This window comes from Brevundimonas sp. SPF441 (genome assembly GCF_009661015.1).
Lineage (GTDB): Bacteria > Pseudomonadota > Alphaproteobacteria > Caulobacterales > Caulobacteraceae > Brevundimonas > Brevundimonas vesicularis.
Genome location: NZ_WJWX01000001.1, coordinates 1 through 55,536, shown reverse-complemented (window position 1 = coordinate 55,536; position 55,536 = coordinate 1). Strand labels below are relative to the sequence as shown.

At 68.0% G+C, this 55,536-nt stretch carries 53 protein-coding genes and 1 pseudogene (1 of these 54 only partly in view); 19 read left to right on the top strand and 35 right to left on the bottom strand.

The genetic code is table 11. The features are described from left to right. The 3 genes in view from GGC30_RS00265 to GGC30_RS00255 are tightly spaced (at most 13 nt apart) and all read left to right on the top strand, a layout consistent with a single transcriptional unit that may run on beyond the window. Positions 1-180, top strand: the final stretch of a protein-coding gene (locus tag GGC30_RS00265) for a GcrA family cell cycle regulator (protein ID WP_153922254.1). 432 nt of this gene lie to the left of the window's left edge; only the last 180 of its 612 coding nucleotides appear in the window; its start codon lies beyond the left edge, outside the window; it ends in the stop codon at positions 178-180. Then, on the top strand, positions 170-766 hold the full coding sequence (locus GGC30_RS00260) for a zeta toxin family protein (protein ID WP_153921660.1): 597 nt from the start codon (positions 170-172) through the stop codon (positions 764-766). The genes GGC30_RS00265 and GGC30_RS00260 overlap by 11 nt, the downstream gene beginning before the upstream one ends. Before the next feature lie 13 nt (positions 767-779). Beyond that, a complete protein-coding gene (locus GGC30_RS00255; RefSeq protein WP_228763504.1) occupies positions 780-1,463 on the top strand; it encodes a hypothetical protein in 684 nt (227 codons plus the stop codon). Between the two features lie 11 nt (positions 1,464-1,474). On the opposite strand, the gene arsH is transcribed toward GGC30_RS00255, so the two are convergent. The 5 genes from arsH to GGC30_RS00230 are packed head-to-tail and all read right to left on the bottom strand — an operon-like array spanning position 1,475 to position 4,555. Next, the gene (gene arsH / locus GGC30_RS00250; RefSeq protein ID WP_153921656.1) at positions 1,475-2,278 is read right to left on the bottom strand and encodes an arsenical resistance protein ArsH; all 804 of its coding nucleotides are present in this window, start codon (positions 2,276-2,278) and stop codon (positions 1,475-1,477) included. Further along, complete coding sequence (locus GGC30_RS00245) at positions 2,278-2,694, bottom strand: GNAT family N-acetyltransferase (protein ID WP_153921653.1); 417 nt, start codon at positions 2,692-2,694, stop codon at positions 2,278-2,280. The genes arsH and GGC30_RS00245 overlap by 1 nt, the downstream gene beginning before the upstream one ends. Further along, positions 2,694-3,788 (bottom strand): ACR3 family arsenite efflux transporter, encoded by a 1,095-nt coding sequence (gene arsB / locus GGC30_RS00240; protein ID WP_153921650.1) that lies wholly within the window; start codon positions 3,786-3,788, stop codon positions 2,694-2,696. Before arsB ends, GGC30_RS00245 begins: the two co-directional genes overlap by 1 nt. Beyond that, entirely contained in the window at positions 3,788-4,210 is a 423-nt protein-coding gene (arsC, locus tag GGC30_RS00235; protein ID WP_153921647.1) for an arsenate reductase (glutaredoxin), read from the bottom strand. Before arsC ends, arsB begins: the two co-directional genes overlap by 1 nt. A 9-nt stretch (positions 4,211-4,219) precedes the next feature. After that, entirely contained in the window at positions 4,220-4,555 is a 336-nt protein-coding gene (locus tag GGC30_RS00230; RefSeq protein ID WP_153921644.1) for a helix-turn-helix transcriptional regulator, read from the bottom strand. Positions 4,556-4,948: 393 nt separating this feature from the next. Between GGC30_RS00230 and GGC30_RS00225 the strand changes: the two genes are divergently transcribed. The 3 genes from GGC30_RS00225 to GGC30_RS00215 all read left to right on the top strand — a co-directional run bounded on the left by GGC30_RS00225 (position 4,949) and on the right by GGC30_RS00215 (position 7,066). Next, the gene (locus tag GGC30_RS00225) at positions 4,949-6,016 is read left to right on the top strand and encodes a type III polyketide synthase (RefSeq protein WP_153921641.1); all 1,068 of its coding nucleotides are present in this window, start codon (positions 4,949-4,951) and stop codon (positions 6,014-6,016) included. Next, positions 6,016-6,507 carry an isoprenylcysteine carboxyl methyltransferase family protein gene (locus GGC30_RS00220; protein WP_153921638.1) on the top strand — a complete coding sequence of 164 codons (492 nt, stop codon included), beginning with the start codon at positions 6,016-6,018 and terminating at the stop codon, positions 6,505-6,507. Before GGC30_RS00225 ends, GGC30_RS00220 begins: the two co-directional genes overlap by 1 nt. A 145-nt stretch (positions 6,508-6,652) precedes the next feature. Beyond that, complete coding sequence (locus GGC30_RS00215) at positions 6,653-7,066, top strand: four-helix bundle copper-binding protein (RefSeq protein ID WP_153921635.1); 414 nt, start codon at positions 6,653-6,655, stop codon at positions 7,064-7,066. A gap of 65 nt (positions 7,067-7,131) precedes the next feature. Here the strand turns inward: GGC30_RS00215 and GGC30_RS00210 are convergent, their stop codons facing one another. Beyond that, positions 7,132-7,512 carry a copper-binding protein gene (locus GGC30_RS00210; protein WP_153921631.1) on the bottom strand — a complete coding sequence of 127 codons (381 nt, stop codon included), beginning with the start codon at positions 7,510-7,512 and terminating at the stop codon, positions 7,132-7,134. Positions 7,513-7,634: 122 nt separating this feature from the next. Then, positions 7,635-10,184, bottom strand: a complete 2,550-nt coding sequence (locus GGC30_RS00205; RefSeq protein WP_370451799.1) for an NAD-dependent epimerase/dehydratase family protein — start codon at positions 10,182-10,184, stop codon at positions 7,635-7,637. A gap of 57 nt (positions 10,185-10,241) precedes the next feature. On the opposite strand from GGC30_RS00205, the gene GGC30_RS00200 reads away from it, so the two are divergent. Next, the gene (locus GGC30_RS00200) at positions 10,242-10,430 is read left to right on the top strand and encodes a hypothetical protein (RefSeq protein ID WP_153921625.1); all 189 of its coding nucleotides are present in this window, start codon (positions 10,242-10,244) and stop codon (positions 10,428-10,430) included. 109 nt (positions 10,431-10,539) lie between these two features. On the opposite strand, the gene GGC30_RS16595 is transcribed toward GGC30_RS00200, so the two are convergent. The 5 genes from GGC30_RS16595 to GGC30_RS00175 all read right to left on the bottom strand — a co-directional run bounded on the left by GGC30_RS16595 (position 10,540) and on the right by GGC30_RS00175 (position 17,233). Continuing rightward, positions 10,540-10,950: a copper-binding protein gene (locus tag GGC30_RS16595; protein ID WP_153921623.1), complete on the bottom strand. Its 411-nt coding sequence runs from the start codon at positions 10,948-10,950 to the stop codon at positions 10,540-10,542. Further along, complete coding sequence (locus GGC30_RS00190; protein ID WP_153921620.1) at positions 10,947-14,099, bottom strand: efflux RND transporter permease subunit; 3,153 nt, start codon at positions 14,097-14,099, stop codon at positions 10,947-10,949. The genes GGC30_RS16595 and GGC30_RS00190 overlap by 4 nt, the downstream gene beginning before the upstream one ends. After that, positions 14,096-15,430, bottom strand: a complete 1,335-nt coding sequence (locus GGC30_RS00185) for an efflux RND transporter periplasmic adaptor subunit (RefSeq protein WP_082854040.1) — start codon at positions 15,428-15,430, stop codon at positions 14,096-14,098. Before GGC30_RS00185 ends, GGC30_RS00190 begins: the two co-directional genes overlap by 4 nt. Then, complete coding sequence (locus tag GGC30_RS00180) at positions 15,427-16,758, bottom strand: TolC family protein (protein ID WP_153921617.1); 1,332 nt, start codon at positions 16,756-16,758, stop codon at positions 15,427-15,429. Before GGC30_RS00180 ends, GGC30_RS00185 begins: the two co-directional genes overlap by 4 nt. 112 nt (positions 16,759-16,870) lie before the next feature. Then, on the bottom strand, positions 16,871-17,233 hold the full coding sequence (locus tag GGC30_RS00175) for a hypothetical protein (protein WP_153921614.1): 363 nt from the start codon (positions 17,231-17,233) through the stop codon (positions 16,871-16,873). A 208-nt stretch (positions 17,234-17,441) separates the two neighbouring features. Between GGC30_RS00175 and GGC30_RS00170 the strand changes: the two genes are divergently transcribed. Then, a complete protein-coding gene (locus GGC30_RS00170; protein WP_183217322.1) occupies positions 17,442-18,713 on the top strand; it encodes a type II restriction endonuclease in 1,272 nt (423 codons plus the stop codon). Between the two features lie 30 nt (positions 18,714-18,743). Here the strand turns inward: GGC30_RS00170 and GGC30_RS00165 are convergent, their stop codons facing one another. From GGC30_RS00165 to GGC30_RS16205, 4 genes are all read right to left on the bottom strand, one after another. After that, complete coding sequence (locus GGC30_RS00165) at positions 18,744-19,472, bottom strand: PepSY domain-containing protein (protein WP_066551051.1); 729 nt, start codon at positions 19,470-19,472, stop codon at positions 18,744-18,746. A 13-nt stretch (positions 19,473-19,485) separates the two neighbouring features. Next, entirely contained in the window at positions 19,486-19,959 is a 474-nt protein-coding gene (locus tag GGC30_RS00160; RefSeq protein WP_082382653.1) for a DUF411 domain-containing protein, read from the bottom strand. A gap of 50 nt (positions 19,960-20,009) precedes the next feature. Then, the gene (locus GGC30_RS16210; RefSeq protein ID WP_054765336.1) at positions 20,010-20,477 is read right to left on the bottom strand and encodes a nuclear transport factor 2 family protein; all 468 of its coding nucleotides are present in this window, start codon (positions 20,475-20,477) and stop codon (positions 20,010-20,012) included. Positions 20,478-20,566: 89 nt separating this feature from the next. Beyond that, positions 20,567-21,217, bottom strand: coding sequence for a DUF2231 domain-containing protein (locus GGC30_RS16205; protein ID WP_054765335.1), 651 nt, complete (start codon positions 21,215-21,217; stop codon positions 20,567-20,569). Between the two features lie 117 nt (positions 21,218-21,334). On the opposite strand from GGC30_RS16205, the gene GGC30_RS00150 reads away from it, so the two are divergent. From GGC30_RS00150 to GGC30_RS00130, 5 genes are all read left to right on the top strand, one after another. Then, on the top strand, positions 21,335-21,616 hold the full coding sequence (locus tag GGC30_RS00150) for a hypothetical protein (RefSeq protein WP_228763503.1): 282 nt from the start codon (positions 21,335-21,337) through the stop codon (positions 21,614-21,616). Continuing rightward, positions 21,616-22,053: a Spy/CpxP family protein refolding chaperone gene (locus GGC30_RS00145; protein WP_054765334.1), complete on the top strand. Its 438-nt coding sequence runs from the start codon at positions 21,616-21,618 to the stop codon at positions 22,051-22,053. The genes GGC30_RS00150 and GGC30_RS00145 overlap by 1 nt, the downstream gene beginning before the upstream one ends. An 8-nt stretch (positions 22,054-22,061) precedes the next feature. Then, positions 22,062-22,640: an RNA polymerase sigma factor gene (locus GGC30_RS00140; RefSeq protein ID WP_054765333.1), complete on the top strand. Its 579-nt coding sequence runs from the start codon at positions 22,062-22,064 to the stop codon at positions 22,638-22,640. Between the two features lie 108 nt (positions 22,641-22,748). Further along, entirely contained in the window at positions 22,749-23,084 is a 336-nt protein-coding gene (locus GGC30_RS16385; RefSeq protein ID WP_153921611.1) for a hypothetical protein, read from the top strand. 25 nt (positions 23,085-23,109) lie between these two features. Further along, positions 23,110-23,520, top strand: a complete 411-nt coding sequence (locus GGC30_RS00130; protein ID WP_066551038.1) for a copper resistance CopC family protein — start codon at positions 23,110-23,112, stop codon at positions 23,518-23,520. A 160-nt stretch (positions 23,521-23,680) separates the two neighbouring features. Here the strand turns inward: GGC30_RS00130 and GGC30_RS00125 are convergent, their stop codons facing one another. From GGC30_RS00125 to GGC30_RS00100, 6 genes are all read right to left on the bottom strand, one after another. After that, positions 23,681-24,418, bottom strand: coding sequence for an HAD family hydrolase (locus tag GGC30_RS00125; protein ID WP_066551037.1), 738 nt, complete (start codon positions 24,416-24,418; stop codon positions 23,681-23,683). Between the two features lie 139 nt (positions 24,419-24,557). Beyond that, complete coding sequence (locus GGC30_RS00120; RefSeq protein ID WP_228763502.1) at positions 24,558-26,081, bottom strand: copper resistance protein B; 1,524 nt, start codon at positions 26,079-26,081, stop codon at positions 24,558-24,560. After that, complete coding sequence (locus tag GGC30_RS00115) at positions 26,078-27,880, bottom strand: copper resistance system multicopper oxidase (RefSeq protein WP_153921608.1); 1,803 nt, start codon at positions 27,878-27,880, stop codon at positions 26,078-26,080. Before GGC30_RS00115 ends, GGC30_RS00120 begins: the two co-directional genes overlap by 4 nt. A gap of 137 nt (positions 27,881-28,017) precedes the next feature. Beyond that, positions 28,018-28,509, bottom strand: coding sequence for a DUF305 domain-containing protein (locus tag GGC30_RS00110; protein ID WP_224761373.1), 492 nt, complete (start codon positions 28,507-28,509; stop codon positions 28,018-28,020). Positions 28,510-28,558: 49 nt separating this feature from the next. Continuing rightward, entirely contained in the window at positions 28,559-29,239 is a 681-nt protein-coding gene (locus GGC30_RS00105) for a DUF305 domain-containing protein (RefSeq protein WP_054765328.1), read from the bottom strand. Between the two features lie 273 nt (positions 29,240-29,512). Next, positions 29,513-31,867: a heavy metal translocating P-type ATPase gene (locus GGC30_RS00100; RefSeq protein WP_153921602.1), complete on the bottom strand. Its 2,355-nt coding sequence runs from the start codon at positions 31,865-31,867 to the stop codon at positions 29,513-29,515. 98 nt (positions 31,868-31,965) lie between these two features. On the opposite strand from GGC30_RS00100, the gene GGC30_RS00095 reads away from it, so the two are divergent. Together GGC30_RS00095 and GGC30_RS00090 are read left to right on the top strand one after the other, a co-directional pair. After that, entirely contained in the window at positions 31,966-32,241 is a 276-nt protein-coding gene (locus tag GGC30_RS00095) for a metal-sensitive transcriptional regulator (protein ID WP_153921599.1), read from the top strand. Positions 32,242-32,531: 290 nt separating this feature from the next. Further along, the gene (locus tag GGC30_RS00090) at positions 32,532-33,692 is read left to right on the top strand and encodes an acyltransferase (RefSeq protein ID WP_153921596.1); all 1,161 of its coding nucleotides are present in this window, start codon (positions 32,532-32,534) and stop codon (positions 33,690-33,692) included. On the opposite strand, the gene GGC30_RS16195 is transcribed toward GGC30_RS00090, so the two are convergent. Continuing rightward, positions 33,655-34,041 carry a toxin-antitoxin system, antitoxin component gene (locus tag GGC30_RS16195; protein WP_194943490.1) on the bottom strand — a complete coding sequence of 129 codons (387 nt, stop codon included), beginning with the start codon at positions 34,039-34,041 and terminating at the stop codon, positions 33,655-33,657. The genes GGC30_RS00090 and GGC30_RS16195 overlap by 38 nt on opposite strands. A gap of 161 nt (positions 34,042-34,202) precedes the next feature. Between GGC30_RS16195 and GGC30_RS00080 the strand changes: the two genes are divergently transcribed. The 3 genes from GGC30_RS00080 (at position 34,203) to GGC30_RS00070 (ending at position 38,704) form a co-directional block, all read left to right on the top strand. After that, positions 34,203-36,332: a TonB-dependent receptor gene (locus tag GGC30_RS00080; RefSeq protein ID WP_153921593.1), complete on the top strand. Its 2,130-nt coding sequence runs from the start codon at positions 34,203-34,205 to the stop codon at positions 36,330-36,332. Positions 36,333-36,339: 7 nt separating this feature from the next. Beyond that, positions 36,340-37,383 carry a PepSY domain-containing protein gene (locus tag GGC30_RS00075; RefSeq protein WP_153921590.1) on the top strand — a complete coding sequence of 348 codons (1,044 nt, stop codon included), beginning with the start codon at positions 36,340-36,342 and terminating at the stop codon, positions 37,381-37,383. Positions 37,384-37,639: 256 nt separating this feature from the next. Next, the gene (locus GGC30_RS00070) at positions 37,640-38,704 is read left to right on the top strand and encodes an acyltransferase (protein WP_228763501.1); all 1,065 of its coding nucleotides are present in this window, start codon (positions 37,640-37,642) and stop codon (positions 38,702-38,704) included. A gap of 29 nt (positions 38,705-38,733) precedes the next feature. Here GGC30_RS00070 and copD read toward each other — a convergent pair whose 3' ends face one another. The 3 genes from copD to GGC30_RS00055 form a co-directional block, all read right to left on the bottom strand. Then, positions 38,734-39,654 (bottom strand): copper homeostasis membrane protein CopD, encoded by a 921-nt coding sequence (gene copD, locus GGC30_RS00065; RefSeq protein WP_153921584.1) that lies wholly within the window; start codon positions 39,652-39,654, stop codon positions 38,734-38,736. A gap of 4 nt (positions 39,655-39,658) precedes the next feature. Next, entirely contained in the window at positions 39,659-40,021 is a 363-nt protein-coding gene (copC, locus tag GGC30_RS00060; RefSeq protein WP_066551017.1) for a copper homeostasis periplasmic binding protein CopC, read from the bottom strand. Between the two features lie 345 nt (positions 40,022-40,366). Beyond that, complete coding sequence (locus tag GGC30_RS00055) at positions 40,367-41,128, bottom strand: MauE/DoxX family redox-associated membrane protein (protein ID WP_153921581.1); 762 nt, start codon at positions 41,126-41,128, stop codon at positions 40,367-40,369. A gap of 69 nt (positions 41,129-41,197) precedes the next feature. Between GGC30_RS00055 and GGC30_RS00050 the strand changes: the two genes are divergently transcribed. Then, a complete protein-coding gene (locus GGC30_RS00050; RefSeq protein ID WP_153921578.1) occupies positions 41,198-41,608 on the top strand; it encodes a MerR family transcriptional regulator in 411 nt (136 codons plus the stop codon). 49 nt (positions 41,609-41,657) lie between these two features. Here the strand turns inward: GGC30_RS00050 and GGC30_RS00045 are convergent, their stop codons facing one another. From GGC30_RS00045 to GGC30_RS00005, 9 genes and pseudogenes are all read right to left on the bottom strand, one after another. Beyond that, positions 41,658-42,983 carry an MFS transporter gene (locus GGC30_RS00045; protein WP_153921575.1) on the bottom strand — a complete coding sequence of 442 codons (1,326 nt, stop codon included), beginning with the start codon at positions 42,981-42,983 and terminating at the stop codon, positions 41,658-41,660. Positions 42,984-43,045: 62 nt separating this feature from the next. Beyond that, positions 43,046-43,675 carry a transmembrane anchor protein gene (locus GGC30_RS00040; protein WP_153921572.1) on the bottom strand — a complete coding sequence of 210 codons (630 nt, stop codon included), beginning with the start codon at positions 43,673-43,675 and terminating at the stop codon, positions 43,046-43,048. Positions 43,676-43,689: 14 nt separating this feature from the next. Then, positions 43,690-44,421, bottom strand: a complete 732-nt coding sequence (locus GGC30_RS00035) for a HupE/UreJ family protein (protein WP_153921569.1) — start codon at positions 44,419-44,421, stop codon at positions 43,690-43,692. Between the two features lie 38 nt (positions 44,422-44,459). Further along, positions 44,460-47,648: an efflux RND transporter permease subunit gene (locus tag GGC30_RS00030; protein WP_153921566.1), complete on the bottom strand. Its 3,189-nt coding sequence runs from the start codon at positions 47,646-47,648 to the stop codon at positions 44,460-44,462. Between the two features lie 14 nt (positions 47,649-47,662). After that, on the bottom strand, positions 47,663-48,919 hold the full coding sequence (locus GGC30_RS00025) for an efflux RND transporter periplasmic adaptor subunit (RefSeq protein ID WP_153921563.1): 1,257 nt from the start codon (positions 48,917-48,919) through the stop codon (positions 47,663-47,665). Beyond that, complete coding sequence (locus tag GGC30_RS00020; RefSeq protein ID WP_228763500.1) at positions 48,916-50,220, bottom strand: TolC family protein; 1,305 nt, start codon at positions 50,218-50,220, stop codon at positions 48,916-48,918. Before GGC30_RS00020 ends, GGC30_RS00025 begins: the two co-directional genes overlap by 4 nt. Before the next feature lie 48 nt (positions 50,221-50,268). Continuing rightward, the gene (locus GGC30_RS00015) at positions 50,269-50,667 is read right to left on the bottom strand and encodes a hypothetical protein (RefSeq protein WP_153921560.1); all 399 of its coding nucleotides are present in this window, start codon (positions 50,665-50,667) and stop codon (positions 50,269-50,271) included. 215 nt (positions 50,668-50,882) lie between these two features. Beyond that, positions 50,883-53,240 (bottom strand): annotated as a pseudogene (locus GGC30_RS00010) (strawberry notch-like NTP hydrolase domain-containing protein); the annotation flags it as partial. A 156-nt stretch (positions 53,241-53,396) separates the two neighbouring features. Then, the gene (locus tag GGC30_RS00005) at positions 53,397-55,469 is read right to left on the bottom strand and encodes a chromosome partitioning protein ParB (protein ID WP_183217207.1); all 2,073 of its coding nucleotides are present in this window, start codon (positions 55,467-55,469) and stop codon (positions 53,397-53,399) included. Between the last annotated feature and the right edge of the window lie 67 nt (positions 55,470-55,536).

The window sequence follows — 55,536 nt, the reverse complement described above, 5'->3', positions numbered from 1 at the left end:
GAAGGCGTCTACTGCTCCGAGCACGCGCGCGTCGCCTACTCTCCCACTGCAAGGCGAGGCTCACCTCTACCCACCGCAAACCGTGCGAAGGCCGGAGCAGCCGTGAAAGGCGCAGCCGTCACGCCGCTTTTCGGAGCCGCCGACCTCCAGATTGAAGTGCGACGCCGGCTTGGCCTCTGAGCCGCCGTTCGTCCTGATGATCGCGGGGCCAAACGGGTCCGGCAAGACGACCCTGACGAACCAGTTGAGGGCGGACGGGGTCGATCTCGGCCACTATGTGAATCCCGACGAGATCGCCAAGACGCTGGAAGGCGCCTATGGCGCGCGCGTCCGTGAAGCGCAGCAGATCGCCGCCGATGAGCGGCAGGCTTGCCTTGAGGCCGGACGAAGCTTCTCGTTCGAGACCGTGATGTCTCATCCGTCCAAGATCGAGGTTCTGCGGGAGGCCAAGACGCGTGGGTTTCGAACCGCTCTCTATTTCGTTGCGACGGAATCCCCCTCTCTGAACGTGGCGCGCGTCGCCCAGAGAGTCCTGCTGGGTGGTCACGACGTGCCTGAAGATCGCATACGTCAGCGCTATGTCCGGACGCTGGACCTGCTGCCCCAAGCGCTTGAACAGGCCGATCTGGCGGTCCTGTTCGACAACACTCACGGCGCCCCTGCCCTTCTCCGCCCATTCTGTGAAAAGGCGGGGGCCAGGATCACCCTTTCGCCCCCGCTTCCGGACTGGGCGCGCCCGGTGCTCCGGGGCCTGGTGCCCTTCTAGGGTCGGCGGCGGCATGTCGGCTCTCGATGACCTCAGGAGGCAGCTGCGACCCGGCGAGGTCTATCGTCGTCGGGACCTCGCGAAGGGGTCCAGCGCCCTTGATCGCCATGTGCGTCGGCTCGTGGTCGAGGGCCATCTGGAAAAGGTTTCCCACGGCCTCTACATGGCGCCGCGCCAGAGCCGGTTCGGCAGGGCGCCCGCAAGGCCGGAGAAGCTGATCAAGGCCTTCCTCAAGGACGACCGCTTTCTGATGATGTCCCCGAGCGCGTTCAACGGCCTCGGGGTCGGGACGACACAGCTCTACAATGAATCGATCGTCTACAATCTCCGGCGCCAAGGCCGGTTCGAGCTCGGCGGCCTAACCTACGATTTTCGCAGGACGCCATCCGTCCCCAGCGGTCTGAACGCGGAGGTTCTGCTTGTCGCTCTTCTTCTAGGCATGCATCGGCTCGCCGAGGACCGGACCGAACTTGTGCCCAGGGTGCTCGAGCGGGCCCGTGCGTTGGATCCCGATCGATTGGCCCAGGCGGCCAGCGTTCGGCTCGGCGAGGGTCTCCCGGTTACTGAGCCGGGTGCTCGAGACGCCCTGATCGCAGCTGCACTTCGACAGAGGTGGGCTTGGCGGGCCAGAAACCGCTCTGGTCGCGACTACACCTGCACGTTCAGTTTGACCGGCTTTTGGTCTAGACCAAAATAGACGACGCTGAATCACTTCGAGCGATCCGCCTGCCCTGGGCTGGGCATCTTTGCCCCGCCTGGCGATGTGGGCGCTATCGCGATCGAAGAAAGGTCGTTCGCCGCGTCGATGGCCGTCCCCGCGGACTTCCGCTCGGAGTAACGGTCCACCAGCTGCGCCGAGTGCGGGCGCATCAGGATCGTGAAGCGCACCAGTTCCTCCATCACATCGACGATGCGCTCGTAGTAGGCGGACGGCTTCATCCGCCCGGCGTCGTCGAACTCCTGGAAGGCCTTGGCCACGCTCGACTGATTGGGGATGGTGATCATCCGCATCCAGCGGCCGAGCAATCGCAGGGTGTTGACGGCGTTGAAGCTCTGCGACCCGCCGGAGACCTGCATGACGGCCAGGGTTCGGCCCTGGGTCGGGCGCAAGCCGCCCATGCTCAGGGGCAGATGGTCGATCTGCAGCTTCAACAGGCCCGAGACCTGCCCGTGCCGCTCGGGGCTGCACCAGACCATGCCCTCGGACCAAAGAGCGTGCTCGCGCAGTTCGCGCACCGCCGGATGGTCGTCGTCGCCGGGCGATCCCGGAAGGGGCAGGTCGGACGGGTCGAAGATGCGGGTTTCGCATCCCATCCATTGCAGCAGGCGGGCCGCCTCCTCGACGCAGAAGCGCGAGTAGGACCGTTCGCGCAGCGATCCGTAGAGGAGCAGGATCCGGGGCGGATGGTGGTGCGGCCCCAGACCGCGGGCCGGATCGGCGGAGAGATAGGCCTTGTCCAAGGCCGGCAGATGATCCGGATCGGGCAGCGGTCTCAGGCGGTCGAAGGTCATCAGAGGTCCTTGGTCAGATAGGCCGCCGACGCCGGGCAGAGCCCCGCGAACTCGCGGGTCCGCCGGATCGCCTCCGGCGCCGACTGGCGGCTCGCGGCCCGGTAGCCGTTCCGGGCGAAGAAGGGCTCGGCCGTCGTGGTGAGCAGATGCAGGCGTGCGGCGCCCAGGTCGCCGGCGACGACCTCGGCAGCGGCCAGCACCCGGGCTCCCACGCCGCGCGCCTTCCGATCGGCGAGCACAACGAGGGAGCGGATCAGCAGATCGCGCCCCTCCCCTTCCAGCCCGACGTAGCCGACGACGGCGCCATCGTGATCAGCGCTGAAGTAGCGGCCGGCGCCAGGCGCGGGCAGGTCCTCAGCCCTCAGAGCCGCGATCAAGCCGGCGTCGTCCGGCTCAAGCGGATGCAGGACGACCATCAGCCGGCTTTCGTCATCGGGGCCGTGTCCTTGAACCAGCGCCGCCCCAGCCACAGGGCGACCGACACGAGCAGGATCAGGACCGGCACCTCCACCAGCGGGCCGATGACGGCGGCGAAGGCGACCGGCGAGGCCAGGCCGAACGCCGCGATAGCGACGGCGATGGCCAGCTCGAAATTGTTGGAAGCGGCGGTGAAGGCCAGAGCCGTCGTGCGCGGATAGTCGGCCTGGATCAGCCGGCCCATCAGGAAGCTGACCACGAACATGACCAGAAAGTAGATCGTCAGCGGAACCGCGATGCGCAGGGCGTCGAGCGGCAGGGCGACCACCTCGCCGCCCTTGAGGCTGAACATGGCCACGATGGTGAACAGCAGCGCGATCAGGGTGAGCGGGCCGATCCGCGGCAGGAACCGGGTCTCGTACCAGTGCGCCCCCTTGCGCGCGATCAGCACGCGGCGGGTCAGGAAGCCGCCCAGGAACGGCAGGCCCAGATAGACCAGCACCGCCGCCGCGATCGTCCAGACGCTGACGTCGACGACGCTGCCCTCCAGGCCGAACAGCGGCGGCAGGACAGAGAGGAAAATCCAGGCATAGACGCTGAAGAAGGCGATCTGGAACAGGGAGTTGAAGGCCACCAGGCCGGCGACATACTGGTTGTCGCCCCGGGCCAGCTGGTTCCACACCAGCACCATGGCGATGCAGCGCGCCAGGCCGATCAGGATGACCCCGGTCATGTACTCCGGCTGATCCCTGAGGAAGATCACGGCGAGGGCGAACATCAGGATCGGCCCGATCACCCAGTTCTGGACCAGGGACAGGGCCAGCACCCGCTTGTCGGCGAACACCTGGGGCAGGGCCTCGTACTTCACCTTGGCCAGCGGAGGGTACATCATCAGGATCAGGCCGATGGCGATGGGGATGTTGGTCGTCCCGATCGAGAGGCCGTCGACCCAGCCCGGCAGTCCCGGAACGAGGGTTCCCAGCGCCACGCCGGCCGTCATGGCGACGAAGATCCACAGCGTCAGCCAGCGGTCCAGGAAGGACAGCCGACGGGGCGCCTCACGCGGCGTGTCGACCACGGGCGTGTCGACCATCAGCGGACCCTCTTCCCGTCGGCGTCGATGACGACCTCGCCGTCTTCTTTTGTGAAGGGCCTCAGATTGCCGGCCGGAAGCAGGTCCAGAACCGCCTCGGACGGACGGCACAGTTTTACGCCCAGGGGCGAGACGACGATCGGCCGGTTGAGCAGGATGGGATGGGCCTCGATGGCGTCCAGCAGCTGGTCGTCGGACAAAGTTTCGTCGGTCAGGCCCAACTCCGCGAAGGGCGTGCCCTTCTCGCGCAGCAGATCCCGCAGCGAGCCGCCGGCCCGCGCTGCCATGTCGGCGATCCTCTCCCGCGACGGCGGGGTCTTCAGATACTCGATCACATGCGGCTCGACGCCGGCGTGCCGGATCAGCTCCAAGGCGTTGCGCGAGGTCCCGCAGGCGGGGTTGTGGTAGATGATGACGTCCATCGGTGATCCTCAGTCGCGGCAGGGCGCGAGTTCCTTGAGCAGCGGCTCGCAAAGGTCCGCGCGCCCTCCGCAGCAGTCCTTCAGCAGAAACAGGACCAGGTCTCTCAGCCGATCCAGATCGGCGCGATAGACGATGGAGCGGCTGCGGCGCTCCGGCTTGATAAGGCCGGCCCGGGTGAGGACGCCGAGGTGGGACGACAGGGTGTTGGCCGGGACGGCCAGCCGATCCGCGATCTCGCCCGCCGGCAGCCCCAAGGGCTCGTGTCGAACCAGCAGACGGAACGCCTCCATTCGAGTCGATTGAGCGAAGGCCGAAAGAGCGAGAACTGCTGCCGTTGATTCCATAATTCGATTATTCTGGAATTCTGGAGAAGATCAAGGCTTCAAGTTGCTCTTTGAAGGCCACCGACGATGCCGCCCGTCGATCACGAACGGATGCGCGTGGCTCATCCCTCCCCGGTTTTGTCCCTCGGAGAGATGAGGATCGTCGTCGTTTAGGTCAGCATGCGAACGGGCCAGCGCGTCCGGATCCTGGGCGGGACAGACAAGGAATCCGGGCATCGCTCCAGCAGCGCACCCGCCGGCGAGGACCAGGAAGCCGGCGCCTGGTGCGCGACCTTAACTGATCCGGCGAAGTCGTGTTCAAGGCGTGCATATGGACTGCGGGTCACAGGAACCTCGTCTGTTCGCCGGTGCTTTGAGAGTGACCGGCAGGCGTCGTGTTTGTGGGTTCCCCGAATGCTGGAGCGTCGCTTGCCACACACTCGCCCTCGGCTGCAGGCCCTCGCCCTGGCCTGGCCGCCATTCACGTTGCAACAGGAGGATGTGGCAGCGAACGGCGCCGAGATGTTCGCCACCACTCATGGCGGCTTCGAACGTCTGGCTCCGATCTACAGAAACGCCCTGATCGAGACACGGCACTCCTGCGTCCCGATCGAGTGGTATCTGAAGCCCCACAGCTTCTCCGAACGAAATGATCTGTTCCTTGAGAACGCGGTCGCCGTGCTGGCCGAAGCCGCGGGCAAGGCGCTGGCCGAGGCGGAGTTGACGGCGCAGGATATCGACGCGGTCGTCGTCGTCTGCACGACCGGCATAGCCACGCCTGCGCTGGACGCCCGGCTGATGACGGTGATGCCTTTCCGGCCCGACGTAAGGCGTCTGCCTGTCTTCGGCCTCGGATGCGCCGGGGGCGTGGTCGGGCTCGCGCGCGCCGCCGACATCGCGATGGCCCATCCGGACGAGCGCGTGCTTCTGCTTGTGGTCGAACTTTGCGCCCTCACCTTCCGGGCCCAGGACCGATCCAAATCGAACCTCGTCGCGACCGCCCTGTTTGGCGATGGAGCGGCGGCCGCGGTGATCAGCTGTCGTGACGACGCCAAAGGGCCCGTTCTCGGCGCCAGTCGCGAACACACCTGGCCTGACAGTCTGGATGTCATGGGCTGGGAGGTGGCCGACGACGGGCTCAAGGTCGTCTTCAGTCGAGACATTCCGACTCTCGTTCAGGAGGACTTCCGGCCGGTGGCGACGCAGTTCCTCGCCGATAACGGGATGACGGCGAAGGATGTCGGCGGCTTTGTCTGCCATCCCGGCGGGGCCAAGGTGATCGACGCGCTGGAGATCTGCTTCGAGTTGACCCAGGGGACGCTCAGCCACACGCGGGAGGTGCTCCGCGCTCACGGCAACATGAGCGCCGCGACGGTGCTGTTCGTCCTGAAGGCGATGCTCGACGACGGAGTGGAAGGGCCTCTTTTGCTCACCACGCTCGGCCCCGGCTTCACTGCCGGCTTGATGCTGGTGCACCCCTGATGTGGCTGTGGTTGGTGATCGGCCTGGTGGCGATCCAGCGTCTTTGGGAACTTTGGTTGGCGGATCGCAACACACAACGGCTGATCGCATCGGGCGCAGTCGAAGTCGGCGCCCGCCACTATCCCCTGTTCATCGCGCTGCACGCCAGCTGGCTCGCGGCGATCGCACTCGCCACGCCGCCAGCGACGGTTCCGCATCCCGTCTGGCTTGCGTTCTACGTGGTGCTGCAGTTCGGGCGACTCTGGGTCATCGCGACGCTCGGACGCTTCTGGACGACACGGATCATCACCCTGCCCGGCGCGCCGTTGGAAAGACGGGGTCCCTACCGGCTCGTTCGTCATCCCAACTATGTGATCGCGTCCCTCGAAATCCTCGTCCTGCCGCTGGCGTTCGGCCAGGTCTGGATCGCCATCGCATGGAGCATCGCGAACGCCATGCTTCTGGCGTGGCGTATTCGGGTGGAGGATGGGGCGCTTGCCGACCGCAGATAGGCCCTCAGGAGCATGGCCGGACAGCTTGACCCAGCCTAGCCTGGTGTCCAGGGAGGCACGCTGTTCACGTTTCACGGCGCACCACGGTCGCCGGGGAACGGCGGCCGGTCCGACGGGTTGACCGAGTCCGCCATCGGAGAACCTCATGCATATCCAGTCCATGATCAGCGCCCACCCTCACGTCAAAGGCTCGACCAACGACGCACTGATCCGCGCCGTCGAGGCGGCCTACGAGTGCGCCGCGACCTGCCGCATCTGCGCCGACGCCTGTCTCGGCGAAGCCATGGTCGCCGATCTCGTCCAATGCATCCGGCTCAACCTCGACTGCGCCGACGTCTGCGCGGCTGCCGGCGCGGTCGGCGCGCGCCGCACGGGGAGCAACGAGGCGGTCATCAAGAGCCTTCTCGAAGCCTGCGCCGACACCTGCGCGGCCTGCGCCGCGGAGTGCGACAAGCACGCGGACATGCACGAGCATTGCCGCATCTGCGCCGAGGCCTGCCGCCGCTGCGAAGAGACATGCCGGGAGGCGGCCGGCACGATCACTCCGTCGAGCCGTTGATGGAGCACCGCCTTCACCGTGCGTGCGCTGACAACGCCCCGCACGAACGGTGAAGGCGGGTCCGGCTATTCCGGGCGAATGGCGGTGACTTCACCCGCGTTGCCCTGAACGGTCAGGTCGAACTGGACGCGATCCCCGACAGCGGCTTGCTGTACCACGGCGGGGTCTGCCGTGAAGCTCATCGTCATGGCTGGCCAGCCGACCGCCGGAATAGCCTCGTGATTGATCGTCACGGTGCCGGCCGCCGTATCCACGGCGGTGACCACGCCTGCGCCGCTGCCGGATTTGGAGCCCGCAGCGGGGGACGTCGCCGTGTCCGCCGCGCCGGCCGCGGAAGCCGTGTCGACGGGAGCGGCAGCGGCCGGTTCGGCGGCCGGGTCCGCGGGTTGGCCGCAGGCCGAAAGCATCATGGCCGCGCCGGCGAGTGAAATAAGGGTTCGGGTCATGGGGTCGCTCCTTGGGTTGAGGGGGTTGAACGGGCCTTGCGGCGCCTGAGGAGAAGGTAACCCGCCGGGATAACGAGCATCGAGAGCAAAGGCGCCGTGATCATGCCCCCCGACAGGGCCGCTCAGACGATAAGCCGATCCCAGCTTCCGTAGTGCTCCTCGCTGCGACGCCCGCGCGGCAGGCTCAGGGCGATCAGCGCCAAACCGGCGATCATGCCTGCGACATCGCCGGTGACACTCGATCCGTGCAGCAGCCACGGCGCGGCGATCAGCCAAAGTCCGAAAAGAATGTTCAGGAACCTCAACGGTCGAGCAACCTCTGCCATTGCTATGATGGCGACCGTCACGACCAGGGCGCCGACGAGATGATCGCTGTCGGCGATGGGCGGAATCGATCCGAGCGACGCCCGTGAGAACATTAGCCAGACCCCGATCAACGCGCTCGCCACGAGCGTCCAGGGAAGGTTGACGCCCCGGATCGAAGAGGCGAAAGCCGCCGGCAGAGGATCGCCAAAACCGGGATGTCTGTCGATGGTCCCACCGGGCAAGGCATCGCCCCGGAAGAAGGTCGACCAGACAGGTCTGCCGCGTCGCTTGTTGAGCACGAGGAACTGTCCCATGGCGACCAGCTCATCGAGTGAATAAGGGATCATGATCAGCATGGCCAAGCCCGCGGCCAGGCAGAGGGTGCAGTAGGTGCCGATGGCGATCGGCTGCATGATGATGAAATAGATGCTGACGACGCCCAACGGCACCACGATGACGCCGAACAGCAACACCATCCATGGCATGGTGCGCCACCGCGCTCGACCGCCCATGGCACCCATCAGAATCTCGATCATGTAGATCATGGTGCCCACTCCCCCGTCGGCCACCGGCCAGGCTTTCGACATGTCGGAGGTGATGATGTGTTCGGCGCCGTTCAGCGCGCCGGGAACGTCGAAGAACGGGTCCCACGCACTGTCGATATGTCCGAGCTGGTAGGCGGTGAGCACCCGCGAAATCACTAGGCCGATCGCGCCCATGACGATGATGGGCATGCGCTGGACGTAGGTCGATGGGCAGTAGCTCCAGCCCGGCGGAGTGTTGGTGCCGTCCATCATCCCTTCCATGCTCATGCCCGGCATCATGGGGATGAGCAGGGTCAGGGCGACCACCAGTGCTCCAACCAGCATGTCGTTGGCGTAGACCGCGGCGCTCGGCGCCCAGAAGAGGAGCGAAGCTCCGAGAAGCCAGACGCCGAGTGCGCCGTTGGCCCATTGGGCCCAGCCGTTTCTGGGCGACATGGACAAGGCCGCGAACATCATGATCAATACGCCGCAGATCAGGTCGTTCCAGCCCGTCAAGGCGTTCCGCAGCGCTGGATCCCAGAGCTCGCGTTCCTCCGTGACGTTCAGAATCGCTGCCGAGAACTCCGTTTGGGTAAATGTCCCGAACACGAACGGGACCGTGGCGAGCCACAGCCCCAGTCCCATCGTCAGCCAGTGAACCCAAAGCATGTCGAAATGCATGCCGCGCATGCCTTGGGCATGGTCCTGGATCATCTGCTGATGTTCAGCCGGCGCCATGTCGTGCGGCCGGGCGGCCGCTTTCTCGGCCTTCTCATCCGCGACGCGGGCCGCGTTCAATCCGTTGGCGCGATACCAGGCATAGGGGTCGTCCTTCAGGCCTTGAACGATGACGGGAAGGCTCCCGCGAAGCGAGCGTCGGGGCGACCAGTCCAGCAGCTGACGCGCTCGCGTCAGATCGAGCGTGTAGTGGTCGTCGGAGATATCGACCATCCAGGGACGGATGAAGGTGTCTTCGTCCAGAACCGTGTTCTGGGCCCAGGCCCCCGCCTTCGCCGCGGCCTTGGGAATGGAATGGGTTTCCCAGGCTTCGTCATGGATAAGGCGTCCCAGAGCGCGCTGCAGATCGTCGTAACTCATCGCGTCGATCTCGCCCAGCAGGAGCGGCAGATCAGGCGGGAGCGCGGCGCGCCGGTCTATGACACGCTCGATGGCGTCGAGCAGATCGTCAAGATGAAGCGAGGGTTGGCCAGTGGCCAGGCTTCCAGGATAGACGTGAGAACTCAGACGCCTCTCGTTTATCCTCGCGATCTGCTGGGCCAGAAAGGCGGAGTGACCGCCGTCATCGTAGATGCCGGCCGGACGCAGGTAGACGGCCGGGATCGCGCCGCGCTGCTCGCGGATCAACTGTTCGGTTCGGATTTTGCTGTCGCGATACGGCAGCGATGCATCGAGCGGCGACTGTTCGTTGATCGGAACGCCCGGCGTCGTGGAGGCATGGATCAGCATCGTGCTGACGAAGACGAACTGTTGGGCCTCGAAGGCCTGTAGGGCACCCAACAGCCGCTCGGTCCCCTTGACCGTGACCTCTTCATATTTGCGGCTGGGCTCGCCCGTCAGGTCGAAATAGCCCGCCAGATGGATGACGGAGGCGATCCGCGCGCCATAGGCGACGCGAACCCGTAGGAACGCCGCTTGAACGCTGGCGTCGTCCGTCAGATCAACGCAGACGCATTCGGCTTCGGCAGGCGGGTGTGGCGGCAAATCGCGATCGAAGCCGATCACCCGATATCTTGCGGACAGATGCCTGACGAGGGCCGAACCGATGAAGCCGCTGGAGCCGGTGATGATGACCGTCTCGCGCTCGTCGGGCGGGGCGTTCACCGGCGGGACCGCCCAAAAAGCTCCAATGCGGGGGCTAGAGGTTGAGGAGGCAGATCGATGGGCCGCAGCAGCCAGGACATGGATATCTGGTCTGACCTCGAGGCCATGCCGCTGGTGTCCCTCATATCCTTCATCTCCCTCATCATCGAACTCGGGTACTTCAAGGTGAGTTCCATCGCTCCGTTCCCTCAGCCGCCGGTTCAGCTTGTCCGCAGGGCTTCGGGCGCCGGGCGGACGGATGATTGAGCCCTTGGTAAGTCAAAAAGTCTCGACGCGGCGGAGAAGCCAAGGCCCTCCGCCGCGTCGCGAACCGTACACCGCGCGGCATGCGGCGCCAGACTGGATCAGGCGGCGGCTACTGCGGCCGGAGTGCCTTAAGTTCACCCGCGCTGCCGACAACGACTAGATCGAACTCGACGCGGTCGCCTACCTTCGCCTGGTCAATCAGGGCGGGCGACGCCGCGAAGCCCATGGTCATCGCGGGCCATCCAAGGCTGGCGATGGGTTCATGCTCGATCGTGATCTTACCGCCCTGCGCGTCGATGGCCGAAATCACGCCGCGAGCGGTTGCGGACTTCTCCTCGGCTGTCGCCGTCGACATGCCGTCCATCTCCGCAGCCGCGGGGGCGGCGGCGGAGTTGGCGTCGACAGGTGTTTCGGTATCCGCCGCGGGCTGCTGACTGCAGGCCGCCAGGAGGATGACCGCCCCGGCGGACAGGCTCAGACGGAGGGCGAGCGTGCGTGAGTTCTCGAACAGGTTTTTCATAGCGTGGCTCCTTGGGAGGGGGTTTGGGTGGGACCTGATTTCCGGCGTCTCAGGAGGAGATAGCCGGCTGGGATGACAAGCATCGACAGGAGGGGGGCGGTCACCATGCCGCCGATGACCGGGGCGGCGATCCGGCTCATGATTTCCGACCCCGCGCCGTGGCCGATCAGGATCGGGAACAGACCGGCCAGGATCACGGCGACCGTCATCGCCTTGGGCCGGACACGCAGAAGGGCGCCTTCGCGAACGGCCTCCTCGACCTGCTGGCGGTCGGGGTCAGGGCCACGATCCTTCAGCGCGTGTTTGAGATAGATCAGCATCACCACGCCGAACTCGGCCGACAGCCCAGCCAGGGCGATGAAGCCGACGCCGGTGGCGACGGACTGGTGAAAGCCGAGCAGATAGAGCAGCCAGATCCCCCCGGTCAGGGCGAACGGCAGGGTGGCCATGATCAGCAGGGCTTCGTCGAAGCGCCCGAACGTCAGGTAGAGCAGGACGAAGATGATCGCCAGCGTGGCCGGGACCACGATCCTGAGCCGCGCGGTCGCCCGTTCGAGATATTCGAACTGGCCCGAGTAGGCGATGCTCACGCCAGGCGTGGGGGTGACGGCACGGGCCACGGCGCGACGCAGATCCGCGACGACCGAGGCCAGGTCGCGTCCCCGCACATCGACATAGACCCAGGTGGTCGGCCGGCCGTTCTCGGACTTCAGCATTGGCGGCCCGTCGGCGATCCGCAGATCGGCGACGGCGCCCAGGGTGATCTGCTGGCCTGAAGGCGTCAGGATCGGCAGGGCTCGCAGTTGTTCCACGCTGTCCCTCAACTCGCGCGGATAGCGCACGCTGATGGGATAGCGCGCCACGCCCTCCACGGTCTGGCCGATGGTTTCGCCGCCGATCGCGCCTGAGACGATCGACCGCACATCGGCGATGTTGAGACCGTAACGCCCCGCCGCGTCGCGGTCGATGTCGATATCGACGTAGCGGCCGCCCGTCAGACGCTCGGCCAGCGCCGAGCTCACGCCCGGCACGGATTGGGCGACCTCGGCGACCTCGGCCGCGACGCGGTCGATCTGACCGAGGTCGGCGCCGGACACCTTGACGCCGACGGGGCTCTTGATCCCCGTCGCCAGCATGTCGATGCGATTGCGGATGGGAGGAACCCAGACATTGGACAACCCCGGAACCTGGACCGCGCGGTCGAGCTCCTCGACCAGCTTCTCCGGCGTCATGCCGCGGCGCCATTCATCGCGCGGTTTGAACTGGATGGTGGTCTCGAACATTTCCAGCGGAGCCGGATCCGTCGCGGTTTCCGCCCGGCCGGCCTTGCCGAACACGGTCGCCACTTCCGGCACCGTGCGGATCATGCGGTCCGTCTGCTGCAGCAGTTCCGCGGCCTTGGCCGCAGAGAGGCCCGGCTGGGCCGAAGGCATATAGAGCAGGTCGCCCTCGTCCATCGCCGGCATGAATTCGCCGCCGAGCTGGCTGAGAGGCCAGGCCGTAGTGGCGAAGACCAGCAAGGCGACCAAGAGAGTTTTCCTTGGGTGACGCAGCACCCAGTCGAGCGGCCCCCGATAGATGTGGGTCAGCCAGCGGTTGATCGGGTTGCTCTGCTCGGCCGGTATCCGTCCCCGGATCAGATAGCCCATCAGAACCGGCACGAGGGTGATCGACAGGATCGCCGCGGCCGCCATGGCGTAGCTCTTGGTGAAGGCCAGCGGCGCGAACAGCCGACCCTCCTGGGCCTGGAGGCTGAACACCGGAATGAACGACAGGGTGATGATCAGCAGACTAAGGAACAGCGCCGGTCCGACCTCCACGGCCGCCTCGGTGATGACCTTCCACCGTTCCTCGCCCGCCAGCTTCTTGTCGGGGTGATCGTGCTCCCATCGCTCGATGTGTTTGTGGGCATTCTCGATCATGACCACTGCCGCGTCGACCATGGCCCCGATGGCGATGGCGATGCCGCCCAGCGACATGATGTTGGCGTTCACGCCCTGAAGATTCATGATCAGGAAGGCCGCCAGCACGCCCAGCGGCAGGGTCAGGATGGCGACCAACGCCGACCGGGCGTGCCAGAGGAACAGGCCGCAGACCAGGGCGACGACAATGAACTCCTCGATCAACTTGCCGCTCAGATTGTCGATCGCCCGGTCGATGAGCTGCGAGCGATCGTAGGTCGTCACCACTTCGACCCCCGGCGGCAATCCGGCTTTGAGCGTCTGGAGTTTCTCGGCGACAGCCGCGATCGTGGCGCGGGCGTTTGCGCCGGATCGCAGGATGACGACGCCGCCGGCGACCTCGCCTTCGCCATTCAGCTCCGCTATGCCGCGCCGCATCTCCGGGCCGATCTGGATGGTCGCGACGTCCCCGAGGCTGATCGGCACGCCTCCAGCCGCCGTGCGGAGCGGCACGGCCCGGAAGTCGTCGAGCTCGGTCAGATAGCCGTTGGCGCGCACCATGTATTCGGCCTCGGCGAGCTGGAGCACCGAGCCGCCCGTCTCGCCGTTGGCGCGCTGGAGAGCTTCGACCACCACCTGATGGGTGACGCCGTAGGACGCGAGCCTGACGGGGTCGAGCACCACCTGGTATTGCCGCACCATGCCGCCCAGACTGGCGACTTCGGCAACACCCGGCACGGTCTTCAACTCATAGCGGAGGAACCAGTCCTGCAGACTGCGCAACTGGGCCAGATCGTTTCGGCCACTGCGGTCGACCAAGGCGTACTCATAAACCCAGCCTACGCCGGTGGCGTCCGGACCAAGTGCCGGTTGGGCGGTCGCGGGAAGTCGCGCCTGCACCTGGCTCAGATATTCGAGGACCCGGGAACGGGCCCAGTAGAGGTCCGTCCCATCCTCGAACAGCACATAGACGAAGCTGTCGCCGAAGAAGGAGTAGCCCCGAACCGTTCGCGCGCCGGGCACCGACAGCATGGTGGTCGCCAGAGGATAGGTGACCTGGTTCTCGACGATCTGGGGGGCCTGCCCCGGATAGCTGGTGCGGATGATGACCTGTACGTCCGACAGGTCCGGCAGGGCGTCGACCGGCGTGCTGCGAACCGCAAACAGGCCGGCGGCCAGCAGAGCGAGCGCGGCCATAAGGACGAGAAAACGTCCCTTGACCGAGGCGCGTATGATCGCGGCGATCATTGCCCCGACCTCTCGCGCGGCGCGGGCGCGGCCATGGATGCGCCCGTCTGGGCGGCGGCGGGCCGGCCGGCCGTCGGCGACGCCGGGGCGCGTGCGGGTCCGGAAGTTTGGCCGATCGGCCGCGCCGTGACGCCTGACAAGCTGGCTTCGGAATCGATCAGGAACTGCCCCGACGCGACGATTCGTTCGCCTTCCCTGAGACCGGCGAGGATCTCGGTCTGTCCGCCGGCTTCCCGTCCGATGCGGACCTCGGCCGGTTGATAGCGGCCCTCCGGCAGGGCGAGCATGACGATGTCACGTTCTCCGGTCCGGATCACCGCCTCGGTCGGCACGAGCAGAGCCGAAGTCGAACCGCCGCCGAAGGTGATCCGGCCGAACATGCCCGGCCTGAGACGCCCTCCCCGATTGGCCATTTCGATCCGCGCGGTGATCGTGCGACTGTCGCCGACGAGCTCCGGCAACAGGGCGGTCAGGCGACCCGTGAACCGCTCGCCCGGGAACGCGGCCAGGGCCACCTCGACGGACTGCCCGGCTCTCAGCTGGTTCGCGAGCGCCTCCGGGATGGCGGCGTTGACCCAGACGGTCGACAGGCCGTTGATCTCGGCCAGGGTCATGCCCTGGGCGACGCTCATGCCGGCGCGCACGCTCAGCGTCTTGATCACGCCGCCAGTGGGCGTCGAGATCGTGATCGTGTTCCGCGCCCGCCCGCTGCGTTCCACAGAAGCGATTACGCCCTCGGACATGCCCAACAGCACCAGTCGCTGCCGCGCCGCCTGGATCAGGGGCGTATTGCCGGTGCGTCGCACGGCGAGATATTCGGTCTGGGCTCCGCCCCAGGACGGAATGAGCAGATCGACCAGAGGGGCGCCCGCGGCGACCACGTCGCCCGGCGCGCGGTTGTAGACGCGCTGGACGAAGCCGTCCGCGCGCGACTGGACCACAGCGATGTCGCGTTCGTTGTAACCTATGATCGCCGTGGCGCTGAGATCGCCCTCCAGGTCGCCACGGCGGGCCGTGGCATATCGGACCCCCAGATTCTGGGCCAGCGCCGGATCGATCCGGACGCCGGGGGTGGCGCTACTTCCCCCCTCATCGGCATACTTGGGGATGGTGTCCATGTTCATCGACGATTTTCCAGGCCCCGGATATCGTTCGTTCGGAACCATGGGATCGTACCAGTAGAGGATCTCGCGCTCCCCTGCCCCCTCGGCGGTCTCGCCGCCGGCCCCATCCAGGCGTGGAGCGACGACGATGCCTGCCCCGACGCCGACCCCGACCAAAAGAAGCGCGCCCATGGCGACGCCCAGGCGTTTGTTGCGAAGGGCGTTCATCGGTCGTCGTTCCCATAGGTGAGAGTGATCTCGACCACCTGACGCTTCACGGCGGCCTCGCGATCGAGCGCGTCGAGCCGGGCGTTGGCCACGGCGGTGAAGGCTTCGAGAACTTCAACGATGCCCGCCCGGCCCGCCGCATAGCTCGCGGTTTCGAGATCGGAACGCTGAAGGACACTGGGCAGAACGACGTCGCGCGACCGGATCCATTGATCGTGAGCGGTCACGTATTCCGCCAGGGCGCTTCGCAGCGACGCGGTCAACACGCGCTCAGCGTCCTCACGCTCGGCGGAGACCCGCAGCGCATCAGCGGCGCGCGCGGCGATGACCGGATCCTGCCTCCGACCGGGAAAGATCGGCAGCCGCACGCTCGCTCCGACGGAGAACAGATCGCCGAACCGCTCATCGCGGCGGGCATAGCTGGCTTGGAACGACCAGTCCGGCCGGCGTCCGGCGCGGGCCAGATCGACCTCGGCTTCGGCGCGGCGCGCGGCGGCTCCATAGGCCCGCACGGTCGGCAGCTGGGCGATGCCGCTCTGTAAGGCGACCAGGTCGAGATCGTCCTGCGGCGGCGGTCCGACCGTCTCGGGATCGGCGTCGCCCGTCCACCGGGCCAGTTCGGCTCGCGCCTTCTCGATGTCGGCGGCGAGACTGCTGCGGCGATCGTCAAGATCCGCCTTGAGCTGAACGGGACCGAGAGCGTTGGCGGGCCGATAGGCGCCGGACACGACTCCGGCCGGGGCGGCGTCCCAGAGGGGTTGCAACGTCGCCAGCAGCTCGTCCAGCGCTGCAAAGCGGAGTTCGGCATAGAACAGGTCGATCCACGCGAGGCCCGCGGCGACCCGGACCTCTCGTCGGGCGACGGACTCCTCAGCGCCGGCGACGCCGATCGCCGCCTCGGCGATGTCTCGCTCGGCGCGACGACGCGCGCGGCTGGGCACTTCCTGCTCGACGCCGATCCTGAGCATGGTGAAGTCTTCATCGAATTGCCCCGCGAACGGCCCGTTCACCGGATATCCGTCGAGACCGACGGAGAGCCGGGGGTCCGGCAGGCGCCCGGCAGCGGGCGCGGCGGCCCGAGCCGCGTCGACGCCCAGAGCGCTGGCTCTCAGGCGCGGCGCCTCGCTGGCGGCGCGGGCCAGAGTCTCGTCGAAGGTCTGGGGGTCGGCACGGGCCGGCGCGGCGCAGAGTCCGAGCACCAGGAGTGCGGCCAGCGGCCAGGGCCGGTCAACGGGGCACGGCCAGCAAGGCCGCCGCAAGCGTCGCGGCAAGGGAACCGCCGGGAGACGGCGCACGACGGAAAACGCCGTGCCGAAGCGAATGATCATGAGAAATCTCGATAACCGCCGCGTCCACCTCGCGGCGAGACGCAGGCGCAGACCTTAGTCGATCGGCGGACGCCGCAAAGCGGGGCGCGGCGTTCCGATCAGCGAAAGCAGTCTACGACAGCGGTTTGGGCGGACTCTTCAGCGGAAGCGGACCCGCGCCTTCCAGCGCGACATCGACCTCGGCGAACGATGTCGCCCCCGATCCGAGCGGATGCTCGAACGCCGGCGCGGGCGGCATCGGCGAGGCGACGGCGGCGCAGCCCCTCTTGGCGATGCAATCCGGCGTCATCTTGCTGCACGGGCCTTCGGCGTCGTCGACGGCTTCGTCCGTCATGTCCATCATCTCGGCGCAGTCGGCCTCCGGCATGGCCGCCGTCGCCTCGAACACCTGAACCGGAGTGGCGTGCGCCGACGACTGGCCGATGAACCCGGCCACCGCGAGGGCGAACAGAAGGACGCGGACGATATTCCACATGGCGGCCGACGATAGGCGCTTCGAGGCCCTTCGAGTCAATACGCGACCCAGCCGGACGGCACGCGGACCGCTTCGGTCGCGACCATGACGAACGCCCTTCATCGCCGTCCGTCGGGAGCACGATCGACCGCAGAACAGCCGCTCTGGTGGCGCTTCAGCGCAGACCCGCTTACGCTGGGGTGGAAGATTCAGGATCTGAGGGGATGGCGTGCCGGACAGACTTCGAGACCTCATCGCGCAATGGCGTAACGATCCCTCGGCGACCTACCAGACCTGGTTCCTGTGGGATGAACGGCTGAAGAATTTCCGGTCGATCCGCCGGGGCATCGGCCAGGTGGTCGAGGAGATCGAGACGGGCCGCTTCGGTGTCGCCTATCGCGGCTCGTCCCTGGAGACCATCGTCCATTCCGTCGCCGAGCAGCGACAGATCTTCAAGGGCGCCGACCACGCCTTTCTGTGGAAGCCCAAGTTGAGGATCCCCGACATCTACGAGAACCCGGCGAACCAGCGCGCCTTCGGCCGCCTGCTGCATCATTGCAGCGGCTGTTCCACAGCCGACGAGCTTCTCTCCGGCATCCGCACGATCGATCAACTCAAGATCAAGGGCCTCGGGCCGGCCGTCGCCAACCTGATCTATTTCCTGCACCCCACGCATGCGCCCCCGTTCAACACCGCCATCGTCAACGGTTACAACGCGATCACCGGCTCGAAGGTGAAGCTCGGCAGCTGGGAACATTATCTGGCCATGCGGGAGGGCCTCCTGGCGCTGAACGCCCGATATCGTGACCTTCTGTCGAACGATCTGGGCGCCCTCGCGGGATTCCTGTTCGATGTCGGCTCCGGGCGGTATCCGGCGCCGCCCCCCGACGGTGACGCGCTTTCGCGCCAGGGGTGGGAGGAACGGCTCGCCCAGGCCCGCGCGGAAGCGGTGAAGTTCGAGAAGGCGTCGGCGCAGCAACGCGAGACGGATCGCACGCACACGGAAATCCAGGCCTGGCTTCGTGATCTGGGACGCGCGCTCGGCTATCGGGTCTGGATCGCCGCCAACGACCGGAGCCGGCTCCATGACGGCGCGCGTCTCGGCGAGGGCTGTCTCGATCAACTTCCGACGGCGCTGGCGAACGGCGCTGGCGCCGAGTCGATCCGTCTGATCGACGTCCTCTGGCTCGATGCCTCGCCGGATCGCGTAGCGGCGGCCTTCGAAGTCGAGCACTCCACCACCATCTATTCCGGCGTGGTGCGCATGCTGGATCTGGCGCTCTCGGGTGAACTCCACACGTCCGCCGGTCTCTTTCTGGTGGCGCCGGACAGCCGGGAAGGCGATGTCCGGGCCCAGCTCCAGCGGCCGGCTTTCAGCCGGATCTCGGACCTGGACGTCCGATATCTGCCCTATGGGGAGTTGGACCGGCACCGGGGATCGATCGCGCGCTTCGGCTCCGACCTGCGAGGCCTGACCGAAATCTCTCACCGCCTGACCTGACCACCCGCCCGCGCCCGGGCGCAACCCGCATCAACTCGAACCGCCTGTCCGCCGAGACGCCCGGAAAGCCTTCAGATCACGCGCTAGGCGGATCCATAGCAGGATGATCCCGGTGATCACGATGCTCAGGGTGAGGAAGGTCGTGATGATGATCAGCGGATGGTTGAAGTTCTCGCCGGTCTTCCAGTCCATGATGTGGAGCCGCCAGAAGAAGTCATAGAACCGCCAGACGCCCGAGCGGCGCGTCACGACCTCTCCGGTGGCCGGCGACAGATAGAAGGTCGTCCGTTCGCGGTCGGCGAAATCGACCCTCCAGAGCGGTCCTGTCCGGCCGGTTTCCTGAGGCGCCGTGGCCAGCAGCACGGCGTCGGACACCTTCGCCTCGCCCTTGTAGCCCGTCCGGGCGAACGCCGAGGCCTCGCCAGCGGACATCGGCCCGAACGGAAGGCCCGTGACGGCGGACACGACGACGGGCTCTCCGTCCGCCGGTTTCAAAGTCCAGGCGGGTCCGCGCGGCGTCGTGCGCAGCTCCGCCTCGACAGGGGCCACGCCCGCGCGACGGGCCACGACGGCGAGGGTCGGAAGAGCTCCAACCTCAAGCAGAGCCGGCTTGAGTTCGGCCGCGCGATGTTCGCTACGCACCGTCTCGATCGGAATGACGGTCATGACCAGACCGCCGCCGACCCAGAACAGAACCTGCAGCCCCACCACGAGGGCGACCCATTTGTGAAGCTGGGTCGACAGCCTGAGAACCTTCATGGAACGAACCCGACTAGCCGTGACGCGCGAAGACGCGTGTGCCGCCGCCCTCGAGGATCAGCAGGGTCTCATAGGGTTCGCGCTGGCCGTCCGGCGTCTCCATGCCCGGCGACCCCAGGGGCATCGCCGGAACCGCCAGGCCCACGGCCTTGGGACGCTCGGCCAGAAGCCGTCGCACGTCCTCGGCCGGCACATGGCCCTCCAGAACATAGCCCCCGATCAGGGCGGTGTGACAGGACGCGAGGGCTTCGGGCACGCCTTGGGTGCTGCGGATCGAGCGGAGACTGGGAAGCTCGCTGATCCGCGCCTCGAAGCCCGCGGCGCGCATGTGATCCACCCAGGCCGTGCAACAGGCGCAGGTCGGCGTCTTGTAGACGGCGAGCTCGTTCGACGCGCGACCGACCGGGGCGCAGGCCGCGACCGCCAGGGCGCCCGTTCCCATGGCGATGAGACTGCGGCGTGAGAGTGGAATGGACTGGGATCCCATGAGACCTCAAGAAAACGATGTGCAAACGGCGCTGACCGTCGCGGTCGCGCTCAGGCCGCCGGACGGAAAGGCCGCGCCGAGGAATGATAGATGTCGAACCTCCACTCGTCACCTCGCTTGCGCAGGACGCTGGTCGCGGCGCCGCGGCGTTCTATGGGAGCTCGCGCGCCGTCCTTGAAGGTGATGTGGTAGGTGTAGGTCTCGCTTACGAAGGCCGTATCGCCATCGACCTCGATCTTCATGTCGTGGTCGCGGAAGTCGAACCCGGCGAGATCGGCGAACTCAGGACCCAGATGGTGCTCCAGATAGTAGGCGAACGATCCCTCCACGCCGCCGTTCTCGAAGATTTCGGAGTCGGACCAGAACAGGGCCGGCGTCTGCGACACATCCATCCGCTCGATGGCGGTCTTGTAGGCGGTGACCACGGCGCGGACCTGTTGTTCGTCCGCGGTCTGGGCCTGCGAGGCGGTGGCGAGGAGAGCGGCGACCGCCAGTCCGGCGAAGGTTGAACGAAACATCGTGGGCGAGGCTCCTGTTTGCCGGCCGCGAAAGGTGTGTCGGACGGGCGTGGGTGAAAAAACGAGAAGGTTGAACGACGGCGCGGCCTTCAGAACATCAGATGTCTCACGCCGTGGGTCAGCATGCCGCCCAAGAGGCCGTTGATCACGACGGCGACGGCGGTGAGCGTCAACAGGCCGATGTAGACTCTCTCGCGCCCGGGCCCCGGCCGGCGGACCCAGTGCTCCTTCGCCCACCAGCTGAGGAGGCCCAGCGCGGCGATCGAAGTGCCGAGCCATCTGTGAGAGGCGTGGGTCGCGTCGTCCCGTCCCGGCATCCCCATGGCGAACCAGCCCAATGCCACTGCGCCGACCGCGGAGATGGCCGCCAAGGCGATGATGACGCGCGTGCCCTGGGTCAGGACCGGACGCCGGAGGGTCAGGGCGGCGATCTCGAGGAGGGCGGCGACGAGGAACAGGGCGATCGGAAAATGCACCGCGGCCGGGTGCATGGCGCCGAGCCAGCGGTACAGGCGCTGCGGCATGGGTTTCGGACCCTCGTCCGCCATCATGGCCCCGTGGTCCATGTCGGCCGCCATGCCGGGCATGGCCGTCATGTCCGATTGCGGCCCCTCGGCGGTCGATGCGGCGCTCTGGCCGCGAACCGCCGGGGCGTCATGATCCTCGTGCGCGATCGCGGGCGCGCTCACCGACAAGGCGAGCGCGAGTCCCAATGCCGGGAAAAATCCGCGTGATGTCATAAACCCTCTCCACTCCTGTCCCTTCTGCTATCTACGCAGCGCGAGGTCCGCCCCCTCGCGCGAGGGATGTCACGGTCTTGGCCGTAGTAGGATGTAGGGGCGCAAGGAGAGTGTTCGATGTCGCTTAAACTGGATGACATTCTGGCCGAGTCCGCGATGACGCCCATCGGCCGGTCGCTCGACGGGCTCGAACCGCTGGTCTGGAGCCGGGTCGAGACGCTTCGCGGCGAAAGACTGGCCACGCAGGTCCGTCTCGGCGCGGTCGCCGTGGCCCTCGCCACCGGTCTGACGGCGGGCGGCGTCGGCGCGGCCGCCGCGCCGAGCCCGCCGGGAGAGATGGCCATCTTCACGGTCGGTGCGGGCCTGTCGCCTCTGGTGAGACTGGAAACCGGGCGGTGATGCGCGGCTGGCGCGCGATCGTCCTGACGGCCGTGCTGGCGGCCGTCGCCAGCGGCGCGGGCACCTGGATCAGCGCCAGCTGGGTGCTGAGCCGGCGCGAGCCGCCGTCCCTGCACGACATCGTGCACCACGATCTCAAGCTGTCGCCTGACCAGTTGACGCGCATCGAGGCGGTCGAGGCCCGGTTCGCAGCGCGTCGGCCCGCGCTCGAAGCCGATGTCCGCGCGGCCAACCTCGAGCTGGCGCGCGCGATCGAACAGAGCGACGGCGACGGTCCCCCGGTTCAGGCCGCGGTTGACCATTTCCACGTCGCCATGGGCGCCCTTCAGAAGGAGACGATAGCCCACGTCTTCGAGATGCGGTCGGTGCTGACCCCTGCCCAGGCCGAGGTCTTCGACGACCGCATCGTGGCGGCTCTCGCGCCCGACGAAGGCTAGCGTTCCGGGTGGAGAGTCCAGCGAACCTGTCAGCGCGCGCCGCCGGCGGCGATCGGGCGGCCTTCGGCGCGCTGATGCAGCAGACCAAGACGGCCCTGTTCCGCTTCGTCCGGCGCTATGTCGGCGACGAACAGGATGCGTGGGATCTGTTGCAGGAGACCTATGCGGCGGCGTGGATCAACATCCGCCGCTATGACCCGACCCGGCCCTTCGAAGCTTGGATCCGGACCATAGCGCTCAACAAATGCCGGGACTGGAGCCGCCGCCGGTTCGTCCGACGCCTGATCCGGGGCGACGTCGATCTGGCATCGCCGGAAGCCTTGGCCGTGGCGAACGGCGACGAGCCGGCGGATGAACGGATGGAGGCCGGCGACCGACTCGCCCGTCTGAACGAGGCGATCAGCCTTTTGCCGCCGCATCTCAAGGCCCCGCTGCTGCTCACCGCGATCGAGGGGCGCAGCCAGGCGGAAGCGGCCGAAATTCTCGGCGTGACCGTCAAGACGGTGGAGACGCGCGTCGCGCGCGCCCGTCGCAAGCTGTTCGATGTCCTGGGCGGCGCGGGCGACGTCCCGCCGGCTCCGAAATGACGCGGATGAAGGCCGGACGGCGAGGGCTGCGGCGCTCGCCCGCGTAAACCAGTATGAAGGCGTCGATGGAAATACCTGACCGTCGCCCTCTTATCAGGAGCTTGCCACATGAGATTGCCGATCCTCGCCGCGGCCGCGGCGGTCACCCTGGGCGCCTGCCAGCCCGCCGCCGAGCCTCAACCGGTGGACGCCGAGCCGACGCCGAACGCTTCAGCGATGGCTCCGATGGAAGCCGTGCCGGCCGCAACCCCCGAGTCGACGCCGCCGCAGGCCGCCACGCCCGCCCCTGCCGCATCAACCCCGGCCGCGCCTCCCAAGGCATCGGCGCCCCGCCCGGCCCCCCGGCCCGCGCCCGCGCCAGAGCCGACACCGCCGCCTGCCGATCCGATGGCCGGCCATGACATGTCGAAGATGGACGGCATGACCATGCCGCCCAAACAGTAGTTCGCTTGAAGTCCAGGAGTTTTCGATGAACCGTTCAATACTCGCCACTCTCGCCGCCCTCGCGGCCTTCGCTCCTCTGTCGGCCGCCCAGGCCCAGAGCCAGTCGCATGCCGGCATGTCGGCGCAGGACCACGCCGCCATGCAGGCGCCGGCCAATGGCGTGGCGACCACTCCGGCGGACAACGCCATGCTGTCCTCCGCCCCGACCACCTTCTCGGCGACTTTCCCGCACGCCATGGTCCTGACGTCCCTTCGCCTGACCGGCGGACCGTCGAACCAGGCGGTCGATGTGGCCCTGTCAGCGGAGGCTGCACCCGCGGTCACGGTCAGCGCCCCGCTTCCGGCCCTCGCGCCCGGCACCTACGCCGCCGCCTGGACCGCGAAGGGCGCCGACGGCCATCAGATGAACGGCGTCGTCCGTTTCATGGTTCACTGAGGAGGCGGCCTCCCGCCTCCTGAGGGGCCGAAACCGAAGTGGGGAACGCCGCGCGGCGAGCCGCGCGGCGTTTTTCTTGCGCGATCGGATCGTCGATCTGGCGCACCTCGATCGCGGGCGGCTTAAAAGCGACGCGGCGGTATCCCGCACGCCGAACCCTTCATTCACGCTGAGTGTGAAGCGCAGGCAGACAACGCGCCAGGCCCGTCAAGGTCCTGACCACCACGTCGGCGTCGCTGCGACGGGGTTCGGCCTCAAGGGCCCGTTCCGGATCATACAGCACGGTCCGACAGCCCAGAGCCTTGGCCGGACGGATGTCCCATTCGAGGCTGTCGCCGATCACGCAGACCTCGGGGGCCTCGACGGCCAGGGCGGCGAACGCACGCCTGAACGCGTCGGGAAAGGGCTTTCCCACGCCGACTTCGCCCTCGATCTGAATGTGATCGAAATACGGTTCGAGACCGAACCGTTCGATCTTGGCGCGCTGCAACGGTCCGGCGCCGTTGGTGAGAAGCGCGAGGCGATAGCCCGCGTCGCGCAAGTCGAGCAGCAGGGCCTCAGCCCCCGCCTCGAGCCGCATCTCTTCGTCCCGCCGCCGGCTGAAGGCGTCGGCGAGGCTCGAGACCGTTTCGCAAGCCGGTGCGGGATGGCCTTCCCGAAGCAGGGTCTCGAAGGCCGCTGTCGCGATGAGGCGCCGCGCGTGTCGTGGGTCGGCGCGACCCAACTCATGACACCGCGGGTCGCGCCAGAACGCCTGCCCGGCCCGCGTGAGCGCCTGCGCCGCGATATCCGGGGCGAGGCCGCCCAGCTCGGCTTGCATCATCAAGCAGACGCTCCGCCAAGCCAGATCCGGCCGGCGGTAGGCCGAGAGCAGGGTGTCGTCGAGGTCGATGACCACGGCCGAGAGGGGCCGCGGCCTCACCGAGACCTCCCCGTCCTTTCCAGCCGCCGAGACCGGGGACGCCGCGCCTCGGCGACGATCCGCGACCGCCTATCGGGGCCAAGGATCAGACGAGGCCCGCCGCCGCCGACCTTCGCTAGAACCACGTCCGGATGCCGACGACGAGGCGCGTGTCTTCCGAGCTTCGCCCATCGGCTTCGAGGAAGTCCGCCGTATTCCCGAAGCTCTTGGTCCATTCCAGGCCGACATAGGGGGCGAACTCCTTGTGGAATTCGTACCGCAGCCGAGCCCCGATCTGGAGCGACGTCAGGCCGGATCCAATCCGGAGCTCGGGGATGTCCTCGGCCGACAGCACGACTTCAGCGCGAGGCTGCACGATCCAGCGGTTGGTGATCCGCTGATCGTATTCGGCCTCCGCCCTCGCCGTGAGTTCACCCTTGTTGGAGAGGAAGGCCGCCGCATCGACTTCGAACCAGTAAGGCGCGAGGCCCTGGACGCCCACGACCAGATCGGTTCGGTCGCCTTCCGGACGGTAGGTCTGCCGCAGACCCGTCTGGAAGTCGAAGAACGGCCGGAACGCCCGGCTGTAGAGGGCCTGGATCTCGGCTTCCTCGACCTCGCCGTCGAAGTCGCCCTCGACTTCCGACTTCCACCAGAAGCGGTTGATGTCGCCGCCGGTCCAGCCCTGCGCGTCCAGCGCGTAGCCTTCTTCGCCGTCTCCGAAACTCGCTTCGAGCTGGTCGATGATCACCGCGGTGGTCCGCACGTCGCCATTCTCGACGCGAAGCTGTTCGCGGGCCGCCGCCATCTCCGCGGGATCGAACAGGGTATCGGCGGCGTGAGCGGGGCCGCTGGTCGCCCCGGGCGGAAGGGGCATTTCCGGAGGGCGTCCCGGGTTGTCCGCGCTGGTCGGCACGTCGGGCGGCATCGCCATGGTCGACATGTCATGACCCGGGGGCATCTGCCCCATGGTCGACATTTCATGTCCCGCCGGCATGGCCGGCGCTGGCGCGGTCTGGCCCATCGTCGACATGTCGTGCCCGGCGTGGGGATCCCGCTGACCGGCGGCGGCCGGCTGTTGGCCGCTCTGCATGGTCGACATGTCGTGGCCCGCCGGCATGGCCGGCGCGGGCGCGGTCTGGCTCATCATCGCCATGTCGTGCCCGGCGTGGGGATCCGGCTGACCGGCGGCGGCCGGCTGTTGGCCGCTCTGCATGGTCGACATGTCATGTCCCGCCTGCATGGCCGGCGCGGGCGCGGCCTGCCGCATCGTCGACATGTCGTGCCCGGCGTGCGGGTCCGCCTGGCCGGCGGCGGCCGGCTGCTGGCCGCTCTGCATGGTCGACATGTCATGTCCCGCCGGCATGGCCGGCGCCGGCGCGGTCTGGCCCATCGTCGACATGTCGTGCCCGGCGTGGGGGTCCGCCGACGCCGGCGCGCGCTCGGGCACGGCGCCGGTTGGGCAGGCCGGCGCCCCGAGCGTTCCGACGCGGGAGGGATCCGCCGTCGGCGCGCCGCGCCGGACGCAACCGGCGGGCAGCTGGACGGCGGGCTGGACGGCGTTAGCCGCCGCGCCGTACCCGGCGTGGCTCTGGGCGAACACCGGGGCGGCCGAGGCCGCGAGGAGCAGAGGGACGAGACCCACGGACCGACGGATCATGACGAGGCTCCTGTCATCGGGCGGACGGTGACGACGTTGAACATGCCCGCGTGCATGTGCATCAGCATGTGGCAGTGGAAGGCCCAGTCGCCCGGTGCGTCGGCGGTCAGATCGAAGGTCACCTTGCCGCCGGGGGCGACGTTGACGGTATGCTTGAGCGGCTGATGCCCGGCCGGTCCGCCCGTGACCAACTCAAAGAAGTGGCCATGCAGGTGGATTGGGTGAGCCATCATGGTGTCGTTGACGAGGGTCACCCGCACTCGCTCATTGCGCTCGAAACGGATGGGCTCGACCAACTCACTGAACTTGCGGCCGTCGAAGCCCCACATGAACCGCTCCATATTACCGGTCAGGTGGATTTCCATCGTGCGCGACGGGGGGCGCTGGTCCCTGTTGGGGACTAGCGACACCAAGTCGGTATAGACCAGCACCCGGTGCGGGACGTCTTCCAGCCCCATCGGCCGTTCACCCAGGCGATTGGCCGGATCCATGGCGATGGCGTCTACGCCGACGCCAACCGCCATGTCTGGCGGAGCGTTTTCAGGGTCGCGCATGTTCATTCCGCTCATGGACATGCCGCCCATGTCTCCCATCGGAGCCCCGCCTTGCGTCGAGGCTCCATGATCCATGCCGGTCATCGCGCCATGATCCATTCCGGACATGCCGTCCATCGAACCGTGATCCATTCCGCCCATGCCCATGTCGCGCATGGTCAGATTAGGAACCTCCCGAAGCGGCGGGACCTCGGCCGTCATGCCCAGACGCGGCGCCAGGGTCGCCCGGCCCATGCCTGAGCGGTCGATCGCCTCGGACACGATTGTGTAGGCACGATCTTCCGTCGGCCGGACGATGACGTCGTAGGTCTCCGCCACCGAAATCTGGAACTCATCGGTCTCGACCGGGCGCACGTTCTCGCCGTCGGCCTGGACCACGGTCATCGACAGGCCGGGGATGCGGACGTTGAAGATCGACATGGCCGAGGCGTTGATGATGCGCAGTCGCACCCGTTCGCCGGGTCGGAACAGGCCGGTCCAGTTCTCCTGCGGGCCGTGTCCATTGATCAGATAGGTGTAGGTCGTCCCATTCACGTCGAGGATGTCGCGCGGGTCCATCCGCATCTGGCCCCACATGCGCCGTTCCTCCAGGCTCATGCGGTCCTCGCCGGAGAAGAGGCCCGCCAGGGTCGTGCGCTGCCGGTTGAAGTAGCCGGGGCTCTTCTTCAGCTTGTCGAGGATTTCGTGCGGATGCATGAAACTCCAGTCCGACAGGACCAGCACATGCTCGCGGTCGTAGGCGACCGGATCGGCGCCGGCCGGATCGATGACGATCGGCCCGTAGTGGCCGAGCGCCTCCTGCAGGCCGGAGTGGCTGTGATACCAGAAGGTGCCGGACTGCCTGATCGGAAACTCGTAGACGAAGGTCTCGCGCGGCTTGATGCCTGGGAAGCTGATCCCGGGCACCCCGTCCATCTGGAAGGGTAGAAGAATCCCATGCCAGTGGATCGAGGTGTCTTCGTCCAGGGTGTTCGTCACCGCCAGACGGACGTTCTGGCCTTCGCGCAGCCGCAACACCGGCGCCGGCAGCACGCCGTTGATGGTCGTGGCCGTCGCGGTGCGCCCGTTCACGGTGAAGGGCGTCTGACCGATGGTCAGATCGATATTCGGCCCAGTCAGGGTAGGCAGGTCCGACCGCAGCCCCGGCGAGCCCGTCTGCGCCCAGGCGGGCATCAGGCCCTGCAAGGCGGCGAGACCGCCGCCCGCGACGGCGCCGCGCAGCAGCAGTCGACGATCCAGCTTCATAAGATACTCCTCAAAGTCAGAACCGCGCCTCGGCGAGGCGACGATCTATATGGTTTTACGCAGGCGACCCGGTCGGCCCTCGCGACACGCTGCCGCAGAGCCGACCGGGCCGGAAACTCCCGTCGCCTAGCGCTGGATCAGCGCCTCGCCAGGATGGCTTTCATCTGGGCGATCTCCCTCTCCTGGGAGCTGACGATCTCCTCGCACAGACCCAGCACTTCCGGATCCGTCAGCGAGGCCTGCTGACACATCAGGATGGCGCCGGAATGGTGCGGGATCATCGATTTCAAGAACTCGGTGTCGCCCACCGCCGCCTGGGTCCGCATGCCGTAAAAGCTCACCGCGAACACCAGGGCGGCGGCTCCGCCGATCAGAAGGTTGGTCCGTTTCGACGGATACATCGATCGCATGAAGATCAGCATGAGGATGGCCATCGGCGACACCATCATCAGCGTCATGTAGACGTTGTTGAGGTTGAAATAGAAGTGATTGAGGGACGCGATCATCGTGTACATCACCAGGTACATGATGATGAAATCCACGATGAGCTCGACGCCGAAGGAACGGTAGCTCCCCTTCATCGAGTCCATCGTCTTCATCTTTGAGTCCATCGTCTTCATCTTTTCCATGGATCGGTCCTTTCGCGACAACGCTCTTCAATCACATTCCGATCGCCAATCAGGCAGCGCCGGCCGGATGGGAGTCCAGCCAGGCGCGCAACTCGGCGATGTCGGCGGTCTGCATCTCGATCGTTTTCTGCGCCATGCGCCGGATGTCGGCGTCCTGACTTTCGCGCAACACCACCTGGGCCATGTCGAGGGCGCCCTGGTGATGCGCGATCATCTTGCGAGCCCAGGTCTGGTCCGTGTCGGCCCCGGTCGCGGCCATCATGGCGTCCTTCATCTCGGCCTCGGCCGTCGCGTATGGATTTTCCGCGCTTCCGCCTGGAGCCGCCGCGCCGGCGGCGGCGCCCACGTTCGTTTCAAGCCAGCGCCGCAGCTCGGCGATGTCGCCGGGCTGCATCTCGATGGTCTTCTGGGCCATGCGACGGATATCCGCGTCCTGTGTGTCCCTCAGCACGATCTCGGACATGTCCAGCGCGCCCTGGTGGTGAGGGATCATCTTGCGGGCCCATGTCTCGCCCGCATCCGCGCCCATGGCGGACATCATGGCCTCGTGCATCTTGGCCTCGGCGGCGGAGAACGGAGTCTGCGCCATGGCCATCGGCTCCTGCGTCTGAGCCGAGGCTTCGGCCTCCGTGTTCGCCGGCGGTTCCGCCGACGGGCTGCAGGCCGCCAGAACGAGAGCGGAACAGCCGGCGACCAGGAGAGACGTGCGGGTGAAAGTCGGGATGAGCATAGGGCGTCTCCGCTTGAGGGGGTCGCCGGCGGATCGCCGGACGGCCAGACGAACGATGCGTCCGACAACGCTGCGGCGGGTGCGAGTTTGGTCCCTTGCCCCGACTGCCCACGCCGGACATCGTCCAGCGTAATCCAGCCCCGGCGCCACGGTTCCGCCGTGATTAAATATTCCCGAACGCCGTTGGATCAGGCGAGGGATCGGTCGCCGGAATGCGTATTGGCGCCCCCCGCGGCTCTCGTCTGCGACGGCTTTCTGGCCAGGGGACATCCATCAGAGTCGGACGGCCCGGAGCCGCAGCGCGTTGGCGATAACACTGACGGAGGACAGGGCCATCGCCAACGCCGCCAGGGCCGGCGACAACAGAAGGCCGAAGACCGGGTAGAGCAGTCCCGCCGCGATCGGAATGCCGAGGGTGTTGTAACCGAAGGCGAAGACCAGGTTCTGACGGATGTTGCTCATCACCGCCCGGGACAGTTTGCGCGCCCGGACGAGGCCCTGGAGATCGCCTCCCAGCAGGGTGACGCCGGCGCTTTCGATCGCCACGTCCGACCCGGCCCCCATGGCCACCCCCACGTCGGCGGCGGCCAGGGCCGGGGCGTCGTTCACACCGTCGCCGGCCATGGCGACGATCCGACCCTCCGCTCTCAGCCGCTCGACGACCGCCGCCTTGTCCTGAGGCAGGACCTCGGCCTGGACGTCGTCTATGCCGAGCCGGCGCGCCACCGCCTCGGCCGTCGTGCGGTTGTCGCCGGTCATCATCACCAGACGCAGCCCCGACGCCTTCAGATCGCGGATGGCCTCGGCGGTGGTCGCCTTGACCGGATCGGCGATGCCCAGCACGCCGGCCGCAGCCCCGTCCACGGCCACGAAGATGGCGGTCGCGCCGTCTTGGCGAAGCGCTTCGGCCTCGACCTCCAGCGTCCCCACGTCGACGCCGATCTCGGCCAGATAACGGCTGTTGCCGAGCGCCACGCGGCGGCCGTCGACGACCCCGGTGACGCCGCGCCCGACGGGGCTGTCGAAGTCCGACGCCTCGGACAGAACCAGATTTTGGTCGCTCGCCGCCCGAACGACGGCGTCCGCCAGCGGATGCTCGCTGCTCCGCTCAAGACTGGCGGAAAGTCTCAGAAGCTCGGCCTCGTCGAACCCATCGGCTGGCCGGACTGCCGTCACCGAGGGGCGCCCCTCCGTCAGGGTGCCGGTCTTGTCGAGCACCAGGGTGTCGACCTTTTCGAAGCGCTCCAGCGCCTCGGCGTTCTTGATCAGCACTCCGGCGTGGGCTCCGCGCCCCACCCCGACCATGATGGAGATGGGCGTGGCGAGCCCCAGGGCGCAGGGACAGGCGATGATCAGGACCGAAACCGCCGCGACGAGCGCGTAGGAAAGCCGCGGTTCGGGGCCGGCGAGCCCCCACACGACCGCGGCCAGAACCGCGATGCCGATCACCGTAGGGACGAACCAGCCCGAGACTTTGTCGGCTAACCGCTGGATCGGGGCGCGGCTGCGCTGGGCCTGGGCGACCATCTGGACGATCTGGGCCAGCAGGGTGTCGGCGCCGACCTTGTCGGCCCGCATCACGAACGATCCCGTCTTGTTGAGCGATCCGGCGACGACCCTGTCGCCGATGTCCCGGGTCACCGGCATCGACTCCCCCGTCACGAGGGACTCGTCGAGGGTCACCCGCCCATCCAGAATCTCGCCGTCGACCGCCACCTTCTCGCCGGGACGGACGCGCAGCCGGTCTCCGACCGCGACCAGGTCGAGGGTGACGTCCTCGTCCCCGCCGTCGTCGCGAACCCGCCGGGCGGTCTTAGGGGCGAGGTCGAGCAGCGCGCGGATGGCCCCTGACGTCTGCTCGCGCGCCCGAAGCTCCAGGATCTGGCCGACCAGCACCAGGACGGTGATGATGGCCGCCGCCTCGAAATAGACCGGCGCGCTGCCGTCCATCCGCCGGACCGCCGCCGGGAACAGATGCGGCGCCAGCACCGCGACCACGCTGTAGATCCAGGCCGCGCCGACGCCGATGGCGATCAGGGTGAACATGTTGAGGCTGCGGTTGCGGAGGGACGCCCAGCCCCGCTGGAAGAACGGCCAGCCGGCCCACAGCACGACCGGCGTCGCCAGGGCGAACTGGATCCAGTTGGAGGTCTGTCCGGGAACCCGCATCGCCAGCCCGGTCAGATGGCCGCCCATTTCAAGCGCGAAGACCGGCAGCGTCAGAACCGCGCCGATCCACAGGCGGCGGGTGAAGTCGATCAGTTCGTGATTGACCGGCGCCTCGGCGGTGACCGTCTCCGGCTCCAGCGCCATGCCGCAGATCGGACAGGAGCCAGGTCCCTCCTGGCGCACCTCCGGATGCATCGGGCAGGTGTAGATGGCGCCAGGCACGACGGGGGCGGGTTGCGGCTTGTCTCCCAGGTAGCGCTCCGGATCGGCCTCGAACTTGGTCCGGCAGCCCGCCGAGCAGAAGACATAGTCTTGGCCCTCATGGGCGGCCCTATGCGCCGCGATCGCCGGATCGACGCTCATGCCGCAGACCGGATCGACCGCCGTCGCCCCGTTGCCGGCCGGCTTGGCCGAACAGCAACTGTGACCGGCGGGATGCGATTGGGAGGGCGTGGACATGGCTGACTCCTAGAATGCTGGTCCCAGATATACCCTATTGGGGTATAGCACAAGAGACGGTCCGGGAGTAGAATCGAACGACCAGAGCGAGGAATTGGATGCAGACGGAAACCAAGCCCAAGGTGATGAACCGCCTGAACCGGATCGAGGGACAGGTGCGCGGTATCGCCCGGATGGTCGAGGAGGATCGCTACTGCATCGACATCCTGACCCAGCTCCAGGCAGTGCGGGCGGCGCTGTCGCGCGTCGAGAGCGAGGTTCTGAAGGACCACATGGATCACTGCGTCATCGGCGCGATCGCGGGTGACGATCTCGCCGACCGTAAGGCCAAGGCGACCGAACTGATCGAACTTCTCGGCCGCGCATCCCGCTAGTCAGGGACGGACTCCCGGCGTCCGGTCGCCAGCCCGGCGGTCGGCCTGGACATCCTCTCGTCCGGCTGAGGGACATGACGCTTCACGTCTCGGGGGCCGGCCCTCACCCAGAGTCGCAGCGGTCCAGGCTGGCGAACCGGCTGAGGTCGTTCCGGAGCCGCAAGCCAGGCGTGGACGTCCCGTATGACCGGCCGGTCCCGTCGGCGTCGCGCATGAGGGATGTTACCGCGCGGTGCGTATCTCAATATGGCGGCCGGTGCTGATCCGCCGCCCTTGGGGGGCCATCGCGAATGACATCCATACCGCCGACCCGAGACGGCTACCCCGCCGATCTCAGGGCTCTGACCAGTCTGCGCGCCTTCCTCGCCGTGGGGGTGGTGCTGTTTCACTATCAGCTCCAATGGGATCCGGCCCTGGGCTTCAGCCCGATCATCGAGCGCAGCCGGCTGGCGGTGGACGCCTTCTTCATGCTGTCGGGCTTCATTCTGGCTCACGTCTACGGCCCGGCCTTCGCAAGCGGCGGTTTCAGCTACCGGCGTTTCATCGTCGCCCGGCTGGCGCGTCTCTACCCCTTGCACGTCGCCGTTCTGACGGGCGCCCTGGTCATGGTCCTGGGCGCGACCGCCGCGGGCGTTCGCTTCGACGGCGAGGGCTATGGGCTGCTGGCCTTCTTCCAGACGCTGTTTCTCATCCAGGCCTGGTTTCCAACCGATGCGGAGTTGAACTGGAGCGGGCCGAGCTGGTCCCTGTCGGCGGAATGGTTCGCCTATCTGCTGTTCCCCGCCTACGCCTGGCTGGCCCTGCGCCTGCGAATGCGGCCCTGGGTGCTGCTGGGGATCGGGGCCGCGGCGTTCGTCGTCATCGACGCGTTCTACGTCCAGGCGTTCGGCAAGGTTCTTCCGCGAGCCGAGGACTCGCTCGGCATTCTCCGGATCGCCCCGGAATTCCTGGTCGGCATGGCGCTTTACGGGCTGGGCCATCGCTGGCGCTGGAGCCGGCCCGTGGCCGCCGCGGCCGCCTTGTTCACGACCGTCCTGCTGCTGGGCGCGATGCAGCTGTCGCTGGACGACCGCATCATCGTCGCCCTCGCCGCCCCCGTGATCCTGGCCTGGTCCCTGCTCGCGCGGGCGGATTGCGAGGGCCCCCTCGCCGCCCCGGCCCTTGTCTTCGCCGGGGAAGCGTCCTTCGCCCTCTATCTGGTGCACATGCCGGTGATCGTGGCCTGGAAGGGCGTCGTGGCCGAGCTGCGCGGCGTCGACAGCACCTTCCGCATCACGCCGGTCGAGCTGATCGGACTGTTCGTCGCCACATCGCTGATCGCGGCCGCGCTTCATCTGCTCGTCGAAAAGCCCGGCCGGACCTGGATAAGGCGCCGGTTCGACAGTCGTCGCGACGAGCCCGCCCCGGCCGCGCTCAGCCCGCCGGCGCTCCGTGAGCCTGGCGACCGCTGAGCCGACCGGTCTCTTCGCCCTCCGCGACGGCCGTCCGCTCGCTGGCGATGACACCGCCGTCGAGAACCGGCCGATCCCGACCTCCGATCGACCCGTCGCGCGGACCTCCTTCGCGGATAAACCGCACCGTCTCCATCCGAAGATGCGGCTCGGCCACGAAGCCGGCGTCCGCCAGGGCGAGATGCTGTGGCGTCGCCGGCGCGCCGCACTCCGGTTTCCACCAGCCCTCCGTTGACGCAGCCTTCGGCAGGAGGCCGCTGATGATGCGTTCGATATCGCGGAACGTCAGCACCACTTCGGTCCGCCTTTGACGCCGCAGATAGGTGGCGAGGGGCGCGTATTTGGCCATGAACCTCTTTTCCTCTCGGCCCGCCGCAGGTCAAGCGCAACTCGGGTCCCCTGCGGTAGCGACGACGGAACCAACGCCAGGCCCGCTAAATGCGAGTGCGATTGACTCGCAAGAAGGCCTGTGGTCAGACCCCCTCCCTGTCGTTTCCTCCTGAAGGCTCCATGTCCCCTCGTCTCCTCGCCACCGCCGCCCTCCTACCGCTGCTGGCCGCGCTTCCCGCCGCGGCCCAGGAGGCCCCGACCCCGGACGCGACGATCCTGGACGAGGTGGTGGTCACCGCATCGCGGATCGAGACCCCGCGCTCCGCGATCGCCGCCACGGTCGAGATCATCGACGCCGAAGCCCTGGCCCAGCAGACCGCGCTGGCCGCCTCGGCCGTCGAAACGGTGGCGGCCCTGGTGCCCTCCTTCTCGCCGACGCGGCAGAAGCTGTCCGGCTTCGGAGAGACCCTGCGCGGGCGCTCGCCGCTCTATCTGGTGGATGGCGTGCCGCAATCGACGCCGCTGCGCGACGACAGCCGCGACGGCTACACCATCGACCCCTTCTTCATCGACCGGGTCGAGGTCATCTTCGGCTCCAACGCCATCCAGGGCGTCGGCGCCACCGGCGGCGTGGTCAACTACGTCACCGCCCGCAAACCCTCGGAGCGCGAGGGGCTGACCGGACGGATGATGGCCCAGGTCATCACCGACGACGAACTCCAGGGGGACGGCGTCGGGGCCAAGATCGCCGCCATCGGCGGGCGTGACTTCGGCGCCTTGGACCTGACCCTGGGCGCGGCCTTCGAGACCCGCGGCGCCTACTATGACGCCGACGGCCGCCGCGTCGGCTTCGATGGAGCCCAGGGCGAGGTCCAGGACTCGCAAGCCGTCTCGCTGCTTGCGCGCGGTGGCTGGGACCTGGGCGGCGATCGCCGGCTGGAGGGCTGGGTCAACCGCTTCGATCTGGAAGGCGACGGCGACTATGTGACCGTGGCGGGCGACCGGGCGACGGGCGTCCCGACCACCGCCGTGCGCGGCGCGGCGCCGGGCGAGCAGCCCTCGAACGCGGTGACCTCTGCGGCCCTGACCTACACCGATCGCGACCTGTTCGGCGGCGTCCTGCGGGCCCAGGTCTTCGCCCACGATTACCAGGGCGTATTCGGCGGCGGCAGCTTCCCGGACTTCCAGGACCCCCGCATCGCCCCGGTCGGGACCCTGTTCGACCAGTCGGCCAACAACTCGGAAAAGCTGGGCTTCAAGATCGACTGGCAGGGCCAGGTTCCCGGTCTGGCGGGCCTCAAGGCCCTGGTCGGCCTCGACGGCCTGCGCGACCGGACCTATCAGGAACTGATCCTGACCGGGCGCAACTGGGTGCCCGAGACCGCCTACGAGAGCCTGTCGCCCTTCCTGCAGCTGAACCAGTCGGTCCTGGCGGGCCGCCTCAGCCTGTCGGCGGGCGTGCGGCGTGAATCGGCGAAGCTTAAGGTCGACGACTTCCAGACCCTATACGCCTACGGCCCTCAGACGGTGGCGGGCGGCGAGCCGGGCTTCGAGGAGACGCTGTTCAATATCGGCGCCGCCTTCGAGGTGACTCCGGCTCTCCTCGTCTACGGCTCCTTCGCCCAGGGCTTCACCATGCCGGACGTCGGTCGGGTGCTGCGCGGCATCAACCGTCCGAACCAGGACGTCGACACCTTCCTCAACGTCGAACCGGTCGTGTCGGACAACACCGAGGTCGGGGTCGAATACCGCGGCGCGCGCGTCGAACTGTCCGCCGCCGTGTTCCGGTCCGAGGCCGAACGCGGCTCGCTGCTGAACCGCCTGCCGTCGGGCATCTTCGAGGTGCAGCGCCAGGCCACACGGATCGATGGACTGGAGCTGAAGGGTCTATGGCGCGCCACGGACGCCCTCGCCCTGGGGGGCAGCTACGCCGCGCTCGACGGCCAGAGCGACAGCGACGGCGACGGCGACCTGGACCGCGACCTGAACGGAGCCAACATCTCGCCCGACCGCCTGCTGCTGTGGGGCGAGTACGAGACAGGCCCGATCGCCCTGCGCCTTCAGGCTCAGACCTTCCTCGCGCGCGACTTCGACGGCGAGCCCGCGGCCAACGGCTTCGAGGGCTATACGGTGCTCGACGCCGTGGCCCGCTATGAGGCGGGCTTCGGCACGGTGTCGCTGGGGGTGCAGAACCTGCTGGACGAGCAGTACATTTCCTATTTCTCGGACACCCAGGGACCGACCGACAACCTGCGCTATTTCGCCGGTCGCGGGCGCACGGCCACCCTGACCCTGACCCGGAGCTTCTGAGCCGGTGATGGGCGCGATTCGCACGCTCCACGCCTGGGCCGGGACCGGGCTCGCGATCGTGGCCGTGGTGTTCGGCCTGACCGGAACGCTGCTGGTGTTCGAAGACGACTGGATCCGCGCCACCGTCCCCGCCGCGCGCGCCGAGATTGATCTCGATGCCGCCCGTCTCGGCGCGGCGCTGGATCGGCTGGAGGCGAGCGAGCCCCGCCTCACCTCGGTGGTCCTGCCGGGCGGGGCGATCGGAGTGCACCGGCTCTACCTGGCCGACGACGGTTTCGGCTACGCCGACGCCGACGGCGCCGTGGTGGACCGCTGGCGCGGCGCCGGGCGAGCCGAGACCTGGATCTTCGACCTTCACCACGAGCTGCTGGCGGGTCACACCGGCAAGCTGGTCGCCGGCGGCGCCGGCCTGGCCCTGGCGGTGATGATCCTGACCGGCCTGATCGTCTGGATTCCGGCCTGGCGCGCCACCGGCTGGCGGGTCTGGCCCCGCTCGGGCGCCCGGCGCGAGCTGATCGGCAGCCATCGCAATCTCGGCCTGATCTTCGCCATCCCGCTGGTCGTCTTCAGCCTCACCGGAGCGGCCATCGTCTTTCACGGCACGACCCAGGCCCTGCTCGGGGCCGTCCCGACGCCGCCGGGTCCGGTGGTCGGGACGGGGGACGTCGACTGGGCCCGCGCCCTGGCAGAGGCCCAGGTTCGCTTCCCCGAAGCGACCCCGCGCATAGTCGTCCGCCCCGCCGCACCGGGCAAGCCCGCCACGATCCGTCTGAAGCAGCCCGGCGAGTGGCATCCCAACGGCCGCACCACCGTGACCATCGATCCGGCCACCAGCCGGGCGGTCACGACCTCCGACGCTAACGCCCTGCCGACCGGCGTCAGGGCCTACAACGCCTTCTACCCCCTGCACGCCAGTTCGGTCGGCGGCTGGCTCTACGACGCGGTGACGGCGCTCAGCGGCGTCGCCATGGCGGCCCTGGGGGTGGTCGGCGCCTGGGCCTTCCTGGGAAAATCCCGACGCCGCTCGCCTCGATCGAAACCAACCCGCTGAGGACAAGCGCGCGAGGGAGCGGAAGGGTTTGCCGGACCCCGGCCCTGCCCTCCAATGGTCGCCACTCCAGGCCGGATGCACTCACACGGCCCCGCGCGAGCCCCTATGCGGGGCCAGCCGCGGCAAGGCCTCGTTCACCATGTCGGGCAAGCCTTCCTTGGCGGCTGTGAGGGACAATGGCTGCATGACGGAATATCCAGCATTCCCTGAGCGCCGGCGACCGCCGCCGATCGCGCGCGGCGGCTGGCTCGACGTAATGCGTTTCGTCGTGGGGGCGATGATCGTCCTCTATCACTTCCGCGAGGCCGCCCCGATCCCCTTGCCGCTCGTCCATACGGTCTTCGACCGCGGCTATCTGCTGACCGACTTCTTCATCATCGATTCCGGCTACGTTCTCGCCCGCGTCTACGGCGAGCGGCTGGCGAACGGGAAACTCCCGCTTTCCGTCTTCTACCGTCAGCGTTTTCTCAGGGTGGTTCCGGCTCACATGACCGTCAGCCTCGCCCTGGCGGGGCTGGTGCTGACGGCGGCGATCCTGGGCCAAACACCCAGCCACCCGGAATGGTTCGACTGGTCCCGGTTTCCCGCCCAGTTCTTTCTGGTGCAGGCCTATGGGGTGCCGGGCGGAGAGGGATGGAACGCGCCGACCTGGACGCTCTCGGCGCTCCTGGGCTGTTACGTCAGCCTGCCCTTCCTCGCTCGCGCGGCGCGCGGCCTGTCCCCATGGCTGATCCTCGCTCTTGGGGTGGGCGGGCTGCTCGCCGCCAACCTGTCCGCCCACGCCGCCTTCGGGTTGCCGATCTACGAGATGCCGTTGCGCCTCGGCTTCCTGCGGGCCTTTCCGCTGTTCGCCCTCGGCGTCGCCGTGGCTCTGTTCGCCCGGCAGGTCTATTGCCCGCCCCGTCTGGCCGCCGGTCTGGGCGGTTCCGCCGTGGTCGCTGTGGCGGGTCTGCAGGCTCTGGGACCCCATAATCTGGCGACCCTCGGCCTCCTGACCGTCATCATCTTCGCCACCGGGGCCTTGCCGGTTCGGAGCCCGTCCAGGCTGGTCGAGCACCTCGCTTTGATGGCGTTCGCGATCTTCCTGACCAACGAAGTGATCCGGATCGTGTGGTTCGGCGTGCTCGACGCCGTCGATTGGCGGAGTTGGAGTCCGTCAGTGCAATGGACCGCCTGGGCGGTCGGCCTGGCCGCGGCTTTCGGCGGCGCCGCCGTCTTCCGCTACGCCTTCGACCGACCGACCCAGGCCTGGTTCAATCGTCCGCAGTCGGGGTCGCGATCGACCTCCCCCGCGGCCAAGTCTCCCGTTCCCGCGCTGTAGGCCGATCCTTCACAAAAGCTCGGCGAGGTTCACATCATGGCGGCGGGGGGCGCCTGGGTGCCCATGATCGCCACGATCAGAAGCAGCAGGGCCGCCAGCACGGTCTCCAGCGCCAGGCTGCGCCGCAGGCGGCGCAAGGCGAGCGGACGGGCGTGATCGTCTTCGAGCGCCGATCCGAGATGCGGGGTCAGGACAAAGCGGTTCGAGGCCGCTAGGGCCAGCATGCCGGCGAACAGGACGAGTTTCAGGATCAGAAGAACGCCGTAGGGCGTCGTCAACAGGCTCCCGAGCCGGCTGAACCCGATCAGATAGGCGCTGTTCACCAGACCCGTGATCGTCAGCAGGACGACGGCGAGCGTTCCCAGGCCGGCGAAGCCCTCCAGGGCGGCATGGGTCACCGGCGCGCCCGCCGCGTGTCCGTGGCGAGCCCGCAGCATCAGGAACAGCGCGACCAGGCTGCCGAGCCAGAGTCCGGCGGCAAGCGCGTGAACGACATCGGCGATCAGATGCGGCCAGCGGCCCGCGCCTTCCGTCGCCGCCCCGTGACCGGTCCAGGCCAGGCTGGCGCCGACCACGGCGCCGACGACGGTCAGCGCGATCCAGCCGCCGCGTCCCGGTTTCAGACTGATCAGCAGAACGGCGGCCAAAAGGGCCATCGCCGCGCGAACCAGGAAGCCGACGCCCAGGCCCGTGCCGAATGCCACGTAGGACAGCGACTCCGGCTTCAGCGCCTCGGTCAGCGATCCCGCCATCACGGCGGTTTGGACCACGAGGTTGGCGAGAGCAGCCAGGACGGTCGCCACGGCGGCGACCAGCAGCGTCGTTCGCGGCCACCTTTCGGCGGCCGCGTCCGACATGGGCATCCTGAACGCGAAGAACAGGGGGACGCCAAACAGCAGGACGGCGCCGATGTACTGCCCCAGCCTCAGCAGGACGACCGTTGTCTCCATCTGATCAGCGGACCGAGAAGTTGGTGGACCCCGTCATCCGGTGCCCGTCCGGAGACGCCACCCGCCAGTTGACCACGTAGGCCCCGGCCGCCAACGGCCTCGCCGGAGCGCCCGAGATCGTCTTGCCGTCCTCGGACACCCGTGTCTGGACACGGATGGTCGCGCCCGCCGCATTGACGAGATCGAAACCGGAGAAGGCCGGCGCCACGCGCTCGCTGAAGGTGAGGCTGATGGTGCGCGGCGCCGCGACCGCAGCGCCGGCGGCCGGCGTGGCGCTCACGAGACGCGCGTGTGCATCCGCCTGACCGGCGACCAGGGAAAGCGCCGCGACGGTCGCGGCGAGCGATGCGATTTTGAAACGGGTCAACTCAAACTCCTAGGAAGGGACGCCCCTACTGTCTCTTACGCGGCGCGGAAAGCGGCCCCTCAAAAGTTCAAGGATCGCCGAGCGACACGAGCGTCCGCACCCTGACCGGAAAGCGTCCTGAGACGACTTCGAGCCTATGCTGGTCGCTGGGACGCCAGTTTGGCCATGCAGCAGTTTGATCACTGAGAGTGCTCAAACCACGGACATTGGAAACCCCGCGGTCATCTGATGTCGGGTCGTTCGCCTAACGCCGTCCTGGTCGTCGCACCACCGGAGTCGGTCACCGCCGCTGGGTAGGCGGGGTCGCTCATCGAACGGATCCTGCGCCGCGTCATGGTCGGCGGGTCACATCGCCATCGCGCCCGCCCGACCATATTCCATGACCAGCATCCAGACCGCCATTGCGATCATCATCAGGTTCTCCGTCAGGGACAGGAAGCCCAGCGGAACATTGCTGTCTCCGCCGACGCAGGCGCATTTCAGTTCGCGCTTGTCCACATAAACGGCCTTGAACACCGAAACCGCTCCGATGCCGCCGATGAACAGGGCGACCGGCGCGGACAGCCAGGTCAGCACGCCCGCCACCATCAGGGCGCCCGCCCCGAACTCGGCGAAGGGATAGATCTTGCTGTAGGGCACCCATCGCTTGGCCAGCAGGTCGTAGTTCAGGAACATCGCCGAGAAGCTCTCGACATTCTGAAGCTTGAGCATGGCCAGCGCCATCATTGACAGGGCGATGAACCACTCGCCCGCGCGCACGGTGAAGGGCGTGCCGTCGACCGCCAGGCCCAGCATGGCCGCCATGACGGCGGTGGTCAGGAACACCACGAGCACCGGCGTATAGGTCGTCGCCTTCGGATCGCGGACCTTGAGGCCGAGGAAGCGGCGCAGGTCGTCGTGTCCGCCGATCCGCTCGCCGTCGATGAACACCTGCGGCGTCGTCTTGACCCCATGCTCGGCCTTGAAGGCGTCGGTCTGCTCGCGGGTCGTCAGCCAATGGTCCTCGACCTGATAGCCTCGGCTCTTGAGCAGATGACGGGCCTTCAGCCCCCACGGACAGGTGTGCTCCGGCATCACCATGCGATAAATACTGGCGGTCTTGGTCATCTGGGTCTCCTCGATCTTCTCAATCCAAGGCGCACACCCTAGGTTCCGTACTATGATACGGAGTCAAGCATGAAGGTTCGGACGATCGCCGGACTGGCGCGAGAGGGCGGCGTGGGGGTCGAGACCGTGCGTTTCTATCAACGACGAGGTTTGATCCCGACGCCGGACCGCTGGTCCAGCGACGGGACCGGCGGGATCCGCCGCTATGGCGAGGACGATGTGCGCCGGCTCAGGTTCATCCGGTCGGCCCAGGTCGCTGGGTTCACGCTCGACCAGATCAAGGAACTGCTATCCCTGGACGCGGGCGAGGACCGTATTCGGGCGCGGGAGTTGGCCGCCGAACGGTTGGCGGCCCTAGATCGCACCATTTCCGATCTGGAGCAGGCGCGCGCAGCCCTGAGACGTCTGGCACAAGCCTGTCAGTCCAAGGACACAGGGCCTTGTCCGATCATTGCGACGTTTCAGGGCGAACAAACCTGACTGAAGGCCGACGTCCTTCGGAGATCAGACTCAGCGTCACCCGACCGACCTAACCCGGCTCATTCGGCCAACGGCGGTGTCGATCATCGATCACATAGTGATGCGCATGGCTCCGCCCCTCCCCCGAGCGCCCCTCGGAGAGATGAGGATCGTCGTCGTCTAGATCGTCATGAGCGTGGGCCAGCGCGTCCGGATCCCGGGCGGGCCAGACCACCAACCCGAGCACCGTCCCGACGGCACAGAGCGCGGCGAGCACCAGAAAGGCGGCGCCCGGCTGCGCCTCGGCGCTGACCAGACCGGCGACCGGATAGGCGATCAGCCAGCAGGCGTGGGACAGGGCGAACTGAGCCGCGAACAAGGCGGGCCGATCGCCGGCCGTCGAAGAGCGGCGAAGCGCGCGTCCGGCCGGGGTGATCGTCAGGGAGTAGCCGAAACCCATGACGGTCCAGAGGATGAGCAGCGTGGGATAGGAGACCGCCACCCAGGGACCGGCCAACAATGCCACGGTCATGAGGCCCGCGCCTGTCGTCATCGCCAGACGGTCGGTCGTTCGGCTCAGAAGCCGCGGCAGGAAGACGGCGGCGGTGATCGACCCGCCGCCGAAGGCCGCCAGGGCCCAGGCCGCCGCCTGGTCGGATAGACCGAAGCGGGACTGCACCAGGACGACGGTGTTGACGAACACCATCGCCCCGCCCGCCGCCGTGGCCAGGCTGATGGCCAGAAGGCCTCGCAGCCGGGGTGTGAACAGGAACAGACGCAGGCCGCCGGTCAGCCGTTGAACGAAGGGCTGCGGCGCGGCCCGTGCCAGAGCCGGCAAGGCCGCCGTGATCACGAACAGCGCCGAGATCCCGAAGCCGATCGCGGTGCCGGCGAACAGATTGTTGTAGCTGATGAAGGCGAGCAGCACGGCGGCGAGCACAGGGCTGGCCACGCTTTCCATGTCCGCCGCCAGGCGCGATAGCGACAGCGCCTTGGTGTACTTCGCCTCGTCCGGCAGCAGATCTGGGATCATGGCCTGGAAGGCCGGGGTGAAGGCCGCCGACGCCACATAGAGGACGGTCATCAGGGCGTAGACCTGCCAGGCCTCGCCGACGAACGGCAGGCACGCCGCCACCCCGGCGCGGACCAGGTCCAGGCAGACCAGCAGGGTCTTCCTGGGCAGTCGCGCCGCCAGGGCGCTGGCGAAGGGAGCCACGCCGATATAGGCGACCATCTTGATGGCCAGGGCGGCCCCGAGGATCTCGCCCGCCCGCGCGCCCGCGAGGTCGTGCGCGAGGAGACTGAGGGCCACAGTGGCCATGCCGGTCCCCAGCAGCGCCGAGACCTGGGCGATGAAGAGATGACGGTAGCCGGCGTGGCGGAGCGGCGAGAACATTCGAACGTCTCCTTGGAAGCGACGGCGCGGCGACCCGTCGAAACAGGTCGCCGCGCCAAGGATCAGACCACCCGTTTCACCTCGGAGTAGGCGCCCGAGGTCTCCAGGGTGATGGTCACGGGTTCGCCGGTGCGGTTGCGCCAGAACCAGCCGTGACTGCCGTCGAAGGCGGCGACCAGCTCGCCCTCGACCCGCTGCTCGGATCCCTTGCCGTAGCCGTGATACGGCGTTCCGGGACGGTCCGCATGGGTGTCGTAGTTGATGCGGCCGCCGCTGCTGGTCCAGGTGAAGCGGACCCGGGCGCCCTCGGCCATCACCAGCTTGATTTCCGCGCCCTGATCCAACGCGAGGGTCAGCACCGTCTGATCGGTCCGCTGACCCGGCTGGGACGACGGCGCCGCGTCGGCGGCCGTCGGGCCGTTCGCAGGGGTGACCGCCGTTGCGGCAACGGGCGTCGCTCCAGCCGTTCCGGCGGCCTCAGCTTCCGCCTCGGCGGCGAGTTGCCGCTTGATGCGTCCCATCTCCGTCAGGCCGAGCAAGGAGCCGATCCGGGTCGGATCGACGCCGTATTCGGCGGGAAGGACGGCGGTGACGAGCACCGCCGAGGCCACGACGACGGCGATGCCGGTAGATCTGAGCAGCCTGCCGGTGGACGGGAGTTCGGACGCATCGGGTTTGTGGGCGTTGTACATGATCAGATCTCCGGTCAGGCGGCGAAGAAGCCGACGAGCTGATAGCCCGCGAGGATGAAGCCGAGGGTCATGAGGACGACGTTGGCGGCATAGGCATGCCGCCAGAAGCCGGAGGTCTTCCTCCAGAAGCCCATGACAATGAGGATGGCGCCGAGCGCCAGGAGCTGTCCCGCCTCGACGCCGATGTTGAAGGCCACCAGATTGCCGATCACGCCGTCGGGCGACAGGTTGAAGTCCTGCAGCTTGGTCGCCAGGCCGAAACCGTGGAACAGGCCGAAGACCAGGGTGGCCGCCCTGGTCGAGGGCTGGAACCCGAACCAGCGCTGATAGGCCCCCATGTTGTCGAGGGCCTTGTAGACGACCGACAGGCCGATGATCGCATCGACCAGATAACTGGACACGCTGATGTCGGTCAGCACGCCCAGCAGCAGGGTCGAGGAATGGCCGAGGGCGAACAGCGTCACATAGAGGCTGATGTCCTTCATCCGGTAGAGGAAGAAGATCACGCCGAGCAGGAAAAGCAGGTGGTCGTAACCGGTGACCATATGCTTGGCCCCGAGATAGACGAACGGCCAGAACAGGAAGCCCGAGGTCTCCTGGATATAGCCCTTGTCGCCCTCGGCGACCCCGTGGGCCAAGGCCTGGCTCACGGCGCCGTCGATCACGAAAAACAACAGGATGGCGAGCAGGGCCGTCGCCGGTGATTTGAGCCACGACACGGGGTCGGGGCGACTTGCCACAGCCATGATGACCTTTCGTGAGGGGGTGGGAGACGAGGCGCGCGTCATCGGGCGCCTCGCTTGGGGCGGAACGGGAGGTGATCCAGCCAGGCTGGACGCGGACGGTCCTCGGGCCGGTCACGGCCGTGCACCAGGCTGTAGAGCGCCGGCAGGATCAGCAGGGTCAGGATCGTCGAGGAAATGATTCCGCCGATCACGACCGTGGCGAGGGGACGCTGTACCTCGGCCCCGGCGCCGACGTTGAGCGCCATCGGCACGAAGCCCAGGCTGGCGACCAGGGCGGTCATCAACACCGGCCGCAGCCGGGTCAGGGCCCCTTCCCGGATCGCGGCCCTGAGCGGCCTACCCTCCTCGATCAGGCCCCGGATGAAGCTGACCATGACCACGCCGTTGAGCACCGCCACGCCGGACAGGGCGATGAAGCCGACCGCCGCCGAGATCGACAGCGGCAGGCCCCGCAGCGCCAGCGCCGCCACGCCGCCGGTCAGGGCCAAAGGCACGCCGGAGAAGACGATGGCGCTGTCCTTCACCGATCGGAACAGGGCGAACAGCAGGCCGAAGATCAGCAGCAGCACGACCGGCACGACCAGCTGCAGCCGCTTGGCCGCCGAAATCAGCTGCTCGAAGGTGCCGCCATAGCTGATCCAGTAGCCGGCCGGGACCTCGACCTCTGCGCCGACCTTGGCCTGGGCCTCGGCGATGAAGGAGCCGAGGTCGCGTCCGCGGACGTTTGCGGTGACGACCACCCGTCGCTTGCCATCCTCCCGGCTGATCTGGTTGGGCCCCTTCTCGACGACGATGGTGGCCACCTCCTCCAACGGAATGAAGGCCCGGACGCCGCCTCCGTTGGAAGGCAGCGGAACCTGCAACCGTCCGATCGCTTCGGTGTCCTGACGCATGTCCTCGGGCAGGCGGACCACCACGTCGAACCGGCGGTCGCCCTCGAACACCTGACCGGCCGTGGCGCCGCCGATGGAGGCGGCCACGACCTGCTGCACGTCGTCGAGGCTGAGGCCGAGCCGGGCGAGCGCCGCCCGATCAGGCGTGATCTGCAGCACCGGCAGGCCGGTGACCTGTTCGACCGATACGTCCTGGGCGCCTTCGATGCCGCCGATGACGCCCTCGATCGCATTGCCGACTTCCAGGAGCTGATCCAGATCGTCCCCGAACACCTTGATGGCGACATCGGCCCGAACACCGGAAAGCAGTTCGTTGAACCGCATCTGGATCGGCTGGGTGAACTCGTAATTGTTGCCGGGGATCAGTTCGACGGCCGCCCGCATCTCCTCGACCAGTTCGGTTCTGGGCTTGCGCGGATCCGGCCAGTCCTTGCGGTCCTTCAGCATGATGAAGGTGTCGGCGACCGACGGCGGCATGGGGTCGGTGGCGACCTCGGCCGTGCCGATCTTGGCGAAGACCCGCTCGACCTCCGGGAACTGCGACAAACGCCGTTCGAGCGCCGTCTGCATCTCGACCGCTTGGCTCAGGCTGGTGCCGGGGATGCGCAGGGCATGCATGGCGATGTCGCCCTCGTCCAGGTTCGGGATGAACTCCGACCCCATGCGCGACGCGCCGAGGCCGGCGATCACCACCAGGGCGATGGCGACGCCGACGAAGGCCACACGCAGGCGCAGGGCCACGTCCAGTGCGGGTTCGTAGAACCGACGCGCGCCCCGCATGATGAAGCTGTCCTTCTCCTCGACCTTGCCGGTGACGAACATGGCCACCGCCGCCGGCACGAGGGTCAGCGACAGGACGAGCGCGATGGTCAGGGCCATGACGACGGTGATCGCCATCGGGTGGAACATCTTTCCCTCGACCCCGGTCAGGGCGAAGATCGGCACATAGACCAGGGTGATGATCAGCACCCCGAACAGGGATGGCCGGATCACCTCGCTGGACGCTGAGGCCGCCAGGTCGAACCGTTCCTGACGCGACAGGGTGCGACCCAGCCGGTGCTGGGCCTCGCCGAAGCGACGCAGACAGTTCTCGACGATGATGACGGCCCCGTCGACGATCAGACCGAAGTCGAGCGCGCCGAGGCTCATGAGATTGCCGGAGGTGCCGGTCCGCACCATGCCGGTGATGGTCATCAGCATGGTCACCGGGATGACCGCCGCCGTGATCAGGGCGGCGCGGATATTGCCCAGCAGCAGGAACAGCACCACGATGACCAGCAGCGCCCCTTCGAGCAGGTTCTTCTCGACGGTGTGAACCGCCCGTTCGACCAGATCGGTTCGGTCATAGACGGGCACGGCGCTGACCCCGGCCGGAAGGGACCGGGCCGCCGCTTCGAGTCGCGCGGCGGCGGCCCGGGCGACGGTACGGCTGTTCTCTCCGACCAGCATGAAGACCGTGCCGAGCACGATCTCCTCGCCGTCCTGGGTCGCCGCCCCGGTGCGCAGTTCCTCGCCCATGATGACGTCTGCCACGTCCGCGACGCGGATGGGCGCCCCGCCGCGGTTGGCCACGACGATGGCGCCGAGGTCCTCGACGGTCTGGGCCTGACCCGCGACGCGGACGAGATACTGTTCCCCGAACCGCTCGACGTAGCCCGCGCCGACATTGGCGTTGTTCGCCTCCAGCGCCGCGACGACTTCGGCCATGGTGACGCCATAGGCGGCCAGGCGATCGGGCCACGGCGTCACATGATATTGCCGCTCATAGCCGCCGATGGTGTTGACCTCGGTCACGCCGGGCGTGTTGCGCAGCTGCGGCCGGATCACCCAGTCCTGCAGGGTGCGCAGGTCCTCGGCCGTATAGGGTTCGTCGTCGGGTCGGCGCGCGCCCTTGTCGGCGACGACCGTGTACATGAAGATCTCGCCCAGTCCCGTGGAGATGGGGCCGAGTTCGGGGGTGACGCCTTGCGGCAGCTGATCCCGGGCGCCCTGCAGCCGTTCATTGACCAGCTGGCGGGCGAAATAGATGTCGGTCCCGTCCTCGAAGACGACGGTGACCTGGCTCAGCCCATAACGGGAGATCGAGCGCGTGTACTGCAGACCCGGCACGCCGGCGATGGCGGTCTCGACCGGAAAGGTGATGCGTTGTTCGGACTCCAGCGGCGAGAAGCCGGGAGCCTCCGTGTTGATCTGGACCTGGACATTGGTGATGTCCGGTGTGGCGTCGATGGGCAGCCGCTGGAAGCTCCACACCCCGACCGCGCAGGCCAAGAGGACGAGCGCCATGACGATCCAGCGGAACCGGATCGACAGCGCGATGATGCGTTCAAGCATGGTCGTCGCGCCCCCTAGTGATCATGGCTCGCGCCGGACTTCTCGATGTCCGCGCGAATGAGGAAGGCGCCGTCGACGACGTACTCCGTTCCGGATTCGAGCCCGCCCAGCACCTCGGTCCACTCCGGGGTCCGGCGGCCGAGCTCGAGCATCCGCACCTCATAGGTGTCGCCCACCTTGGCGTAGACGACCTGGAAGTCCCGGAACGGCTGGATGGCCTTGGTCCGGACGGCGAGCGGGACTTCGCTCATCGCCACCTGAACCGTGCCCCGCACCCCGAGGCCGGGACGCCAGGCGCCGTTCTGCGACGGTAGATGGACGTGGGCGATCAGGGTCTGGCTGGTGATGTCGGCCGTCGGCAGGATGGCTTCGACCGGCGCGATGATCCGGTGATCCCCGGCGAGGGACAGCACCTCGACCCGCTGGCCCACCCGCACCCGTTCGGCGTCGCGCGGATAGAGGAAGAACTCGGCATGGACCTGGTTCGGGTCGCCGATGACCAGCATGGGATCTCCACCGCCGGTGATCGACCCGACGTTGGTGTTCTTGGCCATGATGACGCCGGAGATCGGCGCCGTGATCGAATAGGTCTGCAGGCTTTCACTGGACTCCACGCGCGCCACGACCTGACCGCGCCGGACGCGGTCGCCCAGTTCGACCGACAGGGCCATGACCCGACCGGGGTAGCGAGCATGGACCTCGCTCTGGCCCTCGGGCGTGATCTCGATCCGCCCCTGGAGCGGCAGCGACTCGCCCAGATAGGCCGACGCCGCGCGCTCAATGGTCACGCCGCCGGCGCGGGCGGCGTCCGGCGTGATGATCGTGCGCCCCTCGTAGGAAGGATAGGTCCAGCGATGCGACTGGCCCGCATGGTTGGCCGCAACCGCGACATCGAACGAATGCGGCTCGGTCACGACGGTCGGACTGGTCAGATAGTCCTCGGTCGCGGTGAAAGCGAAGCGATCGACCTTCGGCCCGAGGCGGGTCAGGACGATCGACGCCTGAACCTGGCGCGGATCGAGCGGCTTGTCCTTCAGATAGGGATAGAGGCGATACAGCGGCTCCGGCCCCTCCTCGAAGATGGTGATTTCTAGGGCGAAATCGCCGTCGCGCAGCATCCGGCCGTTGTGGGGACCACGCTCGTAGTCGCCGGCCTCGGTCTCGGCTTCGGCAGGGTCAGTGGCTCCGCCCTGGCCGCAGGCCGCGACGCCCACAGCCAGCGAGATCAGGGACACGGCGACCAGTCGCCGCGAGGGTGAGAAGCGGATCATGGTTGGGTCTCCGTGACGCCCACGAGGGGAGCGTGCGCGCCGGTCAGCCGGTCGAGGCGGGCGCGATCGATGTGGAATTGCTTGAGGACGGCGACCCGCCGGGCCCGCGTCTCGAGCAGGGCGCGCTGGGCGCTGATGACGTCGTTGTAGGTGAAGCCGCCGCGGTTGAAGCCCTCGCGGACGAGGGCCACGGCGCGCTCGGCTTGCGGCAGGGTTTCCTCCTGAATGCGGCGGGCCTCCAGTGCGCGCGAGGCGAGCTGGACCTGAAGCCGGGCGATCTCCCGTTCCCGCTCCTGACGCGCCACGGCCAGGTCGCTTTCGGCCGCGAGCCCTTCGGCGCGCGCCCGGTCGATCGCGCCCTGGTTTCGGTCGTATCGGCCGAGCGGAATGGATCCGCCGACGACCAGGCCGACGGCCCCGTCATCCCACAGGCTGCGGACGCCGACGCTGACGGTGGCGTCCGGCGTCGCCCGGGCCTGCTCGACACGCACGCGGGCGTCGGCGATCTCGCGCTGTGCCGTGAAGACGATGAGGTCCGCCTCGGCGACCTCGCCTGCGACCTCCCGCGAGGCGCTCGTATCCACAAAGTCGGCCGGCTCCAGCGAGAAGTCGGAAACGCCGGACCAGAAGCGAGAGAGGATCGCCCGGGTCAGCCGAGCCTGAATCTCGGCCTGGTCGAAATCGATCTGGGCCTGGGCGAGCTCAGCCTCGGCGCGGGCGCCGGCGAACAACGGATCTCTCGCCATGTCGACGCGACGCTGCACCTCGGCCTGGAACCGCTCGGCCAGCTGAAGCCGCTCGGCGGCGATCTCCAGTTCGGCCTGAGCCGCCAGGACCTCGGCCCAGGCGCGTTGCACCACTTCCAGTCGATCGAGCCGCCGAACGACGGCTTCGGCCTGGACGACGCGCCCCTCGGCCCGCGCCAGCGACACCCGTGCCGGCCGGTCGCCGCCCCGCTCCAGGCGCTGTTCATAGGTCAGCGTCGCCTCGGTGCGGTCGGCGATGCCGCCTCCGCCGATGGTCGGCAGGTTCTCGACCGTCAGCCCCAGGGTGGGATTGGGGCGGACATCCGCCTGGCGCACTCCGGCCTCACCGGCCCGGGCGCGCGCTTGCGCTCCCGCCTGGGCGGGATCGGACGCGGCGGACCGGGACAGGGCCTCGGCGAGGGACAGGGGTTCCGCAGCCACGCGGTCCTGCGCGACGACGGTAGTCGGCGGAAGACCCGCCAGTGAGAGCGCCAGCGTCGAAACGACGGCCAGACGCGCCCACGACCCGGCAGGGCCGGTCATGTGCTTCTTCAACGAAGTCTCCAAAAAACAGTGCGCGTGCGACCCTGCGGCCGCGACGGATCAGGCGATCAGGTGCAGCTGTTTTGGAGGGTGTTCGGGCCCATCGATAATGAGCCCTTCAGGCAATTGGCTCGCGCCGAGCGTCGCCGTAGGCCCGCGCGCGTTCACCAGACCGATTAGACCCACCTGGTGGTCAGGAAGGGCCGCGTGGTTATCGCCACCGCCGTGATGGTGGTGGCCCACGGGAAGGGTTCCGGAAGGCGCATCGACATCCGCCGGTTCGGCCGAGATCTCGATCACGTCACTCGGGATGTCGGCGTGATCGTGGCCGATTTCGTCGCCAAACTCCGAAGACGCGTGCGAGACGTCGTGGCGAAGATCCGAGACGCCGCGGGTCATCATGCCGCCGATGATGGCGACGCAGACGAGGGCGCAAAGGACGTGAATCAGTTTGTGCAAGATGGCCTCGTCCGCCGGTATCGTGTTTGATCCGAGACTGCAACGCCACAAGTTGGAAGACTTTGGGAGGGACCGGCCCCTGGGCTACGGGGATGTCGCCGGGACGGGCAAGCTGACGTTTGCAGAAGGCGTCGATCCCAAGACGCTCGTCGATCTCGCGCTGGGCTTGGTCGACTCCGTGCCGATCTCACGGTTCACCTATCACGACGCCCGCTTCGGAATCGCTCTGCCAGGGTCGGCGCCTTCAGCCCGGCCAGCAGATGGCCGAAGAAGCGGAGCTTGGCGCCCTCGAAGGCAGAATGGACCGCGGACGCCGCGAGACCGCTCTTCGCCTTGCCCTCCGCATCGTTGACGCCTGTCGCCTTGAGCGCCTCGGCCAGGTTGGCGTGGATCAGCTGGAAGGCGTCGGCCCAGGCGTCCCAGATGCGGATGTCGTCCTCGGTCAGGGCGTGGAAGAGCGGCTCATACTCGACGCCCTCGAACGACAGGGACCGCGCGACATAGAGGCCGAGCGCCTTGAGCTCGCGCGCCACAAGCTCCATGGCGGCGACTCCGCCCTTGTCCATGGCATCGAGGAAGTCATCGCGGGTGACGAACGGCGCCTCCGGTCCGCCCCACAGCCCGAGCCGCGAGGCGTAGGCGAGATTCTCCGCCGTCGTGGCGCCGGTCGCCGAGACATAGAGCACGCGCGCCTTCGGCAAGCGGTTCTGCAGGGCCAGACCCGCCATCCCCTGAAGGGAGGCCTTCCTGGCTCCCCGCGCGCCCTTTCCGCCGCCGGCCGCGTTGGCCATGGCGTGGGCCTCGTCGAAGGCGATGACGCCGTCGAAGTCCTCGCCCAGCCAGGCGACGATCTGATCCAGTCGCGAAGCCTTCTCGCCTCGGGCCGGCTGGCGCAAGGTCGCGTAGGTGGTGAACAGGATGCCCCGGTCCAGCCGGATGCCTTCGCCGAGCTTCCAGCTGCTCAGGGGCAGGATGTCATGGGCGCCGCCGCCGATCGCGCCCCAGTCACGACGCGCGTCCTCCAGCAGGGCGTCGTTCTTGGACAGCCACAACGCCTTGACCCGTCCCTGGGCCATGTTGTCGGCGATGACGGCGGCGATCTCCCGGCCCTTGCCGCAACCGGTCCCGTCGCCAAGGAAGAAACCTCGGCGCAGTTGAAAACCGCCCTCGACGTCCTCGTCCGACAGGGAGAGTTGGTGCGCGACCTCGCCCGGCCGCCACCAGGCCGGCAAGTTCCCGGCATGGGCCTCGCCGGCGTAGATCACGGTTTCGGTCTGGGCGTCGGAGATCCGTCCCTCGTCCCGCACAGCGGGCGGCAGGACCGGCCGATAGGTCGGAGCCGGCGGGGAGACGGACGCCATCGGCCCGGATTCCACCAGTGGCGAAGGATGCGGCCGGGCCTCCGGCAGACCGATCCGGGCCAGCTGATGGGCCTGATAGAGACCGACATCCCGGCCCTCGCCCGCCCAGGGCCGACACTGGTAGGCGACCGGCGCCGCCCCGGTCAGAAATCCCAGCCGGCCGGACGGCAACGCCAGCGAGCGGTTGCGGCTGGTCAGGAAGGCGCTCGCCGCCACCTCCAGCCGGGCGCGCGGTTTGACGCCCGCGCGCCCCGTCACGGCGGCCGCCAGCGCGGCGCAAGCGGCGAGGTCCTCGCCGCCCGTCAGCGGCGGCGGGGGTCCGTCCGGCTCCGTCCTGTCGACGACGAGGAGGCCGGTATCGACGGTCGTGCCATGTCTGGCGAAGGCGCGTGACGGAAAGGCGATCCGGGCGCGGATCCGGCCTTTCGACCCCAGCCGCGCCAGCAGGGCGTCATCGCCCAGGGCGGTCAACGGCACGATGGCCGCCATGCGTCCGCCGTCGGCGAGGGCGGAGAAGGCGGCGACCAGATGAGCTTCAAGCTCGGAGAAGGGCGGATTGCAGACCGCGACATCGAAGCGACCGGCGTTAGGCAGAACATCCTGAACGTGGCGGCCGTCGTGACGGGATCGCGTCGCCCTCGGGAAAAGGCCGTCGAGTAGATCGGCCCGGCCGGCGCCGATCTCATTGAGGGTCAGTTCGCCGCCGCAGGCCTCCGCGACGACGGCGATCAGACCGGTGCCGGTCGACGGCTCCAGCACCCGGTCGCCCGGCCGGACCTGAGCAGAAAGAACGGCGAGCGCGGCCAGCTCCGGCGGGGTGGAGAACTGGTCCAGCGCGACCTGCTCCTCACTGCGGCGGCTGTGGGTCAGACCCAGGCCGCTCACGCTCGCCAGCAGGGCGGCGATCTCGGCGGGGGCGTCCTCGAGCCGGCCCACCTGCGGCGCGAGCCGGCGTAGCTGCAACACCGTCGCCGCCTCGATCGCCTCATAGGCGTCGCGCCAGGACCAGACGCCCTCCGCGTCCGAGCCGCCGAAGCCGGTGGTCATGACGTTGGAGACCAGCTTGCGGTCCAGGGGTCGCGAGCGCGCGAGATGCGTGGACAGGGCGCGGGCGACGGCGAGGACGTTCGCGGCCCGGTCGCCGGCTGAGGGCGCGTCGAACAGGGACAGGGAGGTTGAGGACGGAGTGAAGGAGCGTGGAGATGCCGACATGATGAGAGGTCCGATCGCGCGGAGCGGCGGGCTCATCCCTCCGGTCCTCCAGGCGCGTCCTCGACCGCCCTTCCTCCGCCTTTCGCCGAGCGAGACCTCACGCGGAAAGCCCGCCCCGGCGAGGAGCCGGAGCGGGCTTTCTCAACGACCGCCGCGCTAGGCCGCGTCTGTCAGCGCCGCGCGGCCCGCGGGCGTCACCTCGAAGGCGCCGGCGCCGTCGTCCTGCCCGGACGGAGTTGGCGAGTCCGCACCCTCACCGGAACTTTCGGCTTCCATCGCCTCGGAGACTTCCGGCTCGGGCGGAGCCGTCCAGGACAGGCTCGCAGGCGCCCAGCCCTTCTCCGCCGCCTTCTCCTCGACCCAGGGAACGAGGTCCATTTTCCTGAAGCAGGCGGCGCGGATATCGGCGTCACCCATTTGCTCCAGCATGCTTAAAAGCAGCGGCTTGGAATGCGACTTCAGGAATTCGGCGTCTGGCGTCCAATGCAGGGCGATGTCAGCCCCGCAGAGTTCCGCCAGTTCGGCGGCCTCGGCCCGTGCGGCCCGCCGGATCAGGCTTGTCCGGTCCTCCCGGAGGTCGAGGGTCAAGGCCGTCAGCTCAGCCAGCAGGGCCATCTTGTCGCCGTGGGCGAGACCATCGACCCAGGCGATGACGGTCTGGCCGGAGGCCTCCCAGGCGGCCCGACGATCCCCGAGTCTCTGGCGCACCTCGCCGTCAAGCGCCTCGATCATGCGTCCTCCGGTGGGATTGAACCCGGCTGCGGTCACCGCCAGGGCCGATTCCGACCGGACGACGGGGCAGCGGACGGCGACCTGGTTGAACAGTCGGGCGATCAGGGCGGTGAAGGCCGTTCCCGGGTCGTCGGCGAGGGCGCGTATCAGGCCGCGTGTCGCCACATCGGTGCGCACCGCGTGCAGGGCGTGATTGACACCCTCCGTTTCGGGCTCGGGCGCATCGACCTCCGGCGGACGGTAGGCGGGCTGGGGCGGCGCCCCGGCCGGGACCACCTCGGCGTCCTCGACCTGACCTTCGACCTCCGGCTCCACGGGCGTGTAGCACTGGACCTCGATACCGGTCCGGCTCGAGGGACTCAGGACGAGCACGGTCGCCACGCGGCCTTGCCAACCCGCCTGGTCCATCACCAGCCGGGCGCGGATCATGGCGTCGATCGCGGCGTCGACGGCCTCCGTCTCGGGGGTCTCCGCCAAAAGCGTGCAGAGGGTTTCCGCCGCGGCGTTGAAGGCGTCGCGTGCGTCCCGGTAGAGGGCCATGGCGGCGCCCGGCAGCATGCCGCCGTAAACGTAGCCGAGCGTCTCTAGGTCGTCGGGCAGGTCCGGCCGAGGGCCGGCCGTGACGTGAACGGTCAGGCCCTCGGCCTCGAACGCCCTGGCGATTTCGCGGGCCCGCGTCGTCCAAACCTCCGTGAGGATCGCCGGATCGAGCAGGACGGGGGCCATTTCACCGAACAGGTCGGTCTCCGTTCGACCGCCAGCCGCCGCGTACCGCTCGGGACCGACGAGGGCGCAGCGCGGGTCGCGTGCGGTGACCCGGCCCTCGTCGAGCTTCTCGGTCACCCGCCAGTCCTGGAAGCCATGGCCGTCCAGCGCCATCCGGGCGAGGTCGGCCTGTTCCGCCTTGTCGGGAAGCCGGGCCAGCAGCTTGGCCTGACGCAGGTTCAATCGACCCATCTTCAAAGCTTCCAAGGCAATCTGCGGCAAGGCCGAGAGAGCTGCCAGACGCTTGACGTCGAGTTCGGCGTAGCCGAGCGCCTTGGCGATGACCGGAACGCCGAGTTTGCCCTTCAGCATCCGTCCGATCGCGGCGATGACGTCCGCGACATGGACGGGCACGGCGGTATTCGTCAGCAGCACGGCCGCCGCCTGACGCTTGGGGTCGGTCTCGACGACGATGTCGACCGGGAAGTCCTCGTCGATCCGGCCCTGATCGAGCAGGTGTCGGAAGGCCAGGATCCGGCGCCGTCCGTCCAGAGCCATATGAGGCTGTTCCTTCTTGCCACGCCCCGGGCGAACGGTCAGCGCCTGAAGCTGACCCGCCGCGATCAGGGTCTCGGCGAGCAGAGGAATGTCCTCGTCCGGCGGCTCTTTGTAGCGAAGGTTCTCGGGCGCGATATCGGTGTTCCGCAAGGCGACGGTTCTTCGGTCGCGCGCGGCGGCGGCCTGGACGGGAGTGGGGACGAGGGCGAGTGCGGTGGAAGGGGAACGGCGCATGGGGGATCTCCAACCGGGGCGGGGCCTATCCCCGCCCCGGTTGGAGATCCCCCATGCGCCGTTCCCC

What these genes read in the sequence shown, in the direction of transcription:
- GGC30_RS00030 (WP_153921566.1), bottom strand. Translation starts at nt 47,648, where the DNA reads ATGCTTGAACGCATCATCGCGCTGTCGATCCGGTTCCGCTGGATCGTC.
- copD (WP_153921584.1), bottom strand. Translation starts at nt 39,654, where the DNA reads ATGGAGACAACGGTCGTCCTGCTGAGGCTGGGGCAGTACATCGGCGCC.
- GGC30_RS00110 (WP_224761373.1), bottom strand. Translation starts at nt 28,509, where the DNA reads ATGGAAAAGATGAAGACGATGGACTCAAAGATGAAGACGATGGACTCG.
- GGC30_RS00055 (WP_153921581.1), bottom strand. Translation starts at nt 41,128, where the DNA reads ATGACCAAGACCGCCAGTATTTATCGCATGGTGATGCCGGAGCACACC.
- GGC30_RS00045 (WP_153921575.1), bottom strand. Translation starts at nt 42,983, where the DNA reads ATGTTCTCGCCGCTCCGCCACGCCGGCTACCGTCATCTCTTCATCGCC.
- GGC30_RS00105 (WP_054765328.1), bottom strand. Translation starts at nt 29,239, where the DNA reads ATGCTCATCCCGACTTTCACCCGCACGTCTCTCCTGGTCGCCGGCTGT.
- GGC30_RS00145 (WP_054765334.1), top strand. Translation starts at nt 21,616, where the DNA reads ATGCGCGGCTGGCGCGCGATCGTCCTGACGGCCGTGCTGGCGGCCGTC.
- GGC30_RS00215 (WP_153921635.1), top strand. Translation starts at nt 6,653, where the DNA reads ATGCATATCCAGTCCATGATCAGCGCCCACCCTCACGTCAAAGGCTCG.
- GGC30_RS00120 (WP_228763502.1), bottom strand. Translation starts at nt 26,081, where the DNA reads ATGATCCGTCGGTCCGTGGGTCTCGTCCCTCTGCTCCTCGCGGCCTCG.
- GGC30_RS16195 (WP_194943490.1), bottom strand. Translation starts at nt 34,041, where the DNA reads ATGGCCAAATACGCGCCCCTCGCCACCTATCTGCGGCGTCAAAGGCGG.
- GGC30_RS00210 (WP_153921631.1), bottom strand. Translation starts at nt 7,512, where the DNA reads ATGACCCGAACCCTTATTTCACTCGCCGGCGCGGCCATGATGCTTTCG.
- arsB (WP_153921650.1), bottom strand. Translation starts at nt 3,788, where the DNA reads ATGGTCGACACGCCCGTGGTCGACACGCCGCGTGAGGCGCCCCGTCGG.
- GGC30_RS00190 (WP_153921620.1), bottom strand. Translation starts at nt 14,099, where the DNA reads ATGATCGCCGCGATCATACGCGCCTCGGTCAAGGGACGTTTTCTCGTC.
- GGC30_RS16385 (WP_153921611.1), top strand. Translation starts at nt 22,749, where the DNA reads ATGAGATTGCCGATCCTCGCCGCGGCCGCGGCGGTCACCCTGGGCGCC.
- GGC30_RS00200 (WP_153921625.1), top strand. Translation starts at nt 10,242, where the DNA reads ATGGGCCGCAGCAGCCAGGACATGGATATCTGGTCTGACCTCGAGGCC.
- GGC30_RS00115 (WP_153921608.1), bottom strand. Translation starts at nt 27,880, where the DNA reads ATGAAGCTGGATCGTCGACTGCTGCTGCGCGGCGCCGTCGCGGGCGGC.
- GGC30_RS00095 (WP_153921599.1), top strand. Translation starts at nt 31,966, where the DNA reads ATGCAGACGGAAACCAAGCCCAAGGTGATGAACCGCCTGAACCGGATC.
- GGC30_RS00035 (WP_153921569.1), bottom strand. Translation starts at nt 44,421, where the DNA reads ATGGCTGTGGCAAGTCGCCCCGACCCCGTGTCGTGGCTCAAATCACCG.
- GGC30_RS00245 (WP_153921653.1), bottom strand. Translation starts at nt 2,694, where the DNA reads ATGGTCGTCCTGCATCCGCTTGAGCCGGACGACGCCGGCTTGATCGCG.
- GGC30_RS00100 (WP_153921602.1), bottom strand. Translation starts at nt 31,867, where the DNA reads ATGTCCACGCCCTCCCAATCGCATCCCGCCGGTCACAGTTGCTGTTCG.
- GGC30_RS00005 (WP_183217207.1), bottom strand. Translation starts at nt 55,469, where the DNA reads ATGCGCCGTTCCCCTTCCACCGCACTCGCCCTCGTCCCCACTCCCGTC.
- GGC30_RS00165 (WP_066551051.1), bottom strand. Translation starts at nt 19,472, where the DNA reads ATGAAGGTTCTCAGGCTGTCGACCCAGCTTCACAAATGGGTCGCCCTC.
- GGC30_RS00040 (WP_153921572.1), bottom strand. Translation starts at nt 43,675, where the DNA reads ATGTACAACGCCCACAAACCCGATGCGTCCGAACTCCCGTCCACCGGC.
- GGC30_RS00160 (WP_082382653.1), bottom strand. Translation starts at nt 19,959, where the DNA reads ATGGGATCCCAGTCCATTCCACTCTCACGCCGCAGTCTCATCGCCATG.
- GGC30_RS00180 (WP_153921617.1), bottom strand. Translation starts at nt 16,758, where the DNA reads ATGATCATTCGCTTCGGCACGGCGTTTTCCGTCGTGCGCCGTCTCCCG.
- arsH (WP_153921656.1), bottom strand. Translation starts at nt 2,278, where the DNA reads ATGACCTTCGACCGCCTGAGACCGCTGCCCGATCCGGATCATCTGCCG.
- GGC30_RS00080 (WP_153921593.1), top strand. Translation starts at nt 34,203, where the DNA reads ATGTCCCCTCGTCTCCTCGCCACCGCCGCCCTCCTACCGCTGCTGGCC.
- GGC30_RS00130 (WP_066551038.1), top strand. Translation starts at nt 23,110, where the DNA reads ATGAACCGTTCAATACTCGCCACTCTCGCCGCCCTCGCGGCCTTCGCT.
- GGC30_RS00150 (WP_228763503.1), top strand. Translation starts at nt 21,335, where the DNA reads ATGTCGCTTAAACTGGATGACATTCTGGCCGAGTCCGCGATGACGCCC.
- GGC30_RS00070 (WP_228763501.1), top strand. Translation starts at nt 37,640, where the DNA reads ATGCGTTTCGTCGTGGGGGCGATGATCGTCCTCTATCACTTCCGCGAG.
- GGC30_RS00075 (WP_153921590.1), top strand. Translation starts at nt 36,340, where the DNA reads ATGGGCGCGATTCGCACGCTCCACGCCTGGGCCGGGACCGGGCTCGCG.
- GGC30_RS00230 (WP_153921644.1), bottom strand. Translation starts at nt 4,555, where the DNA reads ATGGAATCAACGGCAGCAGTTCTCGCTCTTTCGGCCTTCGCTCAATCG.
- arsC (WP_153921647.1), bottom strand. Translation starts at nt 4,210, where the DNA reads ATGGACGTCATCATCTACCACAACCCCGCCTGCGGGACCTCGCGCAAC.
- GGC30_RS16595 (WP_153921623.1), bottom strand. Translation starts at nt 10,950, where the DNA reads ATGAAAAACCTGTTCGAGAACTCACGCACGCTCGCCCTCCGTCTGAGC.
- GGC30_RS00050 (WP_153921578.1), top strand. Translation starts at nt 41,198, where the DNA reads ATGAAGGTTCGGACGATCGCCGGACTGGCGCGAGAGGGCGGCGTGGGG.
- GGC30_RS00185 (WP_082854040.1), bottom strand. Translation starts at nt 15,430, where the DNA reads ATGAACGCCCTTCGCAACAAACGCCTGGGCGTCGCCATGGGCGCGCTT.
- GGC30_RS00225 (WP_153921641.1), top strand. Translation starts at nt 4,949, where the DNA reads ATGCTGGAGCGTCGCTTGCCACACACTCGCCCTCGGCTGCAGGCCCTC.
- GGC30_RS00090 (WP_153921596.1), top strand. Translation starts at nt 32,532, where the DNA reads ATGACATCCATACCGCCGACCCGAGACGGCTACCCCGCCGATCTCAGG.
- GGC30_RS00025 (WP_153921563.1), bottom strand. Translation starts at nt 48,919, where the DNA reads ATGATCCGCTTCTCACCCTCGCGGCGACTGGTCGCCGTGTCCCTGATC.
- GGC30_RS00220 (WP_153921638.1), top strand. Translation starts at nt 6,016, where the DNA reads ATGTGGCTGTGGTTGGTGATCGGCCTGGTGGCGATCCAGCGTCTTTGG.
- GGC30_RS00175 (WP_153921614.1), bottom strand. Translation starts at nt 17,233, where the DNA reads ATGTGGAATATCGTCCGCGTCCTTCTGTTCGCCCTCGCGGTGGCCGGG.
- GGC30_RS16205 (WP_054765335.1), bottom strand. Translation starts at nt 21,217, where the DNA reads ATGACATCACGCGGATTTTTCCCGGCATTGGGACTCGCGCTCGCCTTG.
- GGC30_RS16210 (WP_054765336.1), bottom strand. Translation starts at nt 20,477, where the DNA reads ATGTTTCGTTCAACCTTCGCCGGACTGGCGGTCGCCGCTCTCCTCGCC.
- GGC30_RS00255 (WP_228763504.1), top strand. Translation starts at nt 780, where the DNA reads ATGTCGGCTCTCGATGACCTCAGGAGGCAGCTGCGACCCGGCGAGGTC.